The sequence below is a fragment of the [Phormidium] sp. LEGE 05292 genome, assembly GCF_015207735.1.
GTDB lineage: Bacteria > Cyanobacteriota > Cyanobacteriia > Cyanobacteriales > Aerosakkonemataceae > Floridanema.
Map to the genome: position 1 here is coordinate 1 of NZ_JADEWG010000035.1, position 54,436 is coordinate 54,436.

Annotated in this window: 44 protein-coding genes; 20 read left to right on the plus strand and 24 right to left on the minus strand. The window is 40.1% G+C overall.

From position 1 onward, the window contains the following. Nucleotides 1-6,763: PAS domain S-box protein (locus IQ264_RS12310; RefSeq protein ID WP_193981078.1), on the minus strand; the 6,763-nt coding region annotated here is incomplete at its 3' end. A 423-nt stretch (nt 6,764-7,186) separates the two neighbouring features. Between IQ264_RS12310 and IQ264_RS12315 the strand changes: the two genes are divergently transcribed. Genes IQ264_RS12315 through IQ264_RS32940 form a run of 3 tightly spaced genes read left to right on the plus strand, consistent with a single transcriptional unit; the run spans nt 7,187 to nt 12,057 of the window. Next, nucleotides 7,187-9,427, plus strand: a complete 2,241-nt coding sequence (locus IQ264_RS12315) for a PAS domain S-box protein (RefSeq protein WP_193981079.1) — start codon at nt 7,187-7,189, stop codon at nt 9,425-9,427. Beyond that, nucleotides 9,418-9,885, plus strand: coding sequence for a response regulator (locus IQ264_RS12320; protein WP_193981080.1), 468 nt, complete (start codon nt 9,418-9,420; stop codon nt 9,883-9,885). The genes IQ264_RS12315 and IQ264_RS12320 overlap by 10 nt, the downstream gene beginning before the upstream one ends. A 12-nt stretch (nt 9,886-9,897) precedes the next feature. After that, nucleotides 9,898-12,057, plus strand: a complete 2,160-nt coding sequence (locus IQ264_RS32940; protein WP_228061485.1) for a response regulator — start codon at nt 9,898-9,900, stop codon at nt 12,055-12,057. Nucleotides 12,058-12,206: 149 nt separating this feature from the next. Here IQ264_RS32940 and IQ264_RS12340 read toward each other — a convergent pair whose 3' ends face one another. Then, on the minus strand, nt 12,207-12,959 hold the full coding sequence (locus tag IQ264_RS12340) for a uracil-DNA glycosylase family protein (RefSeq protein WP_228061486.1): 753 nt from the start codon (nt 12,957-12,959) through the stop codon (nt 12,207-12,209). On the opposite strand from IQ264_RS12340, the gene IQ264_RS12345 reads away from it, so the two are divergent. From IQ264_RS12345 to IQ264_RS12355, 3 genes are all read left to right on the plus strand, one after another. Further along, a complete protein-coding gene (locus tag IQ264_RS12345; RefSeq protein WP_193981081.1) occupies nt 12,958-14,523 on the plus strand; it encodes a cation:proton antiporter in 1,566 nt (521 codons plus the stop codon). The genes IQ264_RS12340 and IQ264_RS12345 overlap by 2 nt on opposite strands. Nucleotides 14,524-14,647: 124 nt before the next feature. Further along, a complete protein-coding gene (locus tag IQ264_RS12350) occupies nt 14,648-15,430 on the plus strand; it encodes an ABC transporter ATP-binding protein (protein ID WP_193981082.1) in 783 nt (260 codons plus the stop codon). 32 nt (nt 15,431-15,462) lie between these two features. Further along, nucleotides 15,463-16,971, plus strand: a complete 1,509-nt coding sequence (locus IQ264_RS12355; protein WP_193981083.1) for an MlaD family protein — start codon at nt 15,463-15,465, stop codon at nt 16,969-16,971. A 550-nt stretch (nt 16,972-17,521) separates the two neighbouring features. Here IQ264_RS12355 and IQ264_RS12360 read toward each other — a convergent pair. Both IQ264_RS12360 and IQ264_RS12365 read right to left on the minus strand, forming a co-directional pair. Next, complete coding sequence (locus tag IQ264_RS12360; protein WP_193981084.1) at nt 17,522-17,803, minus strand: DUF3288 family protein; 282 nt, start codon at nt 17,801-17,803, stop codon at nt 17,522-17,524. Next, nucleotides 17,803-20,409, minus strand: coding sequence for a tetratricopeptide repeat protein (locus IQ264_RS12365; protein ID WP_193981085.1), 2,607 nt, complete (start codon nt 20,407-20,409; stop codon nt 17,803-17,805). Before IQ264_RS12365 ends, IQ264_RS12360 begins: the two co-directional genes overlap by 1 nt. A gap of 211 nt (nt 20,410-20,620) precedes the next feature. On the opposite strand from IQ264_RS12365, the gene rpiA reads away from it, so the two are divergent. The 4 genes from rpiA (at nt 20,621) to IQ264_RS33415 (ending at nt 22,504) form a co-directional block, all read left to right on the plus strand. Beyond that, complete coding sequence (gene rpiA, locus IQ264_RS12370; protein ID WP_193981114.1) at nt 20,621-21,334, plus strand: ribose-5-phosphate isomerase RpiA; 714 nt, start codon at nt 20,621-20,623, stop codon at nt 21,332-21,334. Nucleotides 21,335-21,575: 241 nt separating this feature from the next. Further along, nucleotides 21,576-21,842: a hypothetical protein gene (locus IQ264_RS12375; protein WP_193981086.1), complete on the plus strand. Its 267-nt coding sequence runs from the start codon at nt 21,576-21,578 to the stop codon at nt 21,840-21,842. 13 nt (nt 21,843-21,855) lie between these two features. After that, nucleotides 21,856-22,239 carry a toxin-antitoxin system TumE family protein gene (locus tag IQ264_RS12380; protein WP_193981087.1) on the plus strand — a complete coding sequence of 128 codons (384 nt, stop codon included), beginning with the start codon at nt 21,856-21,858 and terminating at the stop codon, nt 22,237-22,239. 136 nt (nt 22,240-22,375) lie between these two features. Then, nucleotides 22,376-22,504: a hypothetical protein gene (locus IQ264_RS33415; RefSeq protein ID WP_265583033.1), complete on the plus strand. Its 129-nt coding sequence runs from the start codon at nt 22,376-22,378 to the stop codon at nt 22,502-22,504. Between the two features lie 399 nt (nt 22,505-22,903). On the opposite strand, the gene IQ264_RS12385 is transcribed toward IQ264_RS33415, so the two are convergent. Beyond that, nucleotides 22,904-23,707 carry an SDR family NAD(P)-dependent oxidoreductase gene (locus IQ264_RS12385; RefSeq protein ID WP_193981088.1) on the minus strand — a complete coding sequence of 268 codons (804 nt, stop codon included), beginning with the start codon at nt 23,705-23,707 and terminating at the stop codon, nt 22,904-22,906. Between the two features lie 306 nt (nt 23,708-24,013). Here IQ264_RS12385 and IQ264_RS12390 point away from each other — a divergent pair, with 306 nt between their 5' ends. Then, the gene (locus IQ264_RS12390; RefSeq protein ID WP_193981089.1) at nt 24,014-24,250 is read left to right on the plus strand and encodes a DUF433 domain-containing protein; all 237 of its coding nucleotides are present in this window, start codon (nt 24,014-24,016) and stop codon (nt 24,248-24,250) included. Continuing rightward, on the plus strand, nt 24,247-24,600 hold the full coding sequence (locus IQ264_RS12395) for a DUF5615 family PIN-like protein (RefSeq protein WP_193981090.1): 354 nt from the start codon (nt 24,247-24,249) through the stop codon (nt 24,598-24,600). Before IQ264_RS12390 ends, IQ264_RS12395 begins: the two co-directional genes overlap by 4 nt. Nucleotides 24,601-24,702: 102 nt before the next feature. Here the strand turns inward: IQ264_RS12395 and IQ264_RS12400 are convergent, their stop codons facing one another. The 6 genes from IQ264_RS12400 to IQ264_RS12425 form a co-directional block, all read right to left on the minus strand. Beyond that, the gene (locus tag IQ264_RS12400; RefSeq protein ID WP_193981091.1) at nt 24,703-25,038 is read right to left on the minus strand and encodes a DUF5615 family PIN-like protein; all 336 of its coding nucleotides are present in this window, start codon (nt 25,036-25,038) and stop codon (nt 24,703-24,705) included. After that, nucleotides 25,035-25,268 carry a DUF433 domain-containing protein gene (locus IQ264_RS12405; protein ID WP_193981115.1) on the minus strand — a complete coding sequence of 78 codons (234 nt, stop codon included), beginning with the start codon at nt 25,266-25,268 and terminating at the stop codon, nt 25,035-25,037. Before IQ264_RS12405 ends, IQ264_RS12400 begins: the two co-directional genes overlap by 4 nt. 140 nt (nt 25,269-25,408) lie before the next feature. Further along, complete coding sequence (locus tag IQ264_RS12410; RefSeq protein ID WP_193981092.1) at nt 25,409-25,840, minus strand: PIN domain-containing protein; 432 nt, start codon at nt 25,838-25,840, stop codon at nt 25,409-25,411. Beyond that, nucleotides 25,837-26,091 (minus strand): DUF6364 family protein, encoded by a 255-nt coding sequence (locus IQ264_RS12415; protein WP_193981093.1) that lies wholly within the window; start codon nt 26,089-26,091, stop codon nt 25,837-25,839. The genes IQ264_RS12410 and IQ264_RS12415 overlap by 4 nt, the downstream gene beginning before the upstream one ends. 183 nt (nt 26,092-26,274) lie before the next feature. Beyond that, complete coding sequence (locus IQ264_RS12420) at nt 26,275-28,239, minus strand: tetratricopeptide repeat protein (RefSeq protein ID WP_193981094.1); 1,965 nt, start codon at nt 28,237-28,239, stop codon at nt 26,275-26,277. 69 nt (nt 28,240-28,308) lie between these two features. After that, the gene (locus IQ264_RS12425) at nt 28,309-28,728 is read right to left on the minus strand and encodes a hypothetical protein (protein WP_193981095.1); all 420 of its coding nucleotides are present in this window, start codon (nt 28,726-28,728) and stop codon (nt 28,309-28,311) included. A 393-nt stretch (nt 28,729-29,121) separates the two neighbouring features. Between IQ264_RS12425 and IQ264_RS12430 the strand changes: the two genes are divergently transcribed. Further along, complete coding sequence (locus IQ264_RS12430) at nt 29,122-29,598, plus strand: DUF29 domain-containing protein (protein WP_228061488.1); 477 nt, start codon at nt 29,122-29,124, stop codon at nt 29,596-29,598. A 140-nt stretch (nt 29,599-29,738) separates the two neighbouring features. On the opposite strand, the gene IQ264_RS12435 is transcribed toward IQ264_RS12430, so the two are convergent. Then, nucleotides 29,739-31,592, minus strand: a complete 1,854-nt coding sequence (locus IQ264_RS12435; RefSeq protein WP_193981097.1) for a PP2C family protein-serine/threonine phosphatase — start codon at nt 31,590-31,592, stop codon at nt 29,739-29,741. 35 nt (nt 31,593-31,627) lie between these two features. Further along, nucleotides 31,628-32,992 (minus strand): RNA-guided endonuclease InsQ/TnpB family protein, encoded by a 1,365-nt coding sequence (locus tag IQ264_RS12440; RefSeq protein WP_193981098.1) that lies wholly within the window; start codon nt 32,990-32,992, stop codon nt 31,628-31,630. A 383-nt stretch (nt 32,993-33,375) separates the two neighbouring features. On the opposite strand from IQ264_RS12440, the gene IQ264_RS12445 reads away from it, so the two are divergent. The 3 genes from IQ264_RS12445 to IQ264_RS12455 all read left to right on the plus strand — a co-directional run bounded on the left by IQ264_RS12445 (nt 33,376) and on the right by IQ264_RS12455 (nt 35,725). Next, nucleotides 33,376-33,942, plus strand: a complete 567-nt coding sequence (locus tag IQ264_RS12445) for an NfeD family protein (protein WP_322744674.1) — start codon at nt 33,376-33,378, stop codon at nt 33,940-33,942. Between the two features lie 36 nt (nt 33,943-33,978). After that, on the plus strand, nt 33,979-34,953 hold the full coding sequence (locus IQ264_RS12450; protein WP_193981099.1) for an SPFH domain-containing protein: 975 nt from the start codon (nt 33,979-33,981) through the stop codon (nt 34,951-34,953). 133 nt (nt 34,954-35,086) lie between these two features. Then, on the plus strand, nt 35,087-35,725 hold the full coding sequence (locus IQ264_RS12455; RefSeq protein ID WP_193981100.1) for a Uma2 family endonuclease: 639 nt from the start codon (nt 35,087-35,089) through the stop codon (nt 35,723-35,725). Nucleotides 35,726-35,818: 93 nt separating this feature from the next. Here IQ264_RS12455 and IQ264_RS12460 read toward each other — a convergent pair whose 3' ends face one another. Then, complete coding sequence (locus IQ264_RS12460) at nt 35,819-36,205, minus strand: hypothetical protein (RefSeq protein ID WP_193981101.1); 387 nt, start codon at nt 36,203-36,205, stop codon at nt 35,819-35,821. Nucleotides 36,206-36,494: 289 nt separating this feature from the next. Here IQ264_RS12460 and IQ264_RS12465 point away from each other — a divergent pair, with 289 nt between their 5' ends. Both IQ264_RS12465 and IQ264_RS12470 read left to right on the plus strand, forming a co-directional pair. After that, nucleotides 36,495-38,534 (plus strand): AAA family ATPase, encoded by a 2,040-nt coding sequence (locus tag IQ264_RS12465; protein WP_193981102.1) that lies wholly within the window; start codon nt 36,495-36,497, stop codon nt 38,532-38,534. Further along, on the plus strand, nt 38,512-39,696 hold the full coding sequence (locus tag IQ264_RS12470; protein ID WP_193981103.1) for an McrC family protein: 1,185 nt from the start codon (nt 38,512-38,514) through the stop codon (nt 39,694-39,696). Before IQ264_RS12465 ends, IQ264_RS12470 begins: the two co-directional genes overlap by 23 nt. A 134-nt stretch (nt 39,697-39,830) precedes the next feature. Here IQ264_RS12470 and IQ264_RS12475 read toward each other — a convergent pair whose 3' ends face one another. Further along, nucleotides 39,831-40,394 carry a hypothetical protein gene (locus tag IQ264_RS12475; RefSeq protein WP_193981104.1) on the minus strand — a complete coding sequence of 188 codons (564 nt, stop codon included), beginning with the start codon at nt 40,392-40,394 and terminating at the stop codon, nt 39,831-39,833. Nucleotides 40,395-40,488: 94 nt separating this feature from the next. Continuing rightward, complete coding sequence (locus IQ264_RS12480; protein WP_193981105.1) at nt 40,489-40,917, minus strand: Fur family transcriptional regulator; 429 nt, start codon at nt 40,915-40,917, stop codon at nt 40,489-40,491. 145 nt (nt 40,918-41,062) lie between these two features. Between IQ264_RS12480 and purS the strand changes: the two genes are divergently transcribed. Further along, on the plus strand, nt 41,063-41,338 hold the full coding sequence (gene purS, locus IQ264_RS12485) for a phosphoribosylformylglycinamidine synthase subunit PurS (protein ID WP_193981106.1): 276 nt from the start codon (nt 41,063-41,065) through the stop codon (nt 41,336-41,338). Beyond that, nucleotides 41,335-42,006 carry a phosphoribosylformylglycinamidine synthase subunit PurQ gene (gene purQ / locus IQ264_RS12490; protein WP_193981107.1) on the plus strand — a complete coding sequence of 224 codons (672 nt, stop codon included), beginning with the start codon at nt 41,335-41,337 and terminating at the stop codon, nt 42,004-42,006. Before purS ends, purQ begins: the two co-directional genes overlap by 4 nt. A 152-nt stretch (nt 42,007-42,158) precedes the next feature. On the opposite strand, the gene cheB is transcribed toward purQ, so the two are convergent. From cheB to IQ264_RS12530, 8 genes are all read right to left on the minus strand, one after another. Next, nucleotides 42,159-43,301, minus strand: coding sequence for a chemotaxis-specific protein-glutamate methyltransferase CheB (gene cheB, locus IQ264_RS12495; RefSeq protein ID WP_193981117.1), 1,143 nt, complete (start codon nt 43,299-43,301; stop codon nt 42,159-42,161). Between the two features lie 93 nt (nt 43,302-43,394). After that, the gene (locus IQ264_RS12500) at nt 43,395-45,926 is read right to left on the minus strand and encodes a hybrid sensor histidine kinase/response regulator (protein WP_193981108.1); all 2,532 of its coding nucleotides are present in this window, start codon (nt 45,924-45,926) and stop codon (nt 43,395-43,397) included. Nucleotides 45,927-45,982: 56 nt separating this feature from the next. Continuing rightward, nucleotides 45,983-47,434 carry a methyl-accepting chemotaxis protein gene (locus IQ264_RS12505; RefSeq protein ID WP_193981109.1) on the minus strand — a complete coding sequence of 484 codons (1,452 nt, stop codon included), beginning with the start codon at nt 47,432-47,434 and terminating at the stop codon, nt 45,983-45,985. Between the two features lie 34 nt (nt 47,435-47,468). Continuing rightward, nucleotides 47,469-48,872: a CHASE3 domain-containing protein gene (locus IQ264_RS12510; RefSeq protein WP_193981110.1), complete on the minus strand. Its 1,404-nt coding sequence runs from the start codon at nt 48,870-48,872 to the stop codon at nt 47,469-47,471. Between the two features lie 131 nt (nt 48,873-49,003). Further along, the gene (locus tag IQ264_RS12515; RefSeq protein WP_228061490.1) at nt 49,004-50,470 is read right to left on the minus strand and encodes a methyl-accepting chemotaxis protein; all 1,467 of its coding nucleotides are present in this window, start codon (nt 50,468-50,470) and stop codon (nt 49,004-49,006) included. Nucleotides 50,471-50,474: 4 nt separating this feature from the next. Beyond that, nucleotides 50,475-51,530: a chemotaxis protein CheW gene (locus IQ264_RS12520; protein ID WP_193981111.1), complete on the minus strand. Its 1,056-nt coding sequence runs from the start codon at nt 51,528-51,530 to the stop codon at nt 50,475-50,477. 563 nt (nt 51,531-52,093) lie between these two features. After that, nucleotides 52,094-53,755 (minus strand): CheR family methyltransferase, encoded by a 1,662-nt coding sequence (locus IQ264_RS12525; RefSeq protein WP_228061491.1) that lies wholly within the window; start codon nt 53,753-53,755, stop codon nt 52,094-52,096. A 384-nt stretch (nt 53,756-54,139) separates the two neighbouring features. After that, entirely contained in the window at nt 54,140-54,325 is a 186-nt protein-coding gene (locus IQ264_RS12530) for a hypothetical protein (protein ID WP_228061492.1), read from the minus strand. Between the last annotated feature and the right edge of the window lie 111 nt (nt 54,326-54,436).

The following is a 54,436-nucleotide window of genomic DNA, read 5'->3' on the forward strand; positions in this document are numbered from 1 at the left end:
CATCTCTTCTTTCCCCATCTCCCTGTTGGGTCATCAAGCTGACTTCTAAGGTGATGTGTCCGCCTTCCGGGGTGAATTTGACCGCATTGTTGAGCAGGTTGATTAAGACTTGGCGGATGCGCCGTTCATCCAATAATAAGTCGGGTAGATGGAGTGGGATTTTTATTTCTAGTTGGATGTGTTTTTTCAGCGCCAATTGTTTGATAAAAGTCAGACTGGATTGGCATAGTGACGCTATGGAGGTCGGGGTGCAATCTAACTGTAGTTGACCGGATTCAATTTTGGCGACATCGAGAATGTCGTTAATTAACTCCAGCAAGTGAGAGCCACTAGATTCAATGGTTTTTAACGCTCTGATTTGTTGTTCGTTGATGCTGCCAAAGATTTGCTCTTGTAGCCCTTCGGTCATACCCAGGATGGAATTGAGCGGGGTGCGGAGTTCATGGCTCATGTTGGCGAGGAATTCGTCTTTGAGGCGGGTAGCACGGGCGAGTTCTTGGTTGGAGATGGCTAGTTGTTGGTTGCTTTGGACTAGTTGTTGTTGGGCAAGTTGTCGAGAGGTGAGTTCCAGTTGTAGTTGTTCAAATAGGTTGGCTTGTTGAATAGCGATCGCTAATTGGTTAGCAATTTGTTGTAAGATTTGAGCTTCCGACTCTTGCCAAACTCGTTTTTCCCTACAGGCATGGACGACTAGAATCCCCCAGAGTTTGTTGTTTTTTCTTGGGGCTACCCAACGATGAGTTTCGCTGTTGTGGATTTCTTGGAGAATTGGGGCGACGATTTTCGATTGGATTTGACCTTGGAGCGAGTATGGTACTAAACAATGTGTCCAGGTATCGTTCGTTACGTCGGGGACGATGCGGGGTTGGCCTTGCCAGTAGCAGTCGAGAATGTCCTGAGGCCAGGTTTCGTTGCTCCAATGACGGTCTTTGAGGGCTACAAACTCACTGTCTACGGCTTCGGCGATGATTTGACTTCTGCCGTCGGGAAATAGCCGGAACACGATGACGCGATCGGTCTTGAGCAAATCTTTGACTTGCTGAGTTACCAGAGCCAGAATCTCTTCTATATTCAGGGATTGGCGAATTTGTTGGGTAATCGCACCCAAGGTTTGCTGCTGTTGTAGTTGTAATTCCAATGCCGTTTCTGCTTGCTTACGAATTATCAATTCCGATTGTATCCGTTCGTAGAGGCTAGCTTGGTGAATGGCGATCGTTAACTGATTAGCGATTTCTTGGGTAAAGCTAATTTCAGTCGGTTGCCACTGCCGAGGGCTGGAACATTGATGGATGCAAAGCAAGCCCCATAATTTATCTTTTTTGAGCAAGGGCAGGATCAGTTGTGCCCGGATCTGAAACTGTGACAAAACAGCCCGATGACAGTCTTTTAAATTAGCATTGTCAATATTATCAATGGCTTGAAATCGACCTTGTTGATAAAGAGGAGCAAACCGTTCCCCGAAACAGTGGTCATGAACTTTGATCTCTAGCACTGACATAAATCCTGCGCTGACAGATTCAGAGACGAACTCACCATCATCACAGCCAGAGTCAGGATCGAACTGGAAAATGGTCACTCGATCGGCCCTCAAGAAGTATCGAATTTCCTGAACGGCTGTGTTAAAAATGGTGTGTAAATCTAGAGAGCGGCGAATCCGCTGGGTAATTTCCCGGAGTAAGGCTTCTCTCTCAGCTAGGGCGCGGATTTTTTGTTCGGCTTGTTTGCGATCGCGGATGTCTACCAGGGTTGTCCGGCTATACAAATACTGGCCTTGAGAATCATTCACCGCTGTAGCACTAATCATCACAGGCAGGATAGTACCATCTTTGCAGATCATCTCGAATTCCATATTTTTCACCCAACCCTGTGCCTGGAAGACTGGGAAGTTTTTCCTGAAAGCCTCACGACTGGCTTCGGTGAAAAAGTGGATTACAGGGTTGCCAATTATTTCCTCACGGCTGTAGCCTAATAACTTCAGTTCTGTTTCATTTACCCGGATAAATCGCCCCTCTGGATCGAGGGAATGGTAGCCGCAAGGAGCATTGTTGTAGAGGTCTTCTATCTCTGATGTGTATTGGGCAAGGGCAAGTTCGGCAAGTTTACGTTCGGTAATATCTTGAAAAGTCCCGACTACAGCGATCGCATTGCCTGCTAAATCTCGCAGGGGAATTTTATTGGTTTCTAGGCATCGCTGTTCTCCTGTGGACAGGGTAATCACTTCTTCAATGCCGAGTTTGGCGACCCCAGATTCCATCACTTGTCGATCGTCGGCAACAAAGCCTGTGACTTCAGCTTCAGTGAAGGAAAAATCAAAGTCAGTTTTACCGACAACTTCTGAGGGCGATGCCAACCCTGATACTTCGGCATATACTTGGTTGCATCCCAAAAAGACGGAGTTTCGGTCTTTCCAAAATACCGCTTGGGGAAAACTATCTAGGACAGTTTGCAAGAATTGTTGCGATTCCCGCAGGGCAATTTCAGTGCGTTTGAGATTGCTGATATCCAGCACTACACAAACACAACTGCCATTATCTTCAGGGTCGAGCAAGGCAGCCCCAATTAAGACTGGAACTTGGTGTCCATCCTTGTGATAGTAGGCTTTTTCTACAGGATTGAGGGTACGATCGCGCAACAGTCTTTCCATCTGATCGAGATCGAGCTGATGGTATTCCGGCGGAGTCATAGTTGCCCAGTTGACCAGATTGGCTTTCAAGTCTTCTCTGCTGTAGCCCAGCATCTCCAAAAAGCGATCGTTCGCTTCTGTAATCACGCCGCTAAAGTCAGTAAAGATCATCCCGACAATATTTGATTCAAACACTCGCCGGAAACGGGTTTCACTTTCTTGCAGGGCTGCTTCTGCGCGTTTACGATCGCTGATATCCAGCACCAAAGCAACACAATTACCATTCTCCTCAGAATCGAGCAAAGCAGCCCCCATTATGACTGGAACTTGGTGCCCATCCTTGTGATAGTAGGCTTTTTCCATAGGAGTGAGGACACCATCGCGCTTCAAATCTTCAATCACTTTCAGATCCGATAGATGGTATTCGGGTGGAGTCATCACTGCCCAGTTGACTTGATTGGCTTCGAGTTCTTCTCTGCTGTAGCCCAGCATCTCCAAAAAGCGATCGTTCGCTTCCGTAATCACGCCGCTAAAGTCAGTGAACATCATCCCAATCATGTTGGAGTCAAATACTCGCCGGAAACGGGTTTCACTTGCTTGCAGAGCGGCTTCTGCGCGTTTACGATCGGTAATATCACGGAAAATATACTGGATAATTTTTTCCCCCTGAATCTCAATTAATGAAGCGGAAACATCAGCGGGAACAAGATGACCATCTTTGCAGCGGAAATTAATATCAAATACTTGGCGAGACTTACAATCGGTTAGTTCCTCAAATGCGGTGACGAGCCGGGGCAATTCTTCAAAGCGGTGCAGTTTGGTAAAGTGCATTGAGGTAAGTTCTGCGGGGGTGTAGCCCAAAAGTTCTTCTGCTTTATGGTTGACCTCTATGAGATTGCCTTGCTCATCGGTCAACATAATGGCATCGCTGGCTGCTTCCAGCAAACCATGATAGCGGGCTTCTCGGTTTTGTAAAAGCTTTTCGGCGGCAATGCGATCGGTAATGTCTTGAATCAGCGCCAGTGTATGAGTCTGTCCATCGTTACTTGATAGGGTAGAGGTGGAAATTGCGATCGTCCGTTTGTACCCATCTTTTCGCAGGATTTCCCATTCCTCAGCAATCAGCCGATCTCCTTGTCGCATTCTTTCCATACGGGCGATCGCTTGAGCTTGCACCTCTAAGTTGGGGTAAAGAATTTGATACCAGCCCAAATAGTTAATTTCTTCTAAACTGTAGCCCGTAATCGCTAGCATTTGCGGATTCCAAACCGTGAAGCGGACAAAGGGAAACTCTGCAATATCATGACAAACACACAGCCCTTCCGCCATATTTTCCAGAATTTGTTGCCGGAAGGAATTTTCCTGCCTGAGTTTTGCTTTGACAAGCTTGCGAGCGGTTATGTCAAAGTGAATACCTAGATACTGAAAAGGTTGTCCTTGTTCATCCAAAAAGGGGACGATGGTGCTGACAAACCAGTATAAGCTACCGTTCTTCGCTTGATAGCAAATTTCCCCGCGCCAAATCTCACCTCTGGTAATGGTATCCCAGAGTTCTTGGATATAGCTGGGGGAATGGCAGCCAGAGGCGACAATGGTATGATTTTGACCGATGAGTTGCTCGCAAGAGTAGCCAAAGGTTTCGCAGAAGCGATCGTTAACGTATTGAATCGCTCCTTGAGTATTGACGATCGAGACAATGGCAGATTGATCGAGGGCAAGTTTGAAAGCCGATAGTTCTTGAAATAACTGCTGCCGTTCAATTTCACTTTGTTTTTGCTCACTAATGTCTTTGGCAATGCCTAAAAAGCCGATAATTTCCCGATGGACATTTTTGAGCGCGGTAATGGATAGCAACACGGGAAAACGAGAGCCATCTTTGCGGATATGAGTCCATTCTGCTTCGTTGACAATGCCTTGACGGGCTTTGCCGACAACAACCTCTAAGTCTGGGGCGATGTTCTGCCCCAGTTCCACTGAAAGTACCGCTGCTTTCTGGCTCAATTCTTCGCGATCGTGGAAGATTGAAGGGTTCAGTTTACCCACTACTTCTTTTGCTCTGTAGCCTAGCATTCGTTCGGCACCAGCATTAAAAGTCTTAATTGTGCCAGTTAAGTCAGTGGAGATGATGGCATAATCAGTACTATTGAGGATGGCACATTGCAAGTTGTTGACTTGCCACAGTTTTTGGGTGCGTTCTGCAACTATTGCTTCTAGCTTGGCGTTCAAGCGTTCTAATTCCACCTGTGCCAACTGCTGACTCGTGATATCTTGCACTGTTCCCTGAGATAAAATTGGCGTACCGTCCGCAGCATAAATGGTTTCGCACTCTTGTTGTACATACTTGAGCTGACCATCGGGCATTAAATAGCGATGGACAACGTTGTAGGGAGTGCCATCGTACAGGTGTCGGATATAGGATTGTTTGACCATTTCCCGATCGTCAGGGTGTACTAAGTTAAAAAATTGCAGGTAATTAGGTGCCAATGTTTGGCGTTCCATCCCAAAGATCCGAAAGACTTCATCCGACCAAGAGGAGGTATTTGTTGTCAGATCGTATTCCCAGTATCCCAGGTGGGCAATGCGTTGAGCTTCCCGATATTGGTTTTCGGCTTTCTTGAGGGCAGTTTCAGCGCGTTTGCATTCGGTAATGTCGGTAATGTTACCCACATGACCGACGATCGGCCCATTAGTATCTCGTTCTGGAACAGACTGTCCATACACCCACCTCACCGTACCGTCGGGATGTAGAAAGCGATATTCCAGTTGAAAGGGGCGATTTTCCTGAACGGATTGATAACATTCAGTCATTACCAGGTCACGATCTTCGGGATGCAGTGCTTTTTGCCATTCCTTGCCAAAGGCGGTTTCTCTTGTGAGTCCGGTAATCTCACAGTAACGATTGTTGACATAGATGCAGTTACCCTCAGCATCGACGCGAAAAATCCCTACTAAAGCCGCTTCTGTCAGGGAAGCATAGCGTTGCTCTGCCACTTGTCGTTCGATTAGTTCTTGCTGCAACTGTTGGTGGGTGGTGGCTTGGTGGATGGCGATCGCCAATTGCACTGAGATATTCTGCAATAGGGTTATATCATCTTGCTGCCAATCTCGATACTCACCACATTGATGTCCCACCAATAGACCCCACAACTGCCCCGCTACCCAAATCGGAACTATCAAATTTGCTTTGATTTGATAGGATTCCAACAATTGGATGTGACAGTCGCTATAGTCTGCGGTGTAAATATTGTTAACTACGATCGGTTGCTCGCAGTTGTAGTACGTGGCAATTCTCTGCCCACAGTAACAATCTTGGACGTGGTTGCCCAGTGTAGAAGACCAGCCACCAATAACAGATTCGGCAATAATGATGCCGCTCCTGTCGGGTAGGAACTGGTAAATTAATGCTCGATCGCACTCCAAAAACGCCCGTACTTCAGCCACGCAAACGTCTAAAATTTCTTGCAGCTTAAGGGAGTCACGAATCCGCTTGGCTATCTGAGCGACTAATTTTTCCCGTTCTCTCTTAGTCTGAAGGGCGGCTGTCCGGGCTTCTACCCCCCGCTCTAGCTCAGCGGTATGACTTTCTAGTAATATCGAATTTTCTGCCTCCAAGGACTGCAATTTTTGCTGCAAAACCTGCCCCTGTTTGTAGAGTTCCAGAGGGTTGAGGGCGGGCAGCAAACTTTCTGATGTAACAATTCCGACTAACCGATCTTGCCGATCGAGAATGGGCAAATGGTCAATGTCGTGTTCTAGGAGCAGATTAATTGCCGAACCTAAATCGGTGAAAGCTTCTTCGCGCAAGGCGATTACGGGATGGGTCATCACCTGTCGCACCAGCAAGCGATCGAGGGGTTGCTGCTGATTTCTCAGTATTTTTACATCTGAGGTAGTGATAATTCCAACTACCAAATCGTTTTCCACTACCACCACGCAACTTGACTGCGCCTCTAGATGTGCTTCGGAAACCTGGGATTCGATCGCACTGGCAGATCGTTCGCTGTTGATTTGCGCGATCGTGTAACGTGCCATCAGGCGTATCGCATCCAAAATCGTTGTATCGGGGGATACTACTAAAGGGCTTTGAACTACAACTGATTTCAGTTCTAGCCAGTCAAGAGCTTTGATGTGAGTGAACATGAGTTTAACAAGGTTTTATTTAATAGTAGGAGGAATAAATCTTTTGTTACAGCGTAGCTTAACGGAATACGCATTTTGTCCAGTACGTTAGATCGCTAGTTTACGCAAGTTGCTAGTTATTAATTCTTTCGGAGTTCCCCCCGTAAAGTTAATAGCGAAGCTTCCGCTGGTTCCCCCCTTATTAAGGGGGGATCAAAAGGGGGGATCAAAAGGGGGGTTAGGGGAAATCTTCGGCTGTGATTACTAGGTTTTGATCCCCCCAACCCCCCTTATTAAGGGGGGCTAAGAAAGAGTCAGACTTGTAACTAGCAACTTGAGTTAGTACCTCTAAATATACCTCTTAGGAGGAATGCTTAGAGAATTTCTTCCGTCTTATGGTAAGTAAAATCACATCTTTAACGCTTCCGCTAAATGAGCCGATTCATGGGACTAAAAACATCCCCTTGGCTAAAAACTTATACAGTGCCATTAATCTGTGTGGCAGTGGCGCTGCTGCTGACTTTTCCGCTGCGATCGCTATTGCAAGCGACTATTTTTGCTTTTTTCTACGCAGCGGTGGCGATTACTGCTTGGTCGGGTGGCATGATTGCGGGTCTAATATCAATAGGGCTGGCAACTATAGTCATTAAGTATTTTTTTATTCCCCCAGTCTACTCGCTGGAGATGGCTAGTTTCGGAGGTATTGTACAGATTGGGTCGTTTATACTGGTCGCAGTGCTGATTAATTTCCTCAGTTCGGAGTTGCGGACGGCGAAAGAGCGGCTGGAAAAGAATTTGCACAAAACTCGCCAGAGTGAAGAACGATTTCGGTTGGCGCTGAGTAACCCGTCGATCGCATTATTTCATCAAGACCTCGATCTGCGCTATCAGTGGATTTACAATCCCCAAGGGTTGAATTTGTCGGAAGATATATTAGGTAAAACAGATAATGACTTGTTTCCCGCTGCGGAAGCAGAAACATTACTAATCAGCAAAAGGCAGGTAATTGAATCGGGAATCTTTGCTAGACAGGAAGTAAGGTTAACTGTAAATGGTCGGCAAAAATGGTATGACTTGTCGATCGAACCGCTAAAGCAGGGAAAGCAGATCGTAGGGATCGGCTGTGCGGCGTTTGATATTACGGAACGCAAGCAAGCGGAAGTTGCGTTGCGAGAAAGCCAGGAACTGTTTGAGTGCTTTATGCAGTACAGTCCGGTAACAGCTTTCATCAAAGATGAATCAGGAAAGTATGTTTACGTTAATCCATTAATTGAAAAGTCGTTTGGTCGATCGCGCAACGAATGGTTAGGCAAAACCGATTTTGATTTTTTTCCGGCAGCAGCAGCCCAGCAATGGCGAGACAATGATTTGCAAGTGTTGATGGAAGGCGAAATCCGACAAGCGATCGAAATAGTGCCGCTCGAAGACGGAGAACATTACTATATATCCTTAAAATTTCCCTTGCAAAACTCGGCTGGCAAACGACTCATGGCGGGAATGTCGATGGATATTACCGAACAAAAGCGAGCCGAGGCTGCCTTGCGAGAAAGTGAAGCTCGTTTCCGTCATCTGGCAGATACCGCTCCGGTAATGATCTGGATGTCAGATCCCAGTAAACTCTGCAATTATTTCAATAAAGCTTGGTTAGATTTTACTGGACGCACAATGGAGCAAGAATTGGGCAACGGTTGGGTTGAGAACATTCATGCTGAAGATTTGCAGCGTTGTTTACATATTTACACCAGTTCTTTTGATGCGCGTCAGGAATTTAAAATTGAGTATCGTTTGCGGCGCTTTGATGGTGAGTATCGCTGGGTATTCGATCGTGGGATTCCGCGTTTTACCCCAGATGGCGAATTTCTCGGTTTTATCGGTTCTTGTATTGATATTGACGATCGCAAACAAGCAGAAGATCGGATTCGCCATCTGAACGAAGAACTAGAATTTCGCGTTAGAAAACGCACCGAACAACTGCAAGCAACAAACAAGGAACTAGAAGCCTTTTCTTACTCCGTATCTCACGACTTACGCGCCCCCCTACGACACATTAATGGGTTTGTTGATTTGCTGCAAAAACGGGTGGGCACTTCCCCAGCACTGGATCAAACTAGCCGCCATTACCTGAAAACTATTTCTGACACTACCAAAGAGGCAGGCAAGTTAGTGGATGATTTGCTATCATTCTCTCGCATGGGTCGAACCGAGATGCGCCTGACAACCCTCGATCTCTACCAGTTGTTGCAGGAGGTGCAGCGAGATATGCAGCAAGATTTGAATGGCAGGAACATCGATTGGCAAATTGACCCATTGCCGATCGTTCAAGCCGACCCGACAATGATGCGATTGGTGTTGCGAAATCTGGTGGAAAATGCTGTGAAATATACTCGTCCCCGCAGTCAGGCAATCATCCAGATTAATAGCACCAGTACTGAGGATGAGACGATCGTCTGTGTGCGAGATAACGGTGTGGGGTTCGATATGCAGTACGTTAATAAACTGTTTGGCGTGTTTCAACGGCTGCATAGAAATGAACAATTTGAAGGCACGGGCATCGGTTTGGCAAATGTGCAACGGATTATTCATCGGCATGGGGGAAATGTTTGGGTTCAAGCAGAACTCGATCGCGGTGCTGCTTTTTACTTTTCTTTACCCAAAACGCCGATTAGCGAGGTGAGATGGAACTAAAGCGGATTTTATTAGTAGAAGATAGCAGTAGAGATATTGAGTTAATTCTGGCAGCTTTGGCAGAAAACTCTTTAGCTAATGAAGTGATCGTGACACGAGATGGAGCAGAAGCTCTCGATTACCTGTATCGGCGTGGCATTTACCGATTACGTCGAGAAGGGCATCCCGGTGTGGTGCTGTTGGATTTGAAATTGCCTAAAGTTGATGGGTTAGAGGTACTAGCTAAATTAAAATCTGACCCGGAACTCAAAGCGATACCTGTAGTAGTTTTGACTTCTTCACGGGAAGAAAAGGATTTAGTTAATAGCTACAATCTCAACACTAATGCTTATGTAGTAAAACCTGTGGATTTTCATGAATTTGTGGAAGCGATTAAGGAACTGGGGTTGTTTTGGGCGGTGGTGAATCAACCACCTCCAGGGGCTCTCCCCCCAGTTCGCCCTGTGACGCAAGAATAGGATGGAATGACCATGCTGCGTTTTTTATTGCTAGAAGATAGTGCGATCGATGCTGATTTAATCCAAGCAGTTTTGCTGGAGGGAGGGCTGGATTTTGAACTAGTTCGGGTGCAAACTAGAGATGATTTTGTGGTGGCGATCGCAGAGCATGGTTTAGATTTGATTTTGGCAGACTACTCGCTACCTGGTTTTGATGGCTTTTCTGCCCTGAAAATTGCCCGTGTGGAGTGTCCCGATCTCCCTTTTATTTTTGTTTCTGGGACATTGGGGGAAGACGTGGCGGTGGAAATGGTCAAAAGTGGCGCAACTGATTATGTCCTCAAACAACGATTGGAACGGTTAGTACCTTCTGTACAACGGGCGCTGAAGGAGGCGGAGGAACGAAGTGCCCGCCAATACGCAGAAGAGCGATTAGTTAATTATATGAACCGCTTGCAAATGCTGGCGGAAACATCCCGAATCTTTGCGGAAACAATTCTGGATTTTCCCACTTTGCTAGATACAGTTTGCAGCCAAATTGGGGAACTGATTGGTGAGGTTTGCATTCTGCAATTAATTTCTGATGATGGACAGTGGCTTCAGATTCGAGCAATTTATCATCATAATTCTGAGACGATCGCTTCGTTGCAGCAACTAGCTGATGTTTCTCCATTAAGGGTGAATGAAGGTTTTTCGGCTCAAGTTTTACAATTTCAGCAATCGTTGTTTTTACCAAATCCCACAGTTGTAGAATTGCGGGATTTGATGACAACAGAATATTATTTAGGGCAACTGAAGATTAACAGCTTGATGATCGTGCCGCTTCAGGTGCGAAATAGAAATATTGGTAGTTTGAGTTTGATTCGAGAAACACCGGATCGACCTTACACTCTTGATGATGAAATATTTTTGCAAGATTTAGCCGATCGTGCAGCGTTGGCGATCGATAATGCCCGACTCTATCAAAAATCCCTGGAAGCTAACCGCATCAAAGATGAATTTTTGGCGATGTTGTCGCACGAATTGCGATCGCCTCTCAATGCTATCATCGGTTGGTTGAGCTTACTTCGTAATCGAAAATTTGACCCAGCTACCACCGCCCGTGCTTTAGAAACTGTTGAACGTAATGCTAGAACACAAGCTAGATTAATTGAAGATTTGCTCGATGTATCTCGGATTCTTCAAGGAAAACTCCGCCTGACTCTCCGCCCTTTGGAATTGTTTCCGGTAATTGAAACGGCTGTGGAAACTGTTCGCCCAACAGCGGAGGCGAAAAATATTCAATTGCAAGTCAGTTTAGATTCGACACTGGGAAAAGTTTTGGGTGATTCAGAACGCTTGCAACAAGTTGTGGGCAATCTATTAAATAATGCGGTTAAGTTCACGCCATCTGGCGGAAGAGTGGAGGTGCAATTATCATTGCACAGTCATCATAATTCGAGTTCTGACGTAGCACAAGACACTGGCAAGCAATTTGCTCAAATCACTGTCCGCGACTCTGGACAAGGGATTAAACCGGAATTTCTCCCTTATGTGTTCGATCGATTTCGTCAAGCAGATAGTTCGATTACGCGAACTCATGGTGGCTTAGGTTTGGGTTTAGCGATCGTGCGACATTTAGTTGATTTACACTCTGGTAGTGTGTCTGCTGATAGTGCAGGTGAAGGTAAGGGGGCAACATTCACCATCAAGTTACCGTTACTAACGCCAAAACCGGAACTTAAACAAACTCAGCTTCCTCGTGAGGTTGCTAATCTTGACTCGTTCAGCAGTGCAGCTAAACTAAATGGGCTGCGGATTTTAATCATTGATGATGATGCAGATGCTCGTCTGTTGTTGCTCTCAATTCTACAAGAATGTGGAGCCGAGGCTGTGGTTGCAGCATCAGCTAGTGAAGGTCTTTCCACTTTAACAAGTTCGGCTAATCAATTCGATCTGCTGATTAGCGATATTGGGATGCCTGGTGAGGATGGCTATACTCTTTTACGACAGGTGCGTTCTTTGAAACCTCAACAAGGTGGGAAAATTTTAGCGATCGCTGTAACTGCTTATGCTAGAGAAGAGGATCGGCAAGCTGCTTTCTCCGTAGGCTTTCAAGCGCATCTGGCTAAACCGATCGATCCTACTCAACTAATTTCCCTGATTACTGATTTGGTGGATCAAACCCCAGGGAAGTTGCCTAGTTTAACCTAAAGGCATTAGGCGCAGAGGAGATGGGGAGATGGGGGGCAAACTTAAAACTCAGAACTTTCTCCTTAACTCAAAACTCAAAACTCTCTCTAGGGCGGGTTTTGTTGTCAACTCTTCTGTTGTGTTCACAGAATTTTCTGCTAAACCCGCCCCTACAAACTCAGAACTTTTGCAAGTCTGTCTTGCAGCAGTTGGGGAAACTGGGAATAATATTTTTGATTTAATGGGGAAGGATGGGGTAAGGGCATCAATGTTACTGGCTTTTTGTGCAAATTTCCGGTATTATCTTTGGCGACAATCGTGATTTCGATGCTGGCGGAATAGCGATCGCTTCTTTTAAAAAACTCTTGTAAAACTCCTTTTTCAGTGTATGGCGTAAACCAATCAAAAGCTTCATTGCCTAAAGTAATAATTTTATTTCCTTGCCAGTGTAAAACTAACAACCGCTCAATAAAAGGGCGAAATCTTTTTTTTACTGCTTGACTATATGCTTTATTTCCAATTGGTTTATATGGAACAGTATTAGTCAGCAAAACATGATCTAAAACTACTTGTAAATCAGTAGATTTTGTTGGTGTTTGTTGTGTAATAGCACGGTATAAACCACTACGCACAAGCTTGCCAGCAGCCCCAATTAGTGGTTGACTGGCATGAACTTCATCTTTACCCAAATCCCTTGCAAAAAAGCATAGTTGACTATTTAGATTACCACCGTAGAGAATAGGTTGGGTTGGATTTAATCCCGCCGCGAGATAAACTGGTTCATCAATGGGAAAAGAAGCACTTTCGGCTTCTTGCTGAATCTCTGATAATAACTGAGTAATATTTGGCATAGAAGTAGCTTTCCGATCCTGAATCTGGGTACAACCTTTCAATACTACACTTTCTATAGGACATTGTTTCATGGCAATAGAAAACGTTGGACAATCAGCTATTGAACAAAATCTGGAACAGTTTCTTTTAGTACTTTCAGTTTCTTTAAGCGTCGCTACATTATCGCGAGTTTTTAGCTGGTTTCGGCAAATTCCCTACACATTATTATTAGTGATTGTTGGGTTATTTTTAGCATTTGTAGATGTGCGATTAGTCAACCTTTCTCCAGGCTTAATTTTAGAAATTTTCTTGCCACCTTTATTATTTGAAGCTGCTTGGAATTTGAAGTGGCGAGACTTGCGGGAAAATTGGGTTACGGTTGTGCTTTACGCAATTTTTGGCGTAATGATTTCGGTTGTTGGCATTGGTTTGGCACTCAATCAATTGGCGGCGATTCCTTTAGCAACTGCTTTATTAGCTGGGGCTACTTTAGCAGCAACCGATCCGGTTTCTGTAATTGCCTTGTTTAAGGAATTAGGTGCCGGAAAAAAGTTAAAAACCATCATGGAAGGAGAGAGTTTATTTAATGATGGTGTGGCAGTGGTTGCCTTTAGTTTGTTAGTCGGAATTCCTTTGGGAATTGAACAATTCGATTTGCCTGTAAGTGTGGCTCGATTTTTTGTTTTTGTTGGGGTTGGAGTTGGGGTTGGCAGTTTAATTGGGTTTGGAATTTCTTATTTAACTCAACGGTTTGATTTGCCTTTGGTGGAACAGTCTTTGACTTTAGTTGCTGCTTATGGAACTTATTTAATTACTGAAAAATTGGGTGGTTCCGGGGTAATTGGTGTGGTGACTGTTGCTTTAATTTTGGGTAATTTTGGGTCACGAATTGGCATGAATCCCCGTACTAGATTGCTAGTAACTGAATTTTGGGATTTTTTGGCTTTCTTTGTGAATTCAATTGTCTTTTTATTGATTGGAGATCAAGTCCGTTATGATAGTTTAGCAGAACATTTTGGATTGATTGTCTTGGCGATTGGGGCAGTATTATTAACTCGAATTGTGGCAATTTTTCTCCTGGGATTTATCAGCAATTCGCTTACTAAAGTTGATGTCAGTTGGCAAGAACAATTGGTGCTTTGGTGGGGAGGTTTAAGGGGTTCGGTTTCTATTGCTTTGGCTTTGAGTTTACCAGTTGCTTTGGTTGGTAGGGAGGAGATTACTGATATTGTCTTTGGTGTGGTTTTATTTACTTTATTGGTGCAAGGTTTAACTACTAAGTTTCTTTTGGAAAAATTGGATTTAATTGGCGATCGCAAATTGCAGCAGGAATACTCGGAAATGGTGGCGCGTCGCATTGCTTTAACCAGAGTAATGAAATTTCTTGATGAGGGGGAAGATTTCCGCCAAGTCGATCCAGAATTTTTCAGTTACCAAGCAGAACTAGTAGAAGGTCAATTAAAATCTCTGGAAGAAGAGACTTACCAAATGGTAGCAGAAAATCCCCAATTGAGAGAAACAGTTAATGAACAAGTGCGCGATAAACTGTTAGATATTGAGGCGGATACTTATGCAGAATTGATTCGCAGTGGTTGGTTAAATGAACAACTTTCGCCATTGTTGCAAGATGTTATGGGTCGAGAAGATGATTTGTAATATCTATTGCTAAAATTTTTACAGTAGAGACGTTTCATTAAACGTCTCTACATTGGTAGCATCAATAAATTATACCAATATAACAGGGTAAAATAATACTATATTGTATTAAGTCAAAACTTCTATGGCTGAACCAATAATTGAATTAAAAGGAGTTTCTAAAACTTTTGGTAACAATAAGGTTTTGGACGAAGTTGATCTGACAATTTATCAAGGTGAAGCTTTAGGTATTATTGGCCCTTCTGGTACGGGAAAATCAACGATTCTGCGAATAATTGCCGGATTACTTGCACCTGATGCGGGGGAAATTTATATTCGGGGAGAACGGCGAGAAGGGTTAATTGAAGATGGAGAAAATCCGGTAGGAATTGGTTTAGTTTTTCAGCAAGCTGCCTTGTTTGATTCTTTGACAGTAGAAGAAAATGTGGGTTTTTTACTGTATCAACATTCTAAATTGTCACGGCAAAGAATTAGGGAACTTGTGGAAGAAAAATTGGAGATGGTAGGATTGCCTGGAATAGGCGATCGCTATCCCGCAGAATTATCCGGTGGAATGCGAAAAAGGGTGAGTTTTGCGCGGGCAATTATGTCAAATCCAGACAATCCAAAGGATAATGCCGAAGTTTTGTTGTACGATGAACCTACAGCAGGTTTAGATCCGATCGCTTCTACTATCATTGAAGATTTGATTCGAGATTTAAAAGCAAAAACAGGAGGTTGTAGCACTTACGCGATCGTCACCCACCAAGATAGTACTATTCGCCGCACTAGTGACCGGATTGTGTTTCTTTATCAAGGTAAAGTGAAATGGGAGGGTGCAGTTGATGATATTGACATTACCGACGATCCGATAATGCGGCAATTTTTCAGCGGTAGTGTAGAAGGGCCTATTCAAATAGCTAGTTGATGAAAAATTTGCAAGAAAGTTGAAGAGGAAATATGCGATCGCGTACTATGAGAGAAGGTTCGGTAGGCTTATTATTATTTTTAGGAATAGGGTTGTTTGCTGGCTTACTTTTGTGGTTACAAGGTATCTATTTTGGCAGACGTAACTATCAGTTTACTGTCACTTTTGAAAATGCCGGAGGAATGCAAATAGGAACACCTGTGCGCTATCGTGGTGTCACAGTTGGTAGAGTTGTAGGAATTGATCCAAAAGTTAATGGTGTAGATGTATTAGTACAAATTACTGAACCAGATTTAGCTATTCCTCGTGATGTTAGAGTGGAGGCACAACAGTCAGGTTTAATAGGAGAAAATAGTATTGATATTATTCCTAATAGAGAAGTAATTGCTGATGTGAAAAATGTTAACCCATTCGACCAAAATTGTAATCAACAACTAATTATTTGTAACAACGATCGTTTAGCAGGACAAACAGGTGCTAGTATCGATCAATTAATTAATGCTGCTGTTAAATTCACTAATATTTACACCGATCCGCAATTTTTTAACAATATTAATTCAGCCCTTAGTAATACCTCAAAGGCAGCGGAAGGAGTTGTTACTTTAACTCGTGATTTATCAGGGTTAACTCAATCAGTGAGGCAAAATTTAGGAACTATTTCCAATGCCAGTAATTCTATTAGTCGCACTGTAGATAAATTCGGTGTAACAGCAGATAAACTGAGTGTAACTGCCGATAAATTAAATGTAACTACCGATCGAGTCGGTGTGACTGCTGACAAAGTTTCTAATCAATTTGGCGTGACAGCTAATAGAATTGGTCGAACTGCTGACCAAATTACTGTAACTACTAATCAACTCGGTTCTTCCTTTACTCAAACAACTGGAAGAGTGAATAGAACTTTAGACGAATTTAGGTCTACAACTGGTAAAGTTAATGGTTTAGTGAGTAATTTAAATAGTTTAATTACTAATAATCAAGGGGCGCTAGTTGTGACTTTGAATAATTTGAAGCAAACGAGTGATGATTTGCGCGTTTCTGTGCGGAAATTGAGTCCGGCGATCGATCGCATTGCCCAAGGACAAATAATTCAAAACTTAGAAACCCTCTCTGCTAATGCGGTAGAAGCATCAGCTAATTTACGCAAAGTTTCTAACTCTTTAAACGACCCCACAGTTATTTTATCAATCCAACAAACCTTAGATTCAGCAAGAGTAACATTTCAAAATGCCCAAAAAATTACCTCTGATTTAGATGAATTAATCGGCGATCCTAAAATCCGCCAAAATCTCCGTAATTTGATTAATGGATTAAGTGGTTTAGTTTCTTCTACCGAACAGTTAGAACAACAAGTGGAAGTAGCCCAATTTTTACAACCAATGAAAGAAGCAACAAATTTACCAATACCTAATAATATAGGTCACTCTCCTACTGATAATTTTACCACTGAAAACAAGCCGAATGTTGCGATACCAGAAACTACAGCTAGTAGAAAAGATGGAAAACCTTTAATTCAAAAATCATCCCACAGTAATAATTAACTAATCCGTTGTAACGACAGCGCTAACGCGCCGCTATCGCTAACAGTCGTTCCTTTGTCTTCAAGAAGTACTAAAGTCCTCACAACGAACAGTTAGAATGTGCGTTACTTCGTTGTAATACTCAGATTTTGCAAAGAAAGGAGGTAGAACCTCCCAAGACCTCGTTCCCAGGTTGAACCTGGGAACGAGAAATAGAGGCTCCGCCTCGTGGTACTCTTATCTCAGTAATAACGTAAGTTGCTAGTTATACCAAATCCGGGTTAAATACCCCCTTTATACTTAATCCTGTTTGATTACTTTTTTTGAATCACGTTCGCGTAGCGTGTGCGTAGCACGAAGAAAGAAGAAGAAAGAAACCCAAGAAGATAACGGGGGTAGCTAAGCCGGATTTGGTATTATTAATTCTTTCGGAGTTCCCCCCCTTGAGTAAGGGGGGGATCTAACGCTGTGATTACTAAGTTTAGATCCCCCCAACCCCCCTTATTAAGGGGGGCTAAGAAAGAGAAGAAGACATTTTTATAATTGATTTAGGATTGCTATAACTTTTCCATTAAGCCCAATCTTCACTATCATTATCACGAGTTTTATAAACTAATCCTTTAGCATGAATTTGACGAGTTGTGACAAAAAGTTGTTCTTCATCCATTTGCCATTTTTGTAATACTTTTTCTAAGTCGGTTTGAATATCTTTAGCGCCGGGAAAACCACGATAACGGATTTTTAGACGGGCTAATTCTGCCATATTGTAATCAGTTGGATCGGTTTGTAATAGCCGATCGACAATTTCGCGATCGCCTTTATATAAAGGATGCTGTTGTTCTTGATTTTTCATCACTTATTACCCAATTTTTCTGCCAATAATTGCTCAAAAACCTTGTACATATCTTGGGCAAACTTTTGCGGATTCCACAAAGGTGAGAGAGTTTCCGGTTGTTTAGATTGTAGCAACTTTTCCTTAATTGATTGCCGAAATCCTTGGTCTTTCCCTAATTTAATTCCCTTCTCAATATACTCATCCCAACTGTTAGTAATACATTCGTTCAGAGAGAGGGTTTTCAGGAAAGAGTAACCCATTCTCGAAAGATATGTTTCGCCGCTTTTCGTAACTACTGGCAAATTAAACCACAATGCTTCTAAGTTATGAGTTCCACCATTGTAAGGATAAGAATCAAGCATAATATCTGCTACTTGATATACCTGGCGATGTTCTTCTTCGCTGGCGCTACGAGACATTATTTTAATGCGTTGAAAACCTACTCCCTGCGCTTGGCATTCGGTTTTATAAGCTGATTCAATTACTTTGAGATCGCCTGTGTGACCTTTGTACATTAAAATGCTGTCAGGTACTTCTTTGAGAATTTTTACTTGTGCTTGAATCTGTTCGGGGTTCAATTTATAACCAGGTGCAACGCACAAATAAATTATTTGATCTTCAGCAATTCTTTGGGATTTTCTTACTGCTTTAGTATCAATTGGCGTAGATTTAAAACCACCCACAGCAACAAAAGAATCTGGCATTCTTACCAACTGTTCGCGGTTATATTTTTCTCTACCTTCGGGGTGAGTATTCCAGTCACAAAGGAAGTAATTATTTTCTTTGGTAAATGGCGCTTCAAAACCTAACCAAGACAGACAAACTGATGCTGGTTGATGATAGATTACTTCTACTTGTGAGGGAATTGTGGAAGAATCTAATTCAATTAATATATCTAATTCATCTTGGGCGATATCTTGGACAATTTGGTTAATATCAAATTCGCCGTTTTCTTTAGCTTTGGGGCGATAAAATTTTGCTGCGGCGCTTTCAAAAATTTTGGTGCGATCGTCCGGTTGGCGATCGCCCATAAAATACAAATATAAATTAGGCGTTAACTTCCCTAACTCTGTAATAATATCTGCACTACACCAACCTACCGAATGTCTAGCAAAATGGGAAGACATTACCCCAATTTTTAAATTGGTTGTTGGTAGTTGTTTCTTCTCAGGTTGACTGATTGTAATTTGTTTAGCGGCAATAATTTGCTCTGCATATTTTTTGCCAACTGCCTGATAAAGTTGGGTATTTGCTGCTAAATCATCCCGTAAATAATGCAGATTGAACAGAACATTGCTGTAAAGGATGCTTAACTCTATATTATTCATTTTTTCGAGTCTATTGTAAATTTCTGGTTCAATTTCCAGAAACTTTTCTTTAGCTAATTGAGTTAATGCTGATTTGACATGAGTACCAATAAATGTGGATACAGCTATTAAGTGATTTTTTTCTGTACTTCTCTCTAAATATATTGCTGATGCTTGTCTTAAAGCGCCAAAATCTGAAGCCCTGACTGGAGAGGTAATTAATTGTGCTAAATAAAGATGGGCAAGTTCCAGATCTGAATCAATTTCTAATGCTTTTAAAAGGCTGTTAATTGCTAGGTTAAATAATTCTCCGCTAATTTCACCGTCTTTTCTAGTTTTGCGATATACGATCGCCCCTATATTGCTGTAAGCTTTACCTAAATCTGGTTGTAATTCAACAGCTTTTTGTAATTCTTTAATTGATTCAGTAAACTTATCCTTCTGTCCTAAAGCTGTCCCTAAATTAAAATGATACTCTGCCGAATCTGGCTTGAGTTTCAATGCTTTCTCGTAGTTAAATATTCCGGCATCTATTTGATTTTGATCTACTAAAACACTGCCTAAATTGTTGTATGCTTCAGGATCGTCAGGTTTTAACTTAATTGCTATTTGTAATTCCTCTTTGGCTGCATCTAATTTACTGATTCTTCGCAAAGCAACTCCTAAATTGAGGTGCGCCAAATGATAATTTGGTTGTAATTCAATTGCTTTGTGATAATAGTTAATCGCTTCCTCAAAATCACCTAATTTGCCGATCGCAGTTCCTAAATCATTTAAAGTTTCCGCATTCACCAATTTTGGTTCTAATGAAAATGCTTGCTTGCGACACTCAACCACCTTTTCCAAATTGTCTAATTGCAAATATACATTTGCCAAATTCCAATAAGCAGCCCCGATGTTTGGGTTAATAGCAATTGCCTTTTCCAAAGAAACAATTGCCTCTTCATTCCGCCCCAGTTTAGAAAGTATACTACCTTGATTAATATAAGCTTCGGCAAATTCTGGATTTAATTCTAACGCTTTAACGTAAGCATTCAGCGCCGCTTCTAAATTGCCTTGTGTTTGTAAAATATTACCTAAAATCTTGTGATTTGGGGCGAAATCTGGTTGTAGTTGAATTGCTTTGTTGCAAAATGCGATCGCGTCTCGTAACTTCCTTTGCACAAAATAAATTTCAGCTAGCTGGTAATGTACCTCTGCATAATCTGGTTGCAGTTGCAAAGCTTTTTGGTAGCTGGCAATAGCTTCATCGAATCTTTTTTCTGTCTTCAGTTGATTGCCAGTATTGCAGAAATTTTCAGCTGTAGGAGAGTTCACTTGCGATTGCATCTGGTGGAAATAGTGAGTGATGACTGAGGATAAGCGACTGGGAAATTATGCTCTTGGCGATAAAGCACTTAGAGAAATTCCCATTCCCTAGTAAAGTTAACACTAAACAGTCAATTGTCATTTGTCAATTGTCATGGGATTTTTTAGTTCCAGATGACGAATGACCGATGATCAAGGACTAATTACTGGAGTTTACCGCATGAGTGAGATGGACGCTACTAAAGTGATGAAACAAATGGTCGGCAAAGCAGCAGCCGATCGCGTAAAATCAGGTTCTATAGTCGGTTTGGGAACTGGCTCAACTGCCGCTTTCATGATTGAATATTTAGGAGAACGCCTAAAATCTGGCGAACTGAAAGATATTGTCGGCATTACCACCTCGTTTCAGGGAGATGTGTTAGCGAGACAATATGGCATTCCCTTGACAACGCTGGATGCAGTCGATCGTATTGATATTGCCATTGATGGTGCGGATGAGGTTGACCCGAATTTAAACTTAATTAAAGGTGGTGGTGCAGCCCATACTCGTGAGAAAATTGTTGATGGTTTAGCCGAGCAATTCATTGTAGTTGTGGATAGTTCCAAGTTAGTAGATAAACTTGGTTCGACATTTTTGTTACCAGTAGAAGTGATTCCGATGGCATACTCGCCTGTGATGCGTGCGATCGAAAAACTCGGCGGTAAACCACAATTAAGAATGGGTGTAAAAAAAGCAGGCCCAGTAGTTACCGATCAAGGAAATTTTGTGATTGATGTCAAATTTGACTCTATTGATAATCCCGCAGAATTAGAAAAAACCTTGAACAACATTCCCGGCGTTTTAGAAAATGGTTTATTCGTTGGAGTCACCGATTTAGTATTAGTTGGTGAAGTAAAAGACGGACAACCATCAGTTCGAGAAATTAGCAAATAAACTATCTGTAGGGTGCGTTAGTGCAATGTAACGCACCATTCCCCTAGTTTCATAAATTATCTCTCCCGTTAAGCTACACTGTTTAGTTAAGGGTAGAGGCGTTCGCGTAGCGTGCCGGAGGCATCAGCATTAGGGCAATAATTTCTGCAATAAATCCAAAGCTTTATATCCGAATGCTTCGCCCTGCACATACACAACCGATAAAAACAGACATGATATTACCTGTTCAATTAGAGTTCTTATGAATCAGAAATTAGTTGAGTCTTTAGCAGCAATCATTCTTTCACTTTCAGATGAAGAACGGCAACTGCTAGAGATGAAAATACAAAAAAACTCACTGCCAGACCAAATGGCTGATTTAGATCGTCGTCTGAAAATTTTTGAAACCAAATATCAGATGTCATCGGAAGATTTTCATCAGCGCTTTCAAGCGGGTGAACTTGGAGATTCAATGGAATTCTTTGAGTGGAATACCTATTACGAAATGCGAAATGCTGCTCAAGTTTAGACTTTCTGAATAGATGAATTTAGATCAATACCTTGTTGCTGTTAAAGAAAAGCTGAATGCGAGTCTAATCGTTGCCTCGATCGAGATTGTTGATGAGCGAGTTCTATTGAATCGAGGGTATTTTCGCGCCAGATTAACTCTGACGAATAATGATTTTCTAGAAATTGCCGAATCTTTCACTATTCAGGACAATGAACTGATAACCCTGGATTACCGTTATCAGTGGATGGATGTCTCAAAACAAATCCTTAAACAACGTTGGGATAGCGTTAAGCATTACCCAAATTTGCCCAATTTTCCCCATCATGTTCATATTGGCTCAGAATCTAATGTTGAATCTGGTCAATGCCTAAATATTATAGAATTCATCGACTTTATGGATTATTTTTTGAGCTAGAGCCGATACACTTAATACCAAATTCGGGTTAGCTACCCCCGTTATCGTTCTCCTCTTCTTCTTTCTTCGTGTCTTCGTGGTAAAAAAAAATTGAGTATAAAGGGGGTTTTTAACCTGGATTTGGTATAACGGCACGATGCGCGATCGCCAGTGTAACCTTAAGAATAATCAGCAAACGCTTTTAACTCAACCGCGTCGTGACTACAAAAGACGCGCACGCCCTTTGTTCGATCGCATGATAACCCCCGTAGCCGCTGTTGATTGAACAACCGAGCCTTGCGCGACTGAAGCCATCAAACAGCGCCCCGCCAATCGGACACATACAGCCGCAATTGAGATGATGAATGTGCATAAATCCTCGGTTATAGAAGAAGGCAGAAGGCAGAGGGCAGAGGGCAGAAGGTAATACTGAGATCTTGCACCTGCGTTTTAGCCCGCCCGGAAATCAATTCCTTAGCTAATAGCTCAAGTCCATTGAAATGGACTGGAAACTTTTGAATCCTAAGTATTTAGTCCTCTGGTTCTCCAACACTCATGGTGATAAGTAAACCTAATTAATTAGGAAGTGCTTATTCCATAAGAAATCCCAGTCCCGTAGGACAGGCATCTTGCCTGTCATCCTCAGTCCCCAGTCCCCAAAAGTAAGGGAGAACCGGATTTCTTATTACTTGTGAGCAGAACCCGGTTCAGTCAGTTGGCGGTGCTGTTCGGCATTGACGGTATCAGGTAACACCTTACTGACATTGCCCTGAATTTTGGTTTTCAGCGAACCTGCAATCACGGCATCTTTACCTGCCATCAATGCCTCAAAACCTTGTTTAGCGACCTGTGCGGGGTCATCCTTTTCGTTTGCACCAGCCTTGGTGTCGTCCATCCCTGCACGGTGGAAGAAGTTGGTGTCGGTTGGCCCTGGCATCAGTGAAGTAACGGTGACACCTGTATCTTTTAACTCATTACGTAGTGCCTCAGAAAAGGATTGGATAAAAGCTTTAGAGGCAGCGTAGACTGCTTCAAATGGCCCAGGCATGAGGGCAGCAATGGAAGAGGTGAAGAGAATCCGACCTTGATTGCGATCGATCATATCTTTAACTACCCGTTTGGCAAGATGCACAGTGGAGACGACGTTGAGGTTAATCAAATTCAACTCGTCTTTGAGGTCTGTCTCACGGGCAAAGTCACCGCCTACGCCAACACCTGCATTAATAGCGATCGCATCTACTGGTCTACCTGTTGCTTGAATCTGGTTGTAGAGTTTTTCAACTCCATCATAAGTAGCTAGATCGGCTTCTACTGTTTCAACTTTAGTACCCAATTCTGCCAAAGCGTGCGCTGCTTTATTGATGCTATCTCCGGTAGCTGTAATCAGCAAGTCAAAGCCATTTCGAGCAAACTGTTTAGCAAGTTCGTAGCCAATGCCGTTAGAAGCACCTGTAACCACAGCCAGAGGGCGAGAAAACGAATTGTTCATAATTATCCTGGGGGACTTTCGACTCCTACAATGTTAGGGAGGGGTTTGTGCGATCGCGTCTTGCTTTAGATGTATCGCTGTGGTGTGTTTTGCAGTTTACCCAGATCTTGCACAATCTCAATTAGACCTGAAAAACCATAAAATTTTGCTCATGAATTTTGAACAAATGGATCAATTAACTCTTTGGGAATTCGATTGCGATCGATGTAACTGTTAATCTCATCTTGATATTAAGTTAAGGGAATTTCAGCCAAGTTTTGTTATAGATGGGCTGCTATAATTCAATTTAGTTGAGAATATAGTAACATGAATCATCCACTTTTGCAGCGAATTACGATCGATCTAAATATCTGTCATGGCAAACCTTGCATTAGGGGATTGCGTTATCCGGTTGAATTTATTTTAGAGTTACTGAGTGCTGGGATGAGTATTGAGGAAATTTTAGCAGATTATGATGATTTAGAACGGGATGATATTTTAGCAGCTTTAGTATTTGCTACTCGGTTAACTCAGGTGAAAAGTATTTATAAAATTGCCCAATGAAGTTTCTTGTAGATGCTCAATTACCAGTGCGTTTAGCCCGGTTTCTCCAAGCGGCTGGTTATGATACGATTCATACCAGAGATTTGCCATTAAGCAATGCAACACCTGATACTGAAGTTAACTCTATTTCAATTCAGGAATCGCGAATCGTTATTACTAAAGATTCAGATTTTTTTGATAGCTTTTTAATCCATCAAGAACCTTATAAGTTACTTTTAGTGACAACTGGCAATATCACAAATGCAGAACTTGAGGCGTTGTTCCAAAATAATTTACCTCAGTTAGTTCAATTTTTTACTCAGCACTCGCTAATCGAAATGAGTCGCACCGCACTCATTATACATCAATAATTTTATTTTGTTTCGCGTCTTTCCCTAGATGTATCGCTGTGGTGTGTTTTGCAGTTTAACTGTTGCTTGCATCATGGTTCAATTGCAATTTTATCTGGCAAATTAACCGCTAATCTCGACAATACTTTCACCTTCTTGCAATAATCTTAAGGCATTAGGAAAAGTTTGGATGAAAATTTGGCGAAGATTTCTATTTGTGACGTTTCCACAAGTTACCCAGAGAATTTGCGGTGGAATTCCCAGGCGAGTTACTAGATCAACAAAATCGCTATCTTTAGTCATAATCACAGCATTAGCAGTACGGGCAGCTGCAAAGATTTCTGTATCTTGGGAATCTCTTAAGCCTAAATCCTTAATAGCAATAGCATTTACCCCAAAAGTAGCAGATAACCAAGCTGCTATACTCGGTGGAAGTTGGGCATCAATCCAAATATTCATGCTGTGATTCTAGGAAATTCAGTACGGCGTGCTGCGAACAACAAACAAGCTTGAATATCTTCAGCTTCTAGGTCGGGAAAATCTGCTAAAATTTCTTCTTTGCTGACATTATCAGCCAACATTTCTAAAATATCACTAACTCGAATTCGCATTCCTCGAATACAAGGTCTACCCCCACATTGCCCAGGATTTTGGGTGATGCGATTAAGTAAAGGAGAAAGTTGAGTCATATTTAAATTGCAATTTGTTGGAACATCTAAATTGTAGTATTGTGATTGAAATGGAGATGCGATCGCTTTTACGAGGACAACAAATTCTTTCTTGCCGTTTTTGGTTAAATATTCTGGGTGTAATTCGATCGTCATTCTATTCATCCTCCATCCTCCGAAACTGATATAATATTAGAAAAGACTTCCGGCAGCATGGCGGGAATACTTCCCGATCGGAAATCTTTAATATTGCGAGTAACGATATAATCTACCCATACACCCGCCGCCGCCCCATAAGTAACCCCATCTTCAAAATCCTTAAAGCCACTGGAAAAAGCAGAGCGAATTACTGCATCTGTTACGCCAGCAGTTACCATTTTAGACATCAAATTCATCAGCACTTCTCGACTTTTCTCGTTTCCCAAATGTCTTCTCAGTAAATAGAAGATATTCGTAATACTATGTCCGGCTATATATCCTTCTACTTTACCTTGTCCAACCGCATCAAGTGCTAAAGCGGAAGCTGCGAAAAAAGGCTGTCTTTCTAATAAAACATCAAGCACGACATCGCTATCAAATAACACTCGTTTCACTGATATTTTTCTTCTAGATAATCGATATATTCTTCGCGTAAAGCTTCATCATTTGGGATTTCTCCAGTTGCTTTGATCGCTCCCACTAAGCTTTGAGTCCATGTACTCAATTGCAAAGGTCGATCGGGTTCTGGTAGATGTTCAAAAAATTCTGCTACCGCTTCAGAAAGGGAAACATTACGCGATTTTGCCCAGTTTTTTGCTTTAGCAATTAAGGTTTCATCTAGGCGTAAGGTGAGTTTTGTTTGCATATAATAATATTTGACGTATACTATATATATTATAGTACGTCATAAATAGATTTTTGTTTAAGTTTTTAGTCGGTTTTAACCGACTTTTGCTATTAGCCCGGAAATTGATTTCCGGGCGGGTGTGGGCGAAATTTATTTTAAATAGTTCTTACTGTGATAATTCCAATTGTTTCTTTACTTCTGCTAATTTGCTTCTATCTGCTCAATTGCATTGTCAGCCATTTTAACATATTCATCGAGTTCCAATTTTTGAAATAGTTGACGAGACTTGAGAAAAGCAACAATTGCGTCTGATTTTCTATTTAATTCTGCTAAAGCATTGCCTAAATTAAACCATGTATTTGCTGTTACTCTTGTTGTTACTATCTTAGAGTAATTATGACTAATTTCTAATTGCAGCTTATAAAACTTAATGGCTTGTTTATATTTTCCCAAATAGAAGTAAGTATTACCTAAATTTCCATAAGAATATGCTAGACCATCTAAATCACCTTTTTTATAAAAGATTTCCAGAGATTGCCTACCGCAATGAATTGCTTGCTTATACTGTCCAATATCGTTATAAATATTGGCTAAATTATTGAATGAATTAGCTATACCTCTGCTATCAGATATTTTCTGTTTTACTTTCAAAGATTGATGATGAGAATCAATCGCCTTATGATATTCTCCAAGCCAGTAGTAAGCATTGCCTATATTACCCAGGGAATATGCTTGACCTTTGCGATCGCTAATCTCTTGATAAATTTTCAGCGAATTTTTATGGTAGTCAATTGCTAGGTAATATTCTCCTAAAAACTCATAAGAATTGCCTAACGAAGTTGATACTGCGGCAAATCGCAATTTATCTTCTTCATTAATGGGTTCCCAGGAATTTATTAACTTGCTGTACATTTCAATCCGCAGCTTGCTGTAACCCTGTAAATTCAAGAAATCATTGCAAGCAAAATTACCACATCGATCATAGATAACGTCGAACGCTTCTCCATATCTTTGCAACTGACAAAGATGATAAAAAATTTCCAAATATTCCCTTACATCCTCAAGCGTTTCCCAAGGCTGCGGTTTCACCTGCGACTTATAATGATCGATCGCTATTTCATGTGCAGCACTTAAATCCGTTCCTTGCTTTTGCAAATATTCCTGTACCAAAAACTGAAATTTGTAATAGCCTTTAACTTCAGTTTCCAGCAACAAAGAACGGTTGTATAATTCCCGCAAAGCCTTCACAATTGCCAAAGAGATCCCCCCTAGCCCCCCTTCAAAAGGGGGGTTTCCGATTTCTTCTAGCCCCCCTTGGTAAGGGGGGTTGGGGGGATCTTCCAACATCCTCCCCGCCGCCCGAAAATCAAACGGTTGGCGATAAACACTCAAATTAACCAAAAAATTCTGCTGTTCCTGACTCAAACGTTGCAAATGCTGTTCCAAAATCCACTCTAACCGCGCATCCTGCTTATCCCGATGCACACCTTCCGCCTGATGGTATACCAAATCAAACTGCTGTAATCCCAATTCCGCCACACCACTTAGCTGAGAATGGCAGTATTGCCGTAAAAAACCAGCCACCAGCTGCAACGTTAGGGGGTGTCCATCCACACTCGCCGCCAAAGCTGCCAATTCCTCAACCGTTCCCTGAATCTCCAACTTTTGCAACAATTCCGCCCCATCGCTGGGAGTCATCCCCGCCAAAAGATACCAATTCTTTTGTGCTTGCAACAGTTTCGGCTGTTCCTGGGTAGTCAGCAACAGGGTACTGGTGTCTCCCTGCTGCAACCAGCGACTAAACAATTGCTGGTAAGCTGAATCTGGGAACTCTCGCGCCTCATTCAGCAGCGTTTCCAAATTATCAATTACCAGCAAACACCGTTGCTGACGCAGACATTTCAGCAAATCGTTAATCAATTGGGTAGTGTCGCCTGTCTGGGTAACGTTTCCCCCCAAAGCTGGGATCGTTTTTTCCGCAAATGCGGCAAAATCCGGCTTTTGGCTGACATCCGCCCAGTATTTAGCTGCAAAGCTAGAGTTTTGGTAGAGATAAGCCGCTAGGGAAGATTTGCCGATTCCTCCCAAACCTTGTATCCCAATTGTTTTAATATCGGGATCTGCCAACCATGTTTGCAGTTCTTCAATTTCCTTTTTTCGCCCCACCCAATCTTTCAGACTCGGCGGCGTGTCGATGAGGTTAACGGAAGTAGGACGATTTTGGCTACCAGAGAGTCAGTGATGGTGATGAACATCGCCAAACTGTACATTGTCAGCCTTTACATTCTCAACTTGGTAGCCTTTGGCGTTATCCCGAATAATCTGGATTTTCCATTTGTCTTCCGTTGTGCTGAGGTTAATTTCTTGGTTGATTTGTTGCGCTATAGCCTGAATTTCCTTTGCAAATACGGCATCTCTAACCATTGCCTCATCGAGAAACTTAGCCACCTGCGCTATATTAGGCTGGGATGGATTTTTCTCAACCTCAATTAAAGCCGCTTTCGCTTCTGAGTTACCTTTCAACTTATTCCAAATCTTTTTACGCAAAGGTTCTACTTTAGCTAAACCTGCCTCAATACCTTTGCCAAACACAGTTTCTACTAATTTGCCAAAAGCGATTTCCACAATCTTTGCTGCCAGGATTTCCAGTGACATAAATTTTAAACTTAGAGATAATCGTCTCTATTTTAGTCTACGCCCTTAGTGTCTGTCTGTCGGCTTAACTTTGATTATCCCTGTTACGCGAGGTGATTCATCAGAAAGTTGAAGAAAGCAAAGTTGTGGGGAGAAATGCGACGATGAGAGCATTTCGTAATTGGGTAAGAGAGCATTTATAAAACGGAAAACTGAGCTAAGACTTGGCAAATTTCCAACTTATATCATGTCCGGCTAATCAACCTTAATATCCTTAATCCGAAACCCTGTAGAGACGTTGCATGCAACGTCTCTACATTATGGGTAATCGACCGGACATGATATTAGGGGAAGGGAACATCACTTTAACAACGGTAAGATAAAATGGATATCAAGTCATCTGAGGAAGAAACCATGAACCTTCCACTTGCAAACTTATATGAAACTGATTTTTACGCTTGGACTCAAAAACAAGTCCAGTTATTGCGTCAGCGTGACCTAAACAATCTTGATATTGACAATTTGATAGAGGAAATAGAATCTTTGGGTAAACAAGAAAGGCGAGAATTAGTAAATCGGCTAATAGTTTTAATCGCACACTTACTAAAGTGGCAATATCAAACCGATCGCAGATCTAGAAGTTGGTATTTAACCATTCGTGAACAACGTTGTGCAATTCGTCAACTTTTAAAAGATAATCCTAGTTTAAAGCCTTATTTACCAGAAGCAATCGCAGAAGCTTACGAACGTGGGGTGATTTTAGCTGCTAAGGAAACAGGTATAAAACTTCGAGACTTCCCTTCTGAAGTTTCTTATCAGCAGGAACAAATAGAAAACCCGGACTATTTGCCAGGAATTCAACTTGATTCTGATGAAGACTTGCTTAATTAATTTCAAAGATTGTAGAGACGTTGTATACAACGTCTCTACAAGGGTTCGAGGAAATTGATAATTGCGAGGCAGGAATTTGAGTAATCATAATCTAAAGTGAGGATGGGATTCGCACGCTTTCAGATTAACAAACCTCCGATTTATTCGTTAGTATTTACTGGTGTTTCTTGTGCTGGTGGGGTAGTTGGAGGAACGAACGATCGCCAAAGTCCATAACCTATTAAACCCAACGCTGCTAAAATTGCTAAAGTTGTCAATACTGTTAACCAAGTACCCTGTTTCACGGTTTGCACATCAACTGTTTCCCCTGCTTCTGGCTGAGTAGCTGGCGAATACAATAATGCTTTAGAAGCTTCTGTTAGTTCAGTTTCTACGGGATATGCAGCAGTTGGGAGTTCTGCTTCTACTTTTTTGGGTTCAAATAGTGCAGGTGGTTCGGGAGAAAGTAAACAACGGGTGAGTACGATCGAAGTGTTATCATGCCCATTTTTCTCATTAGCTAAGTCAATCCAAGATTGCACCGCAGCTTCTAAAGAAATCTTATTTTTTAACACAGGTTTAGCAAATTCCTGCCAAGATTGTTCTACTGTGTTTCGATCGCTCAATCCGTCAGAACATAATAATAAAATCCCATCTTCTTCTAAAATAAATCGCCCAATTGTAGGACGCAAAATTTGCGCTTCTCGCGTTCCTAATGCTTGAGTTAAAGCACCACCATCAACTCGTCGCAATGCTTCTCGATAAAGACTGCGCCCTAAACGTACTTCCCTAGTTGCGACATCATCATCTATGGTTAATTGCTGACAATAATCAGCGGTGATCCAGTAAACTCGGCTATCTCCAACACTGGCAATATAAAGTTCGTGGGCATTTTCTAAAACTGTGCCATCTGGTTTATTAATCTTTTGCGGTATTTGCAATCCCATGACTAAAGTTGTTCCCATTCTTTGGCGCATTTCTCGCCCTTGGGAATCATTTTGTTTCGCAATCAGGTCATTGACTACACGAATAATTGCGGTGAGTTGTTCGCAGATAATATTTGGGGGGACTATTTCTGGTTGTTGGGCTATTTCAATTAATAATGCTCTCACTTGTAATTTCAGGGTTTGCAATGCCATTAAACTGGCAACTTCGCCGCCTTCATGTCCGCCAATACCATCACAAACTAAGGTAAAATTAGGAATTAATAAGTCGTTAGGTGGCTCTGTTAGCGATCGCAAATCTGCTTCTGTAGGATAACAAGAATCTTCGTTGCTGGAACGCATTGGCCCTTGGTCTGTACCGCCAGCTACTTGTAATCGTAGGGGAAGTTCGGCGGCTTTTTCTAACAATAACTGATTTAATTCTAAAGAAATTTCGTCTAAAGATTTTTGCGGATTGCCAATTTGTTGCCAAATTTGTTCTAATCTGCCTAAAACTGATGGATGAGCGCCAGCAATCCATTCTAACCAACAATCACACAAAGCTGTTAAACTTGGTTGAGGATAGGTGGAAATGGTCCGATCGCTAAATAGTTGCAACAGCCTAATTCGCCAGCCTTGCACGCGGATATTTTCAGGTATTAGTAAACTTGATGCTACTCCTAATTCTGATAGGGGTGTCCACAATTGGAGAATTTGCCACAGCCAATAAACTTGTCTGATTGCCTTGGTGTGATGCCATTGTTCTACAATAGCAGGGTAGAGATTGCCTTCAGGATCGATCGGCACATTTTCTAGCAAGATCACTTCTGCGGTGTTTGGTTCTTCCCCTAAAACAGCTACACCATAAACTTCGGGAATATGAAGACGCTGGGGAAATAAGCGCAGATAGGGAATAATTTCTTCTGGTAATTCTTGGGGAACGTAGGGCGGTGCTTCTGGTTGCGTATCCAGCCAAATTTGCGGTGCAATTACTTGATACCTATCGTTTATTAGCACTCCAGGAGAAATTTGGGCGGAAACTGGGTCAGATGCCCAAAGATAACGATTCATTGACGGCTGGGAACTATTCATAGAACTTCTTGAATAAAATAGATTTAGATAATGAACTACCCCGCCGTATAGACGGACGGGGTTTCTGAAATCCCATCCGACTTCCGACAAGATTTTTGACGTTTCATTTGCCCAAGTTGCTGCATTGAGCCAGTATGCTTACGCTTTCGGGTCAAATTAGTAGAGCTTAGACATCCGCAGTCTTCGAGGCTCGTTCCAAACCCCGGTTGCGCCTTTGTTGCAACATTATACATAACCATCACAGAACCTTTATCACGAGGTATTTCAAAACCACAAGCATCGCAGATATGATATCGATTCGATAACTCTGCCCAATGCTTGTGGACAACTCCGCATTCAGGACAACGCTGTGATGGTTTTATTTGTTTTGTAGGTAGTATCAACATCAACCCTCCCTTCTGCTCAATTTTGTAGGCAATCATTTTATTGAGCGCCCCAAAACCAACAGAAAGGATAGATTTATTCAATCCGGCTTTTTGTTTTTTGCGTTTACTACCTTTCTTAGCTTTGCGCGTCATACCCTTAGTATTAAGCTGCTCTGTCACACCGATGTCATAACGACTAGCAATATCTGATGTGACTTTATGTTGCCAATTTGAACGCTGGTTGGAGACTTTTCTTTGTAGTTTAGATATTTGTTTTCTAGCTTTCTTCCAACGTCTAGAACCTTTAATTCTTTTACTCCTATTTGGGGCAACTTTCCGCCGCAAAGCCTTAGATTTCCGCTTGATTTTCTGCTCAGATTTCTGAGTAAAACGAGGGTTTTCTAATTCAGTAAACTCTTCTCCGTCATAGAGAGTTATGGCTGTTTGGGTTCCTAAGTCAAAAGCAACAATTGATTCATAACTCAAATCCGATTGAGAACCAAATTTACATTCAACAGTGGGAATATCAACAGTTATAGATGTGAACCACTGATTTCTACCTGGTTTGTACGCAATGGTTAAAGTAGTAGGAATCCCCCACTGTTTAGCTTTACCACGCATTTTGATCGTAATACCTAAATCGTTGAGGGTAACGCTACCATGTTTGCCATTGCTATTAACTTTCCATCCAGATTTAGCTGGATAACTCCAGCCGGAATAATTACGAATTGATTTGAACTTAGGTAATCTTCTTAATCCTTGAAAGAATCCACCATAAGCTAAATCAACCCGTTTTACAGTGGCTTGCAAAGATTGAGAGTGAAGATCAGCAAATTCAACCCATTCTTTCTTGAAAGCTGGCAGACAATTCTGCTGCTCAAAATAGGTGACGGTTTTCTTGTTTGCTCTCCACTTATAACGACGGTGAGCAACGCAAGCATTGTACAAGTAGGCATGATTGCGACGTGCAACAAATAGTTGATTCTCTTGAGTTTTGTTTGGATACAGTCGAAATGTTTGTCTTCTTGTGGTCAAGCGTTACTCACCTCCTTTGTTTATGTCACTAGATATTTTCAGATACAAATCAGAGATCGAAAAGGCATTATTGGGGTAAGGCGAAACTGTCGCATGATTCCAAGTGTATAGTTTCCTGGAGTGGCGCTCCATTGCAAATAGTCAAAGATTACATTTGTAACCAATCAGGTGGCAGATGGGAAAAGTTAGGGGGTCGGACTCCCTAACTTTTCCCCGCTATCCATCCCCACCCTATAGAGGTATAGGGAATTTCGCGGTTTTGTGAAATCAGAGTGTGTCTCAAAAAGTTACATTTTCTTACGGAAAAGACATAAATAAAGTGATGTAGTCAACAAATCTTTGGATTTTTTTCCATCTTATCTGCCTCTGAGAATAATTACTTCATGTTAACTATAAAAGTACAGGCAATGAATATCAATATGCTTTTGGATGATTTATTCATGACATTAGTTGCAACTAGCAACTATTCACTACCAACTACCGAGTATCATTCGCTGATGGGATTAATCGCAACGGTAGCGTTATCGTTCACCATCAGTCCTAGTTTACTTTGGTTATTGTTTGGGGCAGGGCTGTGTTTGGTGGAATTCGTTTTACCTACAGCTTATACTGCGGTGATTATGGGAGTAGCTGCGATAATTGTAGCTTTAGTTGCTCCCTTAATGCCGTCGCCTATTTTACAGGTTATACTCTGGTTACTGCTTTCGGTAGCTTTACTTTTGCTTTTCCGTCGCTTGGCACCAAAACGGAAAACATCTGCTATTAGGGATGCAGTAGAAGCGCAAACAATCAGCGAAATTTTGCCCGGACAAACAGGAAGAGTTTTATACGAAGGGAATTCATGGCGGGCGCGTTGTAGTGATGAAACAAAAGCGATCGCACCTAATGAAAAAGTTTACGTGATCGGCAGAGAAGGCACAACTTTAATTGTCTTACCCGATAAATTGTGAAACAACAAATTCCCCAACAACAAAGAGGATAAAAAAATGGAATCATTTTTTGCTTTCATCATATTTCTAGTTTTAGGCGGTTCTGCGGTTTCAAGTACAGTTAAAGTGATTAATCAAGGGAATGAAGCCTTAGTAGAATCTTGGGGTAGATACAATGGAAAAAAATTACAACCTGGTCTAAATTTTGTGGTTCCGGTGGTCGATCGAATTGTTTATAAAGCCACAATTCGGGAAAGAGTTTTAGACATTCCCCCCCAACAATGTATTACCCGCGATAACGTTTCAATTACTGCGGATGCTGTAGTTTATTGGCGGATTTTAGATTTGGAAAAAGCTTACTACAAAGTGGAAAATCTCCAATCAGCAATGGTGAATTTAGTGCTGACTCAAATTCGATCGGAAATGGGCAAATTAGAATTAGATGAAACCTTTACCGCTCGTTCTCAAATTAATGAAATCCTCTTGCGCGATTTGGATGAAGCTACCGATCCTTGGGGAGTTAAAGTCACTAGGGTAGAATTACGAGATATTGTTCCTTCTAGGGCAGTTCAAGAATCAATGGAATTGCAAATGTCTGCGGAACGGAAAAAACGGGCGGCAATTCTCACATCTGAAGGGGAAAGAGAAGCTGCAATTAATTCTGCCAGAGGTAGAGCCGAAGCGCAAGTTTTAGATGCAGAAGCACGGCAAAAAGCGGTGATTTTAGATGCAGAAGCACAACAAAAAACCATTGTTTTAAAAGCCCAAGCGGAACGCCAGCAACAAGTTTTGAAAGCCCAAGCTACAGCAGAAGCTTTGCAAATTATCAGTAAGATTCTGCAAACTGATCCCAATGCGAAAGAAGCTTTGCAATATTTGATTGCTCAGAATTATTTAGAAATGGGAACAAAAATTGGTAGCAGCGATAGCAGCAAGGTAATGTTTATGGACCCCCGGAGTATTCCCGCTTCTTTAGAAGGAATGAAAGCTATTGTCGGGGATGTAAATAATGGAGGAGTCAAGGGAAGTTAGGAATCTAAACCAGGATTTATGGATTTACATGATAATCAGGATTGATTAATTCTGATTATCATGTAAATCCTAGTCAAAATTTCCCAGTCCCCAGTCCCTAGTACCCAGTACCCAACAAGGAGGTGAAATTTAAATGTTTGCTGTTGTGACACCAGAAAAAATTCATTTGCCTCCAGGGGCAATTTTAAGACTACCTGGGAGTTGGGAAGATTATCAAAAATTGGTTGAGCAGTTGGGCGATCGATCTATCCCCCGCATCAAATATCGACCCGGAGAAATTTTGTTAATGTCACCTCTACCTATTCATGGACGTGAAGCCAATATAATCGCAGATGTAGTCAAGGTTTTACTCGATTATTTAGAGCGAGATTACGAGGCATTTACTCCAATTACAATGGATTTGCCCGAAATTAGGGGAATTGAACCAGATTACTGTTTTTATATTGATAATTGGGCGGCTGTTGCAGGTAAACCTCGGATTAATTGGGGTGTCGATCCATCTCCTGATTTAGTAATAGAAATAGATGTGACTACTTACACTGATATAAATGATTATTTGCCCTACAAAGTGCCGGAAGTTTGGATATATAAAAGGAAAGGTTTGGTGATTTATAACTATGGGGAAGAAGGCTATGAAGTTGTCAATAACAGCCACTATTTTCCCACGATCAATATATCAGAAATTTTGGTAGAGTGTTTTCGGGTGGCTGGCGATCGCAATACCAGCACAGCCATTCGCAACTTACGGCAAAAATTAGCGAGTGAGAAATAAGCTATTACCAATTAATATCATGTCCGGTCGATCGATCTTAATATCCTTTTTCCAACACCCTGTAGAGACGTTGTATACAACGTCTCTACATTCCTACGCTTTCTCGGTGTGATTAATAACAACCTTATGTGGTAAAGGACTTTCTCCATTTTGAAATTTTTCAAACAACTCAAAAAACTTATCTAAAGCATCTCTTTCATCTGCTGAATAAAAGAGAATAATACTATCCCATCCGTGAGATGAAGTAATATTAAATCTTTCCTGTACCCACTCTTGAAACCCGTTAAATTCTTGTTCTTGATTTGTTCGAGGTAAGCCAAGTTCCATTCTAGCCATACCATATCCGTCTAACAGCATTCGCAGACGGGTAATTGAACATTTACCTAAATACATACCCGGTCTTTGCTTAATTCTTTCTAGCAGCTCGTAGAGATATTCAGTCTTGACAGATAGAACGTTTTGAGTAACTTCTGTAGTCATAAATTTATTACCTTTTAAAAAGATTCTTCTGTTATTTGGAACTGCTGACCATATAATATTTTACTATGAAATTGCAAATTTGCCAGCCATTCATTTTGAGGTATTCCTATCGTAAATTTTTGCTTTCATCTTTTTTGTTATACTCTGCAATGTGGAAATCTACGGGTACTATAAGCTACGCTAGGTTATGAGATCTGCTGAGGTAGGGTAGAGTAGATGGTGCGATCGCACTTTTTACCTCTTAGCCAGTAACTCGATTTATTAATCAAGAGTAAAGTTAGGAGGCTTAATGCAAAATTGGTATCCTTTCGATAAATCAGTTCATGATTTAACTATTGATGATTTGCATAAATTGGTTGATGACAAAGTAAAAGCTGGTTATTACATTGAATATCACAACATTTCTGATAATGAAACAGATCTGATGCGAAAACCCAAAATTAATAAAATTGTTAGAGCCATTACTTCTTTCGCCAACACTAAGGGCGGCTGGTGTATTTTAGGAGTCAATGCAGATAATAAGTATGGCACTATGAGTCTGAAAACAGGAACTACTTTAAAGCAAATTAATGCGTATTATAACAGTATTAAAAAGCAAATTGATAGCGAACTTTTTAGTAAAATAGAGCGAAGGGATATACCATTGGAAAATACGGTTCAGAGTAACTTGGTTTCGGTTATCTATATTCCGTGTCAATCAGGCAAAGAATTTGTTTTTAAAGACGATAATAATGGTGAGCGAATTTATCGTAGATTTAATGACGCTTTTGTTCCATTTCCAGATATTCGCGGTCGAACGGTTCAACCGTTTTATCAATACCATCGCATAGAGGATATACCTGAGCAAATAAATGAAATCAAATCAACATTTAATCAAGAGCAACATGAAGTGTTTTTAAAAATAAAAAACATTTGGCGATTACGTGAATTTCATCAAGATAATGAATTTAAAATTGAAAAATTAAATGAATTAAAGGAATATATACAACCCCAAAAAACCGAGCAAATTATAGTTTATAATATCGATGGCTTTCTTGTTTTAGTAGATGGATTTTACAGAGTTGCTGCTAGTATAGAGGCTAATTTAGAGGAAATCTGTGCTACTGTTAAAGTGGGTACAAGAGAAGAAGCACTACAAGAAAGCTGTACGGCTAATAAGGAAAAAGACAAAGAAAGATCGGATGCCACTAGGGTTCGTACTCTTGAAACTTATTTGGCAGCTAAAGGCGATTCTATTAACGACCCATTTAATTACTCAAACGTTTATACAGCCATTGGCATAAAACAAAAATTTATAAAAGGACATAAAGAATACATCAACAATAAAATAAATAATAATAACCAGAAGGAAGTATTGATCCTGCCTGATATAACTCAAAAATTTGCTTTTCCAGAGAATGAACTAGATCGATGGATACGAATTATTGAACGTAAAAAGCAAGTGATTATATATGGCCCACCAGGTACAGGTAAGACATTTTTGGCAAAAGATTTAGCTAAACACTTAACTAAAACTGGGGACGAGGGCAAGGGCACTCGCTGGGATATAGTACAATTTCATCCATCCTATTCTTATGAAGATTTCATCCAAGGTATTCGTCCTGAAATAGTTAAGGAAAAATCTCAAGATGAACCAAGTACAGATGAGCAATTATCAAGAGAAGTTAATGGGCAAATCAAATATAAATGGGAAAAGGGTAGATTTCGGAAATTCTGTAAAAAAGCTGAATCTCACAAAGGTAAGCCTTGTGTTTTAATTATTGATGAGATTAACCGCGCAAATCTTTCTAGCGTATTTGGTGAGTTAATGTATTTGCTTGAATATCGTGATGAAGAAATACGACTAGCTGGCAATGGCAAACTATTTGGAATACCGGAAAATGTTCGGATTATTGGTACTATGAATACAGCCGATCGCTCTGTCTCTCCCATAGATAATGCTCTGCGACGACGCTTTGCATTTCTTCATCTTCCTCCAAACCCTGACATTTTGGATTTTTATTATAAGGGAACAAACTTTCCTATAGATGACTTAAAATATGCTTTAAAGTATATCAATGACCGAATTAAAAATGACAACTTTCAGCTGGGAGTCTCTTTCTTTTTATTGGATAAAACACTTTTGAACAAAGAACTTGATAAAGAAAGCTACATTGCCCACATTAAGGATATATGGGAAATGGAAATTACGCCCTATCTCAAAGATAATTCATTTATTCTTAATGAGGAACTAAATAAGTTGATATTGGATGAGAAGTTGACATGGGATGAGATCAACCAAATTTGTAAAAAAATAAAGAAATCTGATGGTTCCAATACAAACAGTTGAGATAGAAGAATATCAAGATATAATGTTTAATCACGATTATTTGGATCGTGCCTGGAATTTATTGTGGGAGAAATATCAAAAAGAAGTTGAAGTAGACTTTCCCTCACCAAAAACAAAAAATAAATGGAAAATAAAATCAAAGGGATGGGTAGGCTATATACCATTAACTCCAGAAATTATCCTCTACTTAAAACCGAAAGTAGAAGTAGGGAATATTTTCAGAATGTTGGAGTATGCTTACAAATTTGATGATTTGGAATTTGGGAAAGGATACATAAATTGTGATAAAATAGAAGATATTTACAGTCACATAGCCAACTTACTGGCTAAACGAATTATAGACAGAGAAAGTCAAGGATTATACCGCGCTTATGTGCCAAAAACAGATTATTTAACTTTTGTTCGCGGACGAATAGATATACAAAATGCTATTAAAAAACCTTGGAATATTAAGCTGAAATGCCACTACGACGAACAGACAGTTGATATTGAAGATAATCAAATACTTGCTTGGACACTTGATATTATTATTAATAGCAGTTTGTGGACAGAACAGGTTCCAGTTCCACCATCAGTCCGCCAAGCATATCACGCTTTACAAGGATTAGTGACGCTCAAGGAATTTCAGCCAGAAGATTGTATTGGAAGAATTTACAATTATCTTAACCAAGATTATCAATTATTACATTCACTCTGCCGATTCTTTGTCGAAAGTGCGGGGCCAAGTCATCAAATAGGCGATCGCACCATGCTACCCTTTCTAATTGACATGGCAAAACTTTATGAACTTTTTGTCGCCAAATGGCTAGAAAAAAAACTGCCATCTCACCTATTTTTTAAACGTCAGGAACCGATAAATATTAGCAGTAATATAACATTTATACCAGATATAATTCTCTACGAAGCTTTAACTGAAAAAGCACGCTACATACTTGATACAAAATACAAAACTCCTGATTCACCAGCAGCCAAAGACGTGGCACAAGTTATCGCTTATGCTGTTTCTAAAGAATGCCAAGAAGTAATTTTAGTTTATCCAACTTCCCTTAAGTATCCGTTAGATACGTTGATTGGAAATATCCGAGTTCGTAGCCTAACCTTCTCTTTAGATGGCAACCTTGAAGATGCTGGTAAAAGCTTTTTAAAAGAGTTATTTTTCTAACTATGAAAAAGATTGATTTAGGTGTTAGACGGTTGGCGGATAAGTTTATTAATAAGCGATCGCTTACTTTGGGAACAATTAAGCGATCGCCTTTTGAATAAAATGAAAGTTTTGCCACAAGTTCAGCTTTGAATTTAGGAATTTGGTTGTGCAAATCTAGCTAAAAGTTCCTCACGGGATAATTGCAGCAGCAAGGGAGTAAACTCTTCTGGTGGTAATAATAGTAGGCGATCGATTACAGATGAAAGTTCTGCATCTAAAGAACCAAAGCGTACTCGCAACAAGTTCTCCACCACCAAGCGTTCTCCCTCCTGAACTCCTTGCTGCATTGCTTGTTCTCGATCTTGCTGATAAAGGGGTGCTAATCTCATAATTAACTCTCGATCTTCTTCGTCTTGAACTTGATTTGCTTCTCGGCGCAATTCACCTCTGACTTCTAATATTTTTAACAAACAATCGCCTATTTCTTCGTCGCTTGCTGCATTGCGATATGGTTCAAAAATGGAGATACTGGTTGCCAATCTTCCTAGTAAACCTAAATCTTCTGGAGGTGAGTTTGGCTGAGAATTGGGAGCAAACCAAACATCGATTTCTCTGACTTCTCCAGCTACTCTGCGAGGTGCTTGAACTACTCCGTAAGGTGTTAGTAATTTCTCTAAGTAATCTTTGGCAAATTGATCGTGAATAAATCGGGTCATTGGGTGTAGATTTGGCAGGAATTTGACCTATTGATTCAATATTTTATCAGAGGACATAGAAACTCCTTTAGCGATGATGTTATTTTTAATAATTTTAAGCTGGATCTAAACCTAATCGATCTTCACTATTACCAGAAACTTGCGCTGCTTGACAGATGTTGCACAGTCCAAAAAACTCCAATGTGTGATAGTAAATCTTAAATTTGTAAGAATTGTGCAGTTGAGTTTCTAATTCTTGAACTGGACATTTATCTAATGAAATAGATTTGCCACATTCTAAACAAGTAAGATGGTGCTTGTCTTGCTGAGTACAGCTGTAAAGTGATTCGCCGTTGGATAGCATTCTTACCTGAAGTGCGCCTTCTCGTTTCAACGCTTCTAAAGCACGGTAAACTGTAGCCAAGCTCATGCCTTGGTTCTGATTTCGCAATTCTACATAGATATCCTGGGCGGAAATTGCTCGGTTGACGCTTTGGAGAAAATTTAATATTCTTTTTTGACTGCGTGTGTGTTGTGTTTTCATTCGTATAATCCCAGTTTGAACCAGATCTATGCCTTTTTTCTACCCTATCTCAAATAGCTTAGTTATTAGATTAACCATCGGGTGTCGAGTACCACTCTAAAATAAAAAGGCTGGCACATTAACTATTATCGGTGAGGATAGGATAATGAAATATCATGCTCGCATCTATGTTACTCTGCGACCTTCGGTTTTAGACCCTGCTGGTGTGGCGGTGCAGTCGGGGTTGAAGCACATGGGTTATGAGAATGTGGAACAGGTGAGAATAGGAAAGTACATTGAATTAAATATCACTGCTGAGTCGGAAGATGCTGCAAAACAGCAGCTTGATATAATTTGCGATCGCTTATTGGCAAATGTGGTAATCGAAAATTATCGCTTTGAGTTAACTGAGGTGTCTACTCCTGTGGAGGCGAAGGTATGAAGTTTGGGGTGTTAGTTTTTCCGGGTTCAAATTGCGATCGCGATGTCCTTTATGTGACTCGCGATTTGCTCAAGCAACCAACTAGAATGGTTTGGCATGAGGAAACGGATATTTCGGATTTAGATGTGGTGATTGTTCCGGGCGGTTTCAGCTACGGAGATTATTTGCGTTGTGGTGCGATCGCTCGTTTTTCCCCAGTAATGCAAGCTACAGTGGAACACGCAAACAAAGGTAAGTTGGTGTTGGGTATTTGCAATGGTTTCCAAGTGCTGACTGAGGCGGGTTTGTTACCTGGGGCGTTGGTGAGAAATCGAGATTTGCATTTTATTTGCGATCGCATTCCCTTGCGTGTTGAACGCACAGATACACCTTGGACGCAATTATATCAAAAAGCCGAAGTGATAACTTTGCCGATCGCTCATGGTGAAGGAAATTATTACGCCGATGCTGATACTTTGGCACGTTTGGAAGATAACGGTCAAGTATTGTTCCGTTACGAAGGTGAAAATCCCAACGGTTCTTTAAATAATATTGCTGGGATTTGCAATGAGAAAGGAAATGTGTTGGGAATGATGCCACACCCGGAAAGAGCATCCGATAAAATGTTAGGGGGAACCGATGGATTTAAGTTGTTTGAAGGGTTGTTGAAAGTAGCAGTGGGAGTGTGATAGTAGGCAGGAAAATTGATGGATGAGATAAGGCAGAAAGCAGAAGGGAAGAGGGTTTTAGATAAATTTACGCTTCGTCACTTCTGTTTATTTCCGCCTTTCTACGATTACCGATAATGTAGAGACGTTATATATAACGTCTCTACAAGGTTTTAATTACTCCCAGTTACTATGTTCAATTGTTTGAGTAACATTGAGGCAATTTGATTAACTGGTAAAATGTGTTTGGCGGCACCTAAAGCGATCGCTTCTTTTGGCATTCCAAACACTACACAGCTTGCTTCATTTTGAGCAATAGTTATACCTCCAGCTTGTGCGATCGCGAGCATTCCATCAGCACCATCGCGACCCATACCTGTTAATAAAACCGCAATATTTGCTGCACCATAACATTTAGCTACAGAAGCAAAAGTAACTGAAACTGAAGGACGATGACCAGAAACAGGCGGCGAATTATTACAAAGAAATCTGCCTAAACTATCTAATTCTAAATGTCTACCTTCAGGAGGAAAATAAATTACTCCGGGTTGAGGTAGTTCACCAAATTTAGCAATCTTTACTGGTAGCTGACATTCGGATACTAACCAATCTACTAAACCCTGCAAAAATCCCTCACTAATATGTTGGACGCAAAGAATTGGTAAGGGGAAATTTGTTGGTAATTGAGATAATATATTATTCAGTGCTTGTGGCCCACCAGTAGAAGCACCAATAGAGACAATTTTAGGTTTAGAATAATGAGTTTGAGATGGCAAATTAATTGCCATATTTCGAGAAATGGGAATATTTGTTTTAGTTTCTAACTTAACTGGTTGGCGATCGCCTTCAGGAGTGCGCGTAGTGCGATCGACTGATGTTGTAATATTACTATGGCGGCGGTGTCTAGTAAATACAGTCACACCAGAAAGAATTTTGATTTTGCTAATTAACTCCTGTTTGAGCAATTCATATTCTTCAACTGATGGACAGCGAGGTTTAGGAAAAACATCAACTGCACCCGCATTCAGCATTTTAAAAATAGTTTGAGTATCTTCCACTTGAACAGAAGCACTAATTACCAAAATTGGTCGAGGAAACCGCATCATTACTTCTTCAGTAAATTCTAACCCATTCATTTGGGGCATATGATAATCCGTACAAATGACCTGTGGCTGAAGTTTAGGAATTAATTCTAAGGCTTCTCGACCATGACGAGCAGTACCCACAACTTCGATATCTGGAGATGCGGCTAAAATGCGTTTCAGGATTACCAATGCTACTGGTGAATCTTCAACTAATAAAACTCGAATTGGCATTTTGTTCATTTGTCATTTGTCATTTGTCATTCGTCATTTGTCATTTGTTATTGGTCTTTTTGCTCATGACTAATCACTGATGACTAATGACTATTAAACTAGTCTTCTGAGTGTATCTAATAACACCTGCTGGTTAAAAGTGCCTTTGGTAATATAGGCATTTGCACCTGCTTGTGCACCCCTTCTTTTGTCTTCATCGCTGGCTAAGGAAGTTACCAAAATAATCGGTAATTCACTATATTCTTTATTTTGGCGAATTTTGGCGGTGAGTGATAAACCATCTAAATTCGGCATTTGAATGTCGGAGACTATAGCATCATAAGAGCGAGATTTTAATTTGTTAAGCGCATCCATACCATCGACGGCAGTTACGACTTCATAACCTGCTCCTTCTAGGATACGTTTTTCTTGGGTACGAATGGCGATCGAATCTTCTACCAGCAAAATAACTTGTTTGCGTTCTGCTAAAGGCTGGGATTTTACAGAGCGTCTTGCTACTTTTGACACCGTTTGCTTACGTACAGATTTAATTAAATCTTGAGGATTTAACACCATACAAACTTCGCCAGTACCCAATATCGTCGCACCAGAAACATTCCGCACCCGCTTGAGCAATTTGCCTTGAGGTTTGAGCATTACATCCTGTTCGTCTAGTAATGCGTCTACAATTAATCCCAAAGTAGCATCTCCTACTTTAATGATAATGCAAGGCAAATGTTGAAAATTTGTCGTTGCTTGCTGAAGTGTCAGATTTCCCAATCCCTGGTGATGATTTATTTCTAGTAAATCAGCTAAGTGAGTTACAGAAACAGGTTGTAAATCGACAAGAATCGTATCTTGACCTTCAATAGGAAAAATATCTTCCTGTGTAATTAACCGCGCCATCATGACATATTCCACAGGAATTGCATAAGAAATGTTATCGACTGAAACAATTAAGACGTGCGCTGTCGCTAAAGTTGTGGGTAACAACATCCGAATTGTACAACCCATTCCGAAATTAGATTCTACTTGGATATTGCCTTTCAAATGTTCTACATTAGTCCGCACGACATCTAAACCTACACCCCTACCTGAAACTTCGGTAACAAATGTCCGAGTAGAAAATCCCGGTGTAAAAATTAAAGATTGTATTTGGGATGGTGTCATTGTGATCAGTTCTTCTTCACGACAAACACGGCGTTTTAATGCGGTTTCTTTAATTTTTTCAATATCTAATCCCCTACCATCATCAATAACTTCTATTACTACATTAGTAGTTGTTTGTTTAGCTCGCAGTACAATTGTTCCTTGGGGACTTTTACCGAGACGGCATCTTTCTTCTACAGTTTCAATTCCGTGATCGACACAATTACGAATCATGTGCATCAAAGGATCTTTCATTTCTTCAATGATGCGTTTATCGGCTTTAGTTTCCCCTCCTTCAATAATGAAATTAATTTCTTTACCTTGTTGTTTAGCTAAGTCTCGTACCATACGAGGAAATAAACTAAAAATAGTCGCTAATGGTAATAGTCGCAGAGTTCTAATCCCATCAGAAAGTTCATCAGAAATTACTTCTAGTCTTTGCACATCTTCGTAAAGGGAATTTCGTAATTTGTTAACTAGCATTCCCAGTTGTTCGAGGAATTTTTCTTTAGTTATGGATGAATCTTTTCTCAGAGCCAACTCGGAACTTTGTGGCAGCGAAAACAGAGAAGCCTCTACGGGAAAAAAGGCTGTTTGTGCTGATTCATTTTTGACTGTTCTTCTAGAAAATTGTGGTTTAATGCGGCTATATTCTTCACAGAAATTGGCGATTTCTTCAATTTCTGCCAGTCGGTGATTAATCCGAATTTTGGTGACTGTAAGTTCACCTGCTTGAGTCATTAAAGAATCTAAATGCCGAGTTTCTACTCGGACGCTTTCAATGCGGTAAGTTTGCTCAGTGGGAGTTTTGCTTGTTGCATCTCTTAGTGGCTCTGGAGAGTTTTCTGAATTTGGAGAAAGGGTAAAATTTACTTTATTTATTTCGGTGTTGACGGAAACTACGTCAGGTGGAATATTTTGGGGATTAACAGTTAGGGGGAGTTCTATTTCTGGGTCAATTACCTCTACATCAGTTACAGTAATTGTTGTTTCTGAATCTGCTAAATTTTCCGATGTTTGCTCTACAGGTAAGCTGATTTCTTCTTCTTGAGTTTCTGCTGCTGTTTCTGTTTCTGATGATTGCTGATTTTCTGTTGAATTAGCTGAAGATTTTGGGCTATTTCCTCCCATCATATAGGCTAAGACATGGAAGGCATTAATGCGCGATGGAGTACCTGCAACGGCTTCTGCTACTAATTGGCTAATGGCATCTAATCCTTGATAAAGGCGATCGTTAACATCAGGCGATAGTTCTACTTCACTTCGTTTTATTGTACCTAAAATATGCTCTAATTGATGGGCGAGAGTGGAGATATCTTTTAATCCCAACATCCCTGCATCACCTTTGAGACTATGTGCTTCCCGCATGAGTTCTTCTAAATTTGCTTGGTCGCATGGATTTTTTTCTAATTGCAGCAAGCCGTCTTCTAATTTTTGTAAATGTTCTTCACTGGCTGATTTAAAGATAACTCTAAGTTCTTCATCATCGATAAACATTATAATTTCTCCTTAGCTATTGTTTGGTGACAGAAAAGTTATGAATATTTTCTCAGTTAAATTACATTTTTTAAATTCATAGTCGCTTCATTCAACTGTTGGGTGCTAATTCTCGTTTTACTAATTCCAATTGCTGTTTCAGCAGCAGCTTGGTTTAGTGAATTCATCGCATCTACTACTTGTTGAATGGCAGCAGATTGCTCTTTGGCACTTAAGGAAATTTGTTGAACACTGAGAACAATATTATTAATTGATTCGGATACATTTGTGAATGTTTCTGCTGTCTTTCGTGTATTTTTAGTATTATACTCTACTGTTTTAGTACCCTCCTCTGTAGCCATAACTGTAGAATTAATAGCATTTTGAATCTCCGCAACTAAGGAGTTAATTTTATCAGCTGATTTTTTGCTTTCATCTGCAAGTTTGCGAATTTCTGCGGCTACAACTCCAAAACCTTTACCCTGTTCGCCTGCACGTACTGCTTCAACTGCGGCGTTCAAAGCTAACATATTTGTTTGGTTGGCTAAGGCACTTACTAAGTTGGAAATGCTAGCAATTTGATTGGTTTGTTGGCTTAAAATCAACGTTTGTTCAGCAATACTACTGACTTTTGCTTTGAGGACTAAGATCCCTGTTTGAGTTTCTTCCACTGCTTCGTTTCCTGATACGGCTAAGAGTAATACTTCTTTAGCAGTAGTAGCAGCAGTAGCAGCTTGACTTGCTGCACGTTGAGAAGAAATTCCTAATTCATCCATTGTCGTAGTTGTTTGATTGACAGCTGTTGCTTGATAGGTTGCGGTGCGTTCTTGCTGTTCAACTGTGCTAGCAATTTCTTTAGAGGAAGCGGCGATCGCATTTACAGCTTTATCTATTTCGGAAGTAATGCCTGAAGAAATTAAAAATGCAGCTACTAAGGAAAATGATAGACACAAAATGCTACCCGTTAATACGGCAGCAATCAAATTGTTTAGTACTTTTTCAGCTTCATTAGTTGCTTGATTAAATAATTTTGTCTCAGCTTCGTTAAACTCTTTGCTTAAATCTCTAAAATTATTTACTAGTGATTGCTCTTGTTGTGTTTTTAACAAGGAAATTGCTTCTGCTTGCTTACCTATCTGAATTAAGTTAATAACGCTGTTAGATAGTTGGTTATATCTGTTACTCAAAGCTACCATTTTTTCCCAGCGTTTTTTCTGTTGAGAATTGGTAACCATTAGCTTTACTTTAGCAGAATATTCAGTGAATTGCTGCTGCCAATTTTGGTAATCATTAATTAGTTCGTTATTGCCAAAAACTACGTAACCGCGCAGTGCCAAAGCCTTCCTAGTGTAACTAAATCTCATGAAGGAGCTATTGTCAATAATTTCTTGGTTTCGTTTGACTTCATCAAAAGCGAGAGCCAATTTATTTGTACTCGAATAGATCAATCCAGCTAATCCGATGAATAGAATTATTGGCACTCCATAGCCTAATAACATCCGATTTCGTAATTTTAAATTAGTAAACATAATTTTCTCTCCGTCGGTATTTGCAAGATTTTTTTTAAACTATTGTTTTAAGATTCATGGCTGCTTCATTTAGTTGCTGGGTGCTTTCTTTAGTTTGGCTGATTCCACTAGCAGCTTCAGCTGCTCCTTGATTCAGGTTATTCATAGCTTCAACTACTTGTTGAATAGCAGTTGCTTGTTGCTTAGCATTCAGAGAAATTTGTTGGCTACTAACAACTACATCGTTAATTAGTTCCACAATTTCTTCTAATGTTAGTTTTCCTTCGTCAGATGCGTTTATTGTGGAATTTGTTGCTGATTGAATTTCAAACACGATGATATTAATTTGTTCAGCTGATTGTTTACTTTGATCTGCCAGTTTACGAATTTCGCTAGCTACAACTCCAAAACCTTTGCCATGTTCGCCAGCACGTACTGCTTCTACTGCTGCATTGAGAGCTAACATATAAGTTTGGTTGGCTAATTGGCTAACTAAAGTAGAAATTCTGCCAATTTGGTGAGTTTGTTTACTCAAATTAAGAATGTGTTCAGCTAATGTAGAAATCTTCTGTTTCAAGCTAATTTGATGTAAATCTAAATTGTCCTCGTATCTACCATCAACTAGGTTTAATATTTGGCGTGCGCCTGCGGCTACTGCTTCTGCTTGTTCTGCCGATCTTTGCGAGGAGATATTTAATTCATCCATTGTCGTAGTTGTTTGATTAACAGCTGTTGCTTGTTGAGCAGCTGTACGTTCTTGTTGTACAACTGTGGTGGCAATTTCATTGCTAGAAGTAGCGATCGCAGTTGCTACCTGATTAATTGGTTGGACAACTTTGTGAGTAATAAAAATTACAATAAATGAACCGATTAAAATCGCAATGAATGTACCGCCAATCGAAACAATTTGAGCAAAATTTTCTGCTTGCTTCGCTGCTTGCATTCTTTGAGCTTGCAGAGCATTTTCCTGCTTAATCATTAAATCAAGATTTGCTCTGATTTGATCCATAATTCTCTTACCCTTACCAGAGACTACCAAGGCTCTTAGTTCTTTTTCTTTACCTGCTCTTTTTAAGATAATAGTTGTTGCTAGCTCATCCATTTTTTGCCGCACTAATTCTTCAATTATATTTAATTTTTTTTGCTGCAAAGGATCGGCAATTTGTTTACTTAAATTTCCCAAAGTCTGGGGAATGAAAGTTCTCGATTGATTATACGGTTCTAAAAAATTTGCTAATCCTGTGTAAATAAATCCCCTTTGCCCTGTTTCCGCATCCACTAACAGTTTTTCTAGTTGTTTCAATTCTGCTTTAACTTCATAAGTATGGGCAACTAATTCAGTGGCTTTACCCAATCTTTCCATAGTTATTTTAGATACGATTCCAACTCCCAACATAATGAGAAAAGTTGCGCCAAAACCCAGAGGAACAATTAAACCTAACCTAATTTGTTTGAGCATTTCTTCCTCCTGAGCAACCTTGATATTACCTATGGTATTTTTACCTCTAACTTGCTTAAGTTACTGCAAGACAGTCCTATCTGTTAGCCTAATTTCAGAATGCCCTTTCTAGGAGAGAAAAGTATCAACTACTAGACAACTGATTTAAGATTTACAGCAACTTCGTTGAGTTTTTGGGTACCAAGTTTAGTTTGACTGATTCCACTAGCGTTTTGCATAGCGGCTGTACTTAGAGAGTTCATTGCTGACGCTACTTGCTGAATTGCTGTAGCTTGCTGCTTGACGTTCAAGGAAATTTGTTGACTACTTTCATAAACGTTGTTAATTTCTGCCATAATACTGGCAAAAGCATCGGCAGTTTTTTGGGCAATTATTTCTCCCTGTTCAGCACTTTTAGTGCCTTCTTTAGTCACAATTACTGTAGAGTTAATGGCATTTTTAATATCACCAACTAACCCATTAATTTTGTCAGCAGATCGTTTGCTAGCATCGGCTAATTTGCGAATTTCACTAGCCACAACTCCAAAGCCTTTACCATGTTCACCAGCACGCACGGCTTCCACTGCTGCATTTAAAGCTAACATATTAGTTTGGTTAGCTAATTCGCTGACTAAGGTAGAAATGTTACCTATTTGATTTGTTTGTTCGCTTAAGTTGAGAATTTGATTGGCGATCGCTTCTACTTTTTGTTTCAAACTTGCCATTTCTTGCAAAGATTGTTCCACCGCAGAAGTTCCCTCTTCAGCTTTTTCTAATGCTTCTTGTGCGCCTCTGGCTGACATTTCCGCTTGTTCGGCTGATTGGCGAGAAGATACGCCTAATTCATCCATAGTGGTAGTAGTTTGATGAACAGCGGAGGCTTGTTGGGAAGCGGCGCGTTCTTGTTCTTCAATTGTGGCAGCAATTTCTGTGGAGGAAGAGGCGATCGCACTGACACTTTCATTAATTGCTTGTGTTATTCGAGAAGCAATCCATAAGCCGATCGGGATAGCCATACCAATCGATAATAATGTACCTAGAATTACTACTAAATTCAGCGTATTTAAGGCTTCTTTCGTTTCTTGATTCTTTTGTTGTTGAATCAATTTCTCATCATTAACAAATTCGTGCAATACTTGCTCAATTTCTCGATTCAATTCTTGCCTATTTAAGGAGTTATAACTTTGTACAGCTTCTTTTAACCTGCCAGTTCTCACTAAATTAATCAAGTTTCGATTAAATTGTATTGACTGTTTTCCCAGTGTCATTATTTCTTCTAATCGTTGTTTTTGTTGAACAACTAATACTTTTTCTTCCAAGAATTTTGCTGATTTATTAAATGAATCTTCTGCTTCCTTAAAGCTAATAATGTTTTGTTGTTCTGGTTTTAATAAGTGACCTCTTCCTGCCCTTTGAATCCTCGCTAAAGTCAAAGCGATCGTGTCTGTGTTTCTGACAATTTCATAACCCAAAACTTCTCTTTTATTTTGTTCCTCTACCTTTGCTACGTTGTAGTAGACTACGCTTGCGATCGCAATTGAAAACAGTAAAGGTACAGAATAGCCTAAAATAATCCTGTCTCTTAGCTTTAAATTTGTAAACATATTATCAAATTTCATACTCCTAAACTTCCTCATTCACAATTAAATCACCTTGTTGAAAAACTTTAGCTAAATCCAAAATACTCATCATTTTTTCCCGGTAATTAGCCGTCCCTCGTAAATACTCACTATTTGCTGAATGCACTGCTGTTGGTACAGGTAAAATTTGCGACGGTTGCAAATACATCACATCAAACACTTCATCAACTGTCACTCCCGCAATTAAATCATCAATTTTAATAATCATTACTTTAATATTAGTGATATTTTCAATTTCTAATATTGGCATATTTAACACAGTACGAATATCAACTAATGTCAAAATTTCTCCCCGCAAATTCATATTACCCACAATATGTGGAGGACAACAAGGAACCGGAGTAACTTGTCGAATATCAGTAAATTCCCGCACAATTGCTAAATCAAGCCCAAAATATTCACCATTTAATCCCACCACAGCTAAAGGAATTAATCCAGCAAAATCTTCTTTTTGAGTAGCTTGTCTTAAATTCTCGGCACGTTCCCTTAATATTGCTTTTTCTTCCAGCGTTGCTTGCGGACAAAATTCCAATTGTTTTTTCAGTAATTTATCAGAATATTCTCCGTTTTCTATAGTTTTTATTGCTCCTAATGGTGCCAAACTTTGGGAATAGCAAAGTAAACTTTCATGATTCAGCAACATGATAATATCTGCTTCTACTTTGCCAATGCCAGCTAAAAAATGCGTTGCACGTCCATTTAACTCCTGTTTATAAAAGAGTTCAGTTGTCACTTCTTGCAGGGAAATGTTATGAACCTCAAGGACTTGATTCACAATAATTCCTAAGCGAAATTCTTGCCATTCTAGAACAATTATAGTGTCTGTTAAACTATAGTCTAATTGCTCATAGCCAAACCGAATATTTAAGTCTATTACTGGTAGAATATCCCCACGCAGATTTACTACACCAACAAGATCGGCTGATGATTCAGCAATTGGTGTCAGATTAGGTAAAGAGAAAATTTCTTGTACACAAAATGCTTCCACTCCATAGAGTGAACTGTTTATTCTAAAGATCAGATAAGGTTTATTAGTCATTGTTAACCTATTTGTATTTTTGCTAAAGTGATGAGATAAAAGTTTGATTTCTGAACTAATATAACTTTACAATTTGCTAATTCAGTAGAAACACTATTACTAATGCAAGAAGGCTCCAAGGCAAAATGCTTTGTAGGGGCGGGCTTCCGTGAGCGACATTCGGCGATCGCTCAGTCGAGCCGTCAGCCGAACGGTTTTGTGGTTAATTCTTCTGTTATGATGACAAAATTTTCTTCTAAACCTGCTCCTACTTTCACCTTTTTTTCAACTGATTAGTTATTTCTGCCATGTTGCACTATTAGCTGTTAGCGCAGAAGCTCAGCAAGTAATAGTTGTCTCTAATTCTACTTTAAACAATAATTGGTCTAAGTTAACTAAAGCGGCAATTTATTCCTGTCCTTTTTGCTGCTCTGCCACTTTGAGAAGCACCCATATCAAGATTGTGCTTGAAGTTTAAACAAATTCCCTATTTTTAATTATTTTTTATGATTTTACTTTTGGTATAATTATGACAGCATCGATCGGCTAATTAGTTAAGTTAATTGATTAGCAATTAACGTTTTTTACAATAATTTCTTCACGTATTCTAGTAGCTCACCAACAGTTACAGAGCTTTGTTGTTCTACAATAGCTGAGGATGGTAGCTGATTGAGTAGTTCCAAAGCAGTTGCCAACATTTTTTTCGCTCTATTACTATTTCCTTCTTTTTCATAAATAGAGGCAAGTTCCAAATATGGCGATACAAAAGAAGGGGACAAATAAATAATAGTTTTCAAAAATATTTTTGCTTTTTCTAGGTCTTGCTTTTCTTCAGCAATATGCGCTAACAAATGATAAGGCTGTACTGCTAAAGAATCAATTGCTATTGCCTTTTGACAGTAGTAAACAGCTTGATTATGTTGACCTAAATTAGCATAAGCTTGCGCCAGTAAGTAATGAGCAGCAAAATGTTTGGCATGGCAAGCAATCACTTGCTCAGCTTTGTTAATTGCTTGAACATAAGCTTCTTCTTGAAAAAGCATTTCTGCTTCTTTCATCAAATTAATAGATGAATTTTGATTGATAGAAGTAGATACATTTTTGGTAACTGGTTCTGCTGTTGGTTTAGCGATCGGAGAAGTTGCATAATAACGATCGCAATTAAATGATTTAGTTTGGTGCGGTAACTCTTTCATTACAGCAGGTTTATCTGGGTATTTCGCTATTTCACTCTTAAAAATTTTGCTATGATCAGAATGACAACCTTTATATAAATCTATTTTTTTTACCTCAGACTGCACAGAATCACCAGACTCTAATTGCTTACTTTGTCTTCGTTGATAAATTACTGATTCTGGTAATACATTGACTTGGAATTTTCCCATATTCTGACCATAAAGCTCTGTGTGCGCTGTCATTAAGTAACCACCAGGTACTAGGCTATCATAAAATTTTTTAACTACTGTTGTAATAGCTTGGTGTTCAAAGTAAACAAAAACGTTGCGACACAGTATCAGATCCATATCGTGAATCTCTGTATTATGGTCGGGAAAGTTATCCGTTAGTAAATTTCCCTGTTGTAATTTCACCATTTGACGAATTTCAGTGTCAATTTGCCATTCATTTTGTTGCTGTTGAAAATAATCTATTTGTAGATGAGGATCTACTAAGCGAAAAGACCAAGGATTATAAATTCCTTGTTTGGCTTTCTCAATAGCTTGATAATTAATATCTGTTCCCAAAACTACGATATTCCAATTCTCTAAATTGGAAATTAATTCTTTAATTAAAATAGCTAAAGAATAAGGTTCTTCGCCTGTAGAACAGCCAGCACTCCAAATTCTGAGAGATTTTTTTTGATTACCTGTTATCTCTGAGTTTTGTAGTTTCGTTGCAATAATTTCTGGGAATATTTTAGTTCTAAGTAGGCTAAATTGCCCTTGATCGCGGAAAAAGTAACTTTCTCCCGTAGTGAGTAAGCATACTAATTCTTTCCATTCTTGTTTTGCTGACCAATGTCCAAGTTTACCTTGAAGAGTTTTAGATTCGTTGTTGGCTTCTAAAAATAGATAATAATCTTCGGGATTTGATATTCGCAATGATTTTATTCTTTGCCATATTTTTTTAGTTAATGTATTTTTATCCTCCTCTCTAATATGCAAACCCGTATTTTGGGAAATTAATTGAATAAAACAATGGATTAACGCCTCATCATTCATCAAATTTACTCTTGGGGCACTATACATGATATACATTAGACTCTAAATTAGACTACTGTAGTCAAAATTTGGTAACTCAGATTGCTATTATTAAATTCTTTAACAAAATCACAAGCTTGAGAGCCAAAAATTTATATTTTTTTGAAAAGTTAATCGTTTCGTTATGGGTTGCTGAGACTGGGAAGATTGTACAAAATATATTAACTCAGATGAATCTAGTTTTGGCTTGATAAGGAAGACTTTGCACAGTCGGATTATGTAAGTATTGCAAACAACCAGATTAGTCTCTTGTAAGTTTGATAGTCCCAATAGATGCACTTTTCTATTTTACTATTTATTTCCATTGATTGCTGCTACTGAAGCTGGGAGATGGAATTGGTGTTTGGTTCTACCAGCTATAATTAATTAAATTTAGCGTTCTTCAACGTACATCTGTGGTTCGATCGCAAAGTTATCGATTCGTCCAGATTCATCGATCGCATAACCAGCACTTGTGTCTAAATTGCTACCTTCTTCTTGTTCTCTGAATGCTTCCAATTGCTCAATATTCAGCTCTACATCCACATTAGAAGGAATTTCTGCATCTGGGGGATTCACATTAGTATTTTATGCGGTTTGTACACCGTAATGATTGTTAAGCTTGCATCGCATCTAAATTGTATATTTTTGGTGTTAGGCAAAAACCGTCAATCCCTCTCCCCATCCCCC

Coding starts and splice junctions, on each gene's coding strand:
- purS (WP_193981106.1), top strand. CDS start 41,063: ATGAAATATCATGCTCGCATCTATGTTACTCTGCGACCTTCGGTTTTA.
- IQ264_RS33415 (WP_265583033.1), top strand. CDS start 22,376: ATGCGCGATCGCCAGTGTAACCTTAAGAATAATCAGCAAACGCTTTTA.
- IQ264_RS12350 (WP_193981082.1), top strand. CDS start 14,648: ATGGCTGAACCAATAATTGAATTAAAAGGAGTTTCTAAAACTTTTGGT.
- IQ264_RS12425 (WP_193981095.1), bottom strand. CDS start 28,728: ATGTCACTGGAAATCCTGGCAGCAAAGATTGTGGAAATCGCTTTTGGC.
- IQ264_RS12515 (WP_228061490.1), bottom strand. CDS start 50,470: ATGAAATTTGATAATATGTTTACAAATTTAAAGCTAAGAGACAGGATT.
- cheB (WP_193981117.1), bottom strand. CDS start 43,301: ATGCCAATTCGAGTTTTATTAGTTGAAGATTCACCAGTAGCATTGGTA.
- IQ264_RS12475 (WP_193981104.1), bottom strand. CDS start 40,394: ATGACCCGATTTATTCACGATCAATTTGCCAAAGATTACTTAGAGAAA.
- IQ264_RS12380 (WP_193981087.1), top strand. CDS start 21,856: ATGAATTTAGATCAATACCTTGTTGCTGTTAAAGAAAAGCTGAATGCG.
- IQ264_RS12355 (WP_193981083.1), top strand. CDS start 15,463: ATGCGATCGCGTACTATGAGAGAAGGTTCGGTAGGCTTATTATTATTT.
- IQ264_RS12375 (WP_193981086.1), top strand. CDS start 21,576: ATGAATCAGAAATTAGTTGAGTCTTTAGCAGCAATCATTCTTTCACTT.
- IQ264_RS12345 (WP_193981081.1), top strand. CDS start 12,958: ATGGCAATAGAAAACGTTGGACAATCAGCTATTGAACAAAATCTGGAA.
- IQ264_RS12400 (WP_193981091.1), bottom strand. CDS start 25,038: ATGAATATTTGGATTGATGCCCAACTTCCACCGAGTATAGCAGCTTGG.
- IQ264_RS12435 (WP_193981097.1), bottom strand. CDS start 31,592: ATGAATAGTTCCCAGCCGTCAATGAATCGTTATCTTTGGGCATCTGAC.
- IQ264_RS12360 (WP_193981084.1), bottom strand. CDS start 17,803: ATGAAAAATCAAGAACAACAGCATCCTTTATATAAAGGCGATCGCGAA.
- IQ264_RS12465 (WP_193981102.1), top strand. CDS start 36,495: ATGCAAAATTGGTATCCTTTCGATAAATCAGTTCATGATTTAACTATT.
- IQ264_RS12525 (WP_228061491.1), bottom strand. CDS start 53,755: ATGTATAGTGCCCCAAGAGTAAATTTGATGAATGATGAGGCGTTAATC.
- IQ264_RS12510 (WP_193981110.1), bottom strand. CDS start 48,872: ATGCTCAAACAAATTAGGTTAGGTTTAATTGTTCCTCTGGGTTTTGGC.
- IQ264_RS12460 (WP_193981101.1), bottom strand. CDS start 36,205: ATGACTACAGAAGTTACTCAAAACGTTCTATCTGTCAAGACTGAATAT.
- IQ264_RS12505 (WP_193981109.1), bottom strand. CDS start 47,434: ATGTTTACTAATTTAAAATTACGAAATCGGATGTTATTAGGCTATGGA.
- IQ264_RS12470 (WP_193981103.1), top strand. CDS start 38,512: ATGGTTCCAATACAAACAGTTGAGATAGAAGAATATCAAGATATAATG.
- IQ264_RS12340 (WP_228061486.1), bottom strand. CDS start 12,959: ATGAAACAATGTCCTATAGAAAGTGTAGTATTGAAAGGTTGTACCCAG.
- IQ264_RS12405 (WP_193981115.1), bottom strand. CDS start 25,268: ATGACTCAACTTTCTCCTTTACTTAATCGCATCACCCAAAATCCTGGG.
- IQ264_RS12415 (WP_193981093.1), bottom strand. CDS start 26,091: ATGCAAACAAAACTCACCTTACGCCTAGATGAAACCTTAATTGCTAAA.
- IQ264_RS12520 (WP_193981111.1), bottom strand. CDS start 51,530: ATGACTAATAAACCTTATCTGATCTTTAGAATAAACAGTTCACTCTAT.
- IQ264_RS12455 (WP_193981100.1), top strand. CDS start 35,087: ATGTTTGCTGTTGTGACACCAGAAAAAATTCATTTGCCTCCAGGGGCA.
- IQ264_RS12450 (WP_193981099.1), top strand. CDS start 33,979: ATGGAATCATTTTTTGCTTTCATCATATTTCTAGTTTTAGGCGGTTCT.
- IQ264_RS32940 (WP_228061485.1), top strand. CDS start 9,898: ATGCTGCGTTTTTTATTGCTAGAAGATAGTGCGATCGATGCTGATTTA.
- IQ264_RS12480 (WP_193981105.1), bottom strand. CDS start 40,917: ATGAAAACACAACACACACGCAGTCAAAAAAGAATATTAAATTTTCTC.
- IQ264_RS12315 (WP_193981079.1), top strand. CDS start 7,187: ATGGGACTAAAAACATCCCCTTGGCTAAAAACTTATACAGTGCCATTA.
- IQ264_RS12395 (WP_193981090.1), top strand. CDS start 24,247: ATGAAGTTTCTTGTAGATGCTCAATTACCAGTGCGTTTAGCCCGGTTT.
- rpiA (WP_193981114.1), top strand. CDS start 20,621: ATGAGTGAGATGGACGCTACTAAAGTGATGAAACAAATGGTCGGCAAA.
- IQ264_RS12445 (WP_322744674.1), top strand. CDS start 33,376: ATGTTAACTATAAAAGTACAGGCAATGAATATCAATATGCTTTTGGAT.
- IQ264_RS12390 (WP_193981089.1), top strand. CDS start 24,014: ATGAATCATCCACTTTTGCAGCGAATTACGATCGATCTAAATATCTGT.
- IQ264_RS12430 (WP_228061488.1), top strand. CDS start 29,122: ATGAACCTTCCACTTGCAAACTTATATGAAACTGATTTTTACGCTTGG.
- IQ264_RS12500 (WP_193981108.1), bottom strand. CDS start 45,926: ATGTTTATCGATGATGAAGAACTTAGAGTTATCTTTAAATCAGCCAGT.
- IQ264_RS12385 (WP_193981088.1), bottom strand. CDS start 23,707: ATGAACAATTCGTTTTCTCGCCCTCTGGCTGTGGTTACAGGTGCTTCT.
- IQ264_RS12320 (WP_193981080.1), top strand. CDS start 9,418: ATGGAACTAAAGCGGATTTTATTAGTAGAAGATAGCAGTAGAGATATT.
- purQ (WP_193981107.1), top strand. CDS start 41,335: ATGAAGTTTGGGGTGTTAGTTTTTCCGGGTTCAAATTGCGATCGCGAT.